The sequence below is a fragment of the Streptococcus sp. 1621 genome, assembly GCF_013276615.1.
In the GTDB taxonomy this organism is placed as follows: domain Bacteria; phylum Bacillota; class Bacilli; order Lactobacillales; family Streptococcaceae; genus Streptococcus.
Window position 1 is genome coordinate 1 of record NZ_VMLJ01000023.1, and the last position, 48,846, is coordinate 48,846.

The 48,846-nt window shown below is 41.0% G+C and carries 74 protein-coding genes and 3 pseudogenes; 18 read left to right on the forward strand and 59 right to left on the reverse strand.

The genetic code is table 11. The annotated features are described in order from the left end of the window. The first annotated feature begins 312 nt into the window (after positions 1–312). Both HT697_RS05070 and HT697_RS05075 read left to right on the forward strand, forming a co-directional pair. Positions 313–462 carry a hypothetical protein gene (locus tag HT697_RS05070; RefSeq protein WP_162489709.1) on the forward strand — a complete coding sequence of 50 codons (150 nt, stop codon included), beginning with the start codon at positions 313–315 and terminating at the stop codon, positions 460–462. A gap of 141 nt (positions 463–603) precedes the next feature. Next, positions 604–783 carry a hypothetical protein gene (locus HT697_RS05075; RefSeq protein ID WP_023937752.1) on the forward strand — a complete coding sequence of 60 codons (180 nt, stop codon included), beginning with the start codon at positions 604–606 and terminating at the stop codon, positions 781–783. A 311-nt stretch (positions 784–1,094) separates the two neighbouring features. Here the strand turns inward: HT697_RS05075 and HT697_RS05080 are convergent, their stop codons facing one another. From HT697_RS05080 to HT697_RS05245, 35 genes and pseudogenes are all read right to left on the reverse strand, one after another. Beyond that, positions 1,095–2,051, reverse strand: a complete 957-nt coding sequence (locus HT697_RS05080; protein ID WP_173262435.1) for an N-acetylmuramoyl-L-alanine amidase family protein — start codon at positions 2,049–2,051, stop codon at positions 1,095–1,097. Next, positions 2,051–2,386 carry a phage holin gene (locus HT697_RS05085; protein WP_173262438.1) on the reverse strand — a complete coding sequence of 112 codons (336 nt, stop codon included), beginning with the start codon at positions 2,384–2,386 and terminating at the stop codon, positions 2,051–2,053. The genes HT697_RS05080 and HT697_RS05085 overlap by 1 nt, the downstream gene beginning before the upstream one ends. Positions 2,387–2,400: 14 nt before the next feature. Then, positions 2,401–3,225: a collagen-like protein gene (locus tag HT697_RS05090; RefSeq protein WP_173262441.1), complete on the reverse strand. Its 825-nt coding sequence runs from the start codon at positions 3,223–3,225 to the stop codon at positions 2,401–2,403. Positions 3,226–3,230: 5 nt separating this feature from the next. Further along, a complete protein-coding gene (locus HT697_RS05095) occupies positions 3,231–3,551 on the reverse strand; it encodes a hypothetical protein (RefSeq protein ID WP_057488040.1) in 321 nt (106 codons plus the stop codon). Between the two features lie 6 nt (positions 3,552–3,557). After that, positions 3,558–4,034 carry a hypothetical protein gene (locus tag HT697_RS05100; protein WP_173262444.1) on the reverse strand — a complete coding sequence of 159 codons (477 nt, stop codon included), beginning with the start codon at positions 4,032–4,034 and terminating at the stop codon, positions 3,558–3,560. 15 nt (positions 4,035–4,049) lie between these two features. Continuing rightward, positions 4,050–4,328 carry a hypothetical protein gene (locus HT697_RS05105; protein ID WP_000134981.1) on the reverse strand — a complete coding sequence of 93 codons (279 nt, stop codon included), beginning with the start codon at positions 4,326–4,328 and terminating at the stop codon, positions 4,050–4,052. 10 nt (positions 4,329–4,338) lie between these two features. Then, a complete protein-coding gene (locus tag HT697_RS05110) occupies positions 4,339–4,491 on the reverse strand; it encodes a hypothetical protein (RefSeq protein WP_173262447.1) in 153 nt (50 codons plus the stop codon). Continuing rightward, positions 4,484–5,074: a hypothetical protein gene (locus tag HT697_RS05115; RefSeq protein ID WP_173262450.1), complete on the reverse strand. Its 591-nt coding sequence runs from the start codon at positions 5,072–5,074 to the stop codon at positions 4,484–4,486. Before HT697_RS05115 ends, HT697_RS05110 begins: the two co-directional genes overlap by 8 nt. Further along, a complete protein-coding gene (locus HT697_RS05120; RefSeq protein ID WP_173262453.1) occupies positions 5,071–5,277 on the reverse strand; it encodes a hypothetical protein in 207 nt (68 codons plus the stop codon). The genes HT697_RS05115 and HT697_RS05120 overlap by 4 nt, the downstream gene beginning before the upstream one ends. Next, a pseudogene (locus HT697_RS10310) lies at positions 5,270–6,178 on the reverse strand (tail fiber domain-containing protein); the annotation flags it as partial. The gene HT697_RS05120 and the pseudogene HT697_RS10310, both read right to left, overlap by 8 nt. A gap of 189 nt (positions 6,179–6,367) precedes the next feature. After that, positions 6,368–6,745, reverse strand: a pseudogene (locus tag HT697_RS10315) (gp58-like family protein); the annotation flags it as partial. A gap of 6 nt (positions 6,746–6,751) precedes the next feature. Beyond that, positions 6,752–7,117, reverse strand: coding sequence for a hypothetical protein (locus HT697_RS05130; protein ID WP_173218446.1), 366 nt, complete (start codon positions 7,115–7,117; stop codon positions 6,752–6,754). A gap of 8 nt (positions 7,118–7,125) precedes the next feature. Then, positions 7,126–7,647, reverse strand: a complete 522-nt coding sequence (locus HT697_RS10465; RefSeq protein ID WP_173262458.1) for a hypothetical protein — start codon at positions 7,645–7,647, stop codon at positions 7,126–7,128. After that, positions 7,644–9,449, reverse strand: coding sequence for a phage tail spike protein (locus HT697_RS10325; RefSeq protein WP_240149835.1), 1,806 nt, complete (start codon positions 9,447–9,449; stop codon positions 7,644–7,646). Before HT697_RS10325 ends, HT697_RS10465 begins: the two co-directional genes overlap by 4 nt. Beyond that, positions 9,446–10,144 carry a phage tail protein gene (locus HT697_RS05145; protein ID WP_173262461.1) on the reverse strand — a complete coding sequence of 233 codons (699 nt, stop codon included), beginning with the start codon at positions 10,142–10,144 and terminating at the stop codon, positions 9,446–9,448. Before HT697_RS05145 ends, HT697_RS10325 begins: the two co-directional genes overlap by 4 nt. Continuing rightward, entirely contained in the window at positions 10,144–12,003 is a 1,860-nt protein-coding gene (locus HT697_RS05150; protein WP_240149836.1) for a PblA, read from the reverse strand. Before HT697_RS05150 ends, HT697_RS05145 begins: the two co-directional genes overlap by 1 nt. A gap of 296 nt (positions 12,004–12,299) precedes the next feature. Continuing rightward, a pseudogene (locus HT697_RS05155) lies at positions 12,300–12,830 on the reverse strand (PblA); the annotation flags it as partial. Beyond that, the gene (locus tag HT697_RS05160; RefSeq protein ID WP_173262464.1) at positions 12,830–13,216 is read right to left on the reverse strand and encodes a DUF5361 domain-containing protein; all 387 of its coding nucleotides are present in this window, start codon (positions 13,214–13,216) and stop codon (positions 12,830–12,832) included. The gene HT697_RS05160 and the pseudogene HT697_RS05155, both read right to left, overlap by 1 nt. An 11-nt stretch (positions 13,217–13,227) precedes the next feature. Beyond that, positions 13,228–13,503, reverse strand: coding sequence for a hypothetical protein (locus HT697_RS05165; RefSeq protein WP_112445655.1), 276 nt, complete (start codon positions 13,501–13,503; stop codon positions 13,228–13,230). Positions 13,504–13,508: 5 nt separating this feature from the next. After that, positions 13,509–14,066, reverse strand: a complete 558-nt coding sequence (locus tag HT697_RS05170) for a phage tail protein (RefSeq protein ID WP_173218517.1) — start codon at positions 14,064–14,066, stop codon at positions 13,509–13,511. Positions 14,067–14,147: 81 nt separating this feature from the next. Further along, positions 14,148–14,483 carry a hypothetical protein gene (locus tag HT697_RS05175; RefSeq protein WP_173218438.1) on the reverse strand — a complete coding sequence of 112 codons (336 nt, stop codon included), beginning with the start codon at positions 14,481–14,483 and terminating at the stop codon, positions 14,148–14,150. Next, the gene (locus HT697_RS05180) at positions 14,480–14,716 is read right to left on the reverse strand and encodes a hypothetical protein (protein WP_112445663.1); all 237 of its coding nucleotides are present in this window, start codon (positions 14,714–14,716) and stop codon (positions 14,480–14,482) included. The genes HT697_RS05175 and HT697_RS05180 overlap by 4 nt, the downstream gene beginning before the upstream one ends. After that, entirely contained in the window at positions 14,709–15,047 is a 339-nt protein-coding gene (locus HT697_RS05185; protein WP_050216388.1) for a hypothetical protein, read from the reverse strand. Before HT697_RS05185 ends, HT697_RS05180 begins: the two co-directional genes overlap by 8 nt. Further along, on the reverse strand, positions 14,992–15,432 hold the full coding sequence (locus HT697_RS05190) for a phage Gp19/Gp15/Gp42 family protein (RefSeq protein WP_050216387.1): 441 nt from the start codon (positions 15,430–15,432) through the stop codon (positions 14,992–14,994). Before HT697_RS05190 ends, HT697_RS05185 begins: the two co-directional genes overlap by 56 nt. Positions 15,433–15,435: 3 nt before the next feature. Further along, a complete protein-coding gene (locus HT697_RS05195) occupies positions 15,436–15,648 on the reverse strand; it encodes a HeH/LEM domain-containing protein (RefSeq protein WP_050216386.1) in 213 nt (70 codons plus the stop codon). A gap of 5 nt (positions 15,649–15,653) precedes the next feature. Next, positions 15,654–16,553: a phage major capsid protein gene (locus tag HT697_RS05200; protein ID WP_173218436.1), complete on the reverse strand. Its 900-nt coding sequence runs from the start codon at positions 16,551–16,553 to the stop codon at positions 15,654–15,656. 5 nt (positions 16,554–16,558) lie between these two features. Further along, complete coding sequence (locus tag HT697_RS05205) at positions 16,559–17,023, reverse strand: DUF4355 domain-containing protein (RefSeq protein WP_173218434.1); 465 nt, start codon at positions 17,021–17,023, stop codon at positions 16,559–16,561. Between the two features lie 82 nt (positions 17,024–17,105). Further along, a complete protein-coding gene (locus tag HT697_RS05210; protein ID WP_050216383.1) occupies positions 17,106–18,518 on the reverse strand; it encodes a terminase large subunit in 1,413 nt (470 codons plus the stop codon). 50 nt (positions 18,519–18,568) lie between these two features. Then, positions 18,569–18,799: a hypothetical protein gene (locus HT697_RS05215; RefSeq protein ID WP_050216382.1), complete on the reverse strand. Its 231-nt coding sequence runs from the start codon at positions 18,797–18,799 to the stop codon at positions 18,569–18,571. A 49-nt stretch (positions 18,800–18,848) separates the two neighbouring features. Next, a complete protein-coding gene (locus HT697_RS05220) occupies positions 18,849–19,076 on the reverse strand; it encodes a hypothetical protein (RefSeq protein WP_112445646.1) in 228 nt (75 codons plus the stop codon). Then, complete coding sequence (locus HT697_RS10330; protein ID WP_240149755.1) at positions 19,063–20,298, reverse strand: hypothetical protein; 1,236 nt, start codon at positions 20,296–20,298, stop codon at positions 19,063–19,065. The genes HT697_RS05220 and HT697_RS10330 overlap by 14 nt, the downstream gene beginning before the upstream one ends. Next, positions 20,252–21,556 (reverse strand): hypothetical protein, encoded by a 1,305-nt coding sequence (locus tag HT697_RS05230; protein WP_173262467.1) that lies wholly within the window; start codon positions 21,554–21,556, stop codon positions 20,252–20,254. The genes HT697_RS10330 and HT697_RS05230 overlap by 47 nt, the downstream gene beginning before the upstream one ends. Before the next feature lie 191 nt (positions 21,557–21,747). Then, on the reverse strand, positions 21,748–22,092 hold the full coding sequence (locus tag HT697_RS05235) for an HNH endonuclease signature motif containing protein (RefSeq protein ID WP_050228905.1): 345 nt from the start codon (positions 22,090–22,092) through the stop codon (positions 21,748–21,750). A 233-nt stretch (positions 22,093–22,325) separates the two neighbouring features. Further along, on the reverse strand, positions 22,326–22,892 hold the full coding sequence (locus HT697_RS05240; protein WP_138700361.1) for a site-specific integrase: 567 nt from the start codon (positions 22,890–22,892) through the stop codon (positions 22,326–22,328). 287 nt (positions 22,893–23,179) lie between these two features. Then, on the reverse strand, positions 23,180–23,608 hold the full coding sequence (locus HT697_RS05245; protein WP_023940104.1) for an ArpU family phage packaging/lysis transcriptional regulator: 429 nt from the start codon (positions 23,606–23,608) through the stop codon (positions 23,180–23,182). Positions 23,609–23,737: 129 nt separating this feature from the next. On the opposite strand from HT697_RS05245, the gene HT697_RS05250 reads away from it, so the two are divergent. Both HT697_RS05250 and HT697_RS05255 read left to right on the forward strand, forming a co-directional pair. After that, positions 23,738–23,953, forward strand: a complete 216-nt coding sequence (locus HT697_RS05250; RefSeq protein ID WP_001098945.1) for an AbrB family transcriptional regulator — start codon at positions 23,738–23,740, stop codon at positions 23,951–23,953. After that, complete coding sequence (locus tag HT697_RS05255) at positions 23,937–24,290, forward strand: type II toxin-antitoxin system PemK/MazF family toxin (RefSeq protein WP_138706349.1); 354 nt, start codon at positions 23,937–23,939, stop codon at positions 24,288–24,290. The genes HT697_RS05250 and HT697_RS05255 overlap by 17 nt, the downstream gene beginning before the upstream one ends. Before the next feature lie 20 nt (positions 24,291–24,310). Here the strand turns inward: HT697_RS05255 and HT697_RS05260 are convergent, their stop codons facing one another. From HT697_RS05260 to HT697_RS05325, 14 genes are all read right to left on the reverse strand, one after another. Beyond that, complete coding sequence (locus HT697_RS05260; protein WP_172922637.1) at positions 24,311–24,703, reverse strand: YopX family protein; 393 nt, start codon at positions 24,701–24,703, stop codon at positions 24,311–24,313. Then, positions 24,700–24,960 (reverse strand): DUF1372 family protein, encoded by a 261-nt coding sequence (locus HT697_RS05265; RefSeq protein ID WP_173218430.1) that lies wholly within the window; start codon positions 24,958–24,960, stop codon positions 24,700–24,702. The genes HT697_RS05260 and HT697_RS05265 overlap by 4 nt, the downstream gene beginning before the upstream one ends. Then, positions 24,957–25,238, reverse strand: a complete 282-nt coding sequence (locus HT697_RS05270) for a hypothetical protein (RefSeq protein ID WP_173218428.1) — start codon at positions 25,236–25,238, stop codon at positions 24,957–24,959. Before HT697_RS05270 ends, HT697_RS05265 begins: the two co-directional genes overlap by 4 nt. After that, positions 25,238–25,747 carry a DUF1642 domain-containing protein gene (locus HT697_RS05275; RefSeq protein WP_173218427.1) on the reverse strand — a complete coding sequence of 170 codons (510 nt, stop codon included), beginning with the start codon at positions 25,745–25,747 and terminating at the stop codon, positions 25,238–25,240. Before HT697_RS05275 ends, HT697_RS05270 begins: the two co-directional genes overlap by 1 nt. Position 25,748: 1 nt before the next feature. Next, positions 25,749–26,066 (reverse strand): hypothetical protein, encoded by a 318-nt coding sequence (locus HT697_RS05280; protein ID WP_173218425.1) that lies wholly within the window; start codon positions 26,064–26,066, stop codon positions 25,749–25,751. Further along, positions 26,038–26,247, reverse strand: a complete 210-nt coding sequence (locus HT697_RS05285) for a hypothetical protein (RefSeq protein ID WP_173218423.1) — start codon at positions 26,245–26,247, stop codon at positions 26,038–26,040. Before HT697_RS05285 ends, HT697_RS05280 begins: the two co-directional genes overlap by 29 nt. A gap of 14 nt (positions 26,248–26,261) precedes the next feature. Next, positions 26,262–26,657 carry a single-stranded DNA-binding protein gene (gene ssb, locus HT697_RS05290; protein ID WP_000609557.1) on the reverse strand — a complete coding sequence of 132 codons (396 nt, stop codon included), beginning with the start codon at positions 26,655–26,657 and terminating at the stop codon, positions 26,262–26,264. 86 nt (positions 26,658–26,743) lie between these two features. Beyond that, positions 26,744–26,971, reverse strand: coding sequence for a hypothetical protein (locus HT697_RS05295; RefSeq protein ID WP_173218421.1), 228 nt, complete (start codon positions 26,969–26,971; stop codon positions 26,744–26,746). Positions 26,972–26,980: 9 nt separating this feature from the next. Further along, complete coding sequence (locus HT697_RS05300; RefSeq protein WP_173218419.1) at positions 26,981–27,442, reverse strand: class I SAM-dependent methyltransferase; 462 nt, start codon at positions 27,440–27,442, stop codon at positions 26,981–26,983. After that, a complete protein-coding gene (locus HT697_RS05305) occupies positions 27,442–27,636 on the reverse strand; it encodes a hypothetical protein (RefSeq protein ID WP_173218417.1) in 195 nt (64 codons plus the stop codon). Before HT697_RS05305 ends, HT697_RS05300 begins: the two co-directional genes overlap by 1 nt. Beyond that, on the reverse strand, positions 27,636–28,532 hold the full coding sequence (locus HT697_RS05310; protein ID WP_173218415.1) for a phage replisome organizer N-terminal domain-containing protein: 897 nt from the start codon (positions 28,530–28,532) through the stop codon (positions 27,636–27,638). The genes HT697_RS05305 and HT697_RS05310 overlap by 1 nt, the downstream gene beginning before the upstream one ends. Beyond that, on the reverse strand, positions 28,523–28,771 hold the full coding sequence (locus HT697_RS05315; RefSeq protein ID WP_240147142.1) for a hypothetical protein: 249 nt from the start codon (positions 28,769–28,771) through the stop codon (positions 28,523–28,525). Before HT697_RS05315 ends, HT697_RS05310 begins: the two co-directional genes overlap by 10 nt. A gap of 34 nt (positions 28,772–28,805) precedes the next feature. Next, positions 28,806–29,144, reverse strand: a complete 339-nt coding sequence (locus tag HT697_RS05320) for a hypothetical protein (RefSeq protein ID WP_173262470.1) — start codon at positions 29,142–29,144, stop codon at positions 28,806–28,808. Positions 29,145–29,156: 12 nt separating this feature from the next. Beyond that, on the reverse strand, positions 29,157–29,447 hold the full coding sequence (locus tag HT697_RS05325; protein ID WP_023937079.1) for a hypothetical protein: 291 nt from the start codon (positions 29,445–29,447) through the stop codon (positions 29,157–29,159). Positions 29,448–29,752: 305 nt separating this feature from the next. Between HT697_RS05325 and HT697_RS05330 the strand changes: the two genes are divergently transcribed. Next, the gene (locus tag HT697_RS05330; RefSeq protein ID WP_001135683.1) at positions 29,753–30,283 is read left to right on the forward strand and encodes a hypothetical protein; all 531 of its coding nucleotides are present in this window, start codon (positions 29,753–29,755) and stop codon (positions 30,281–30,283) included. A 25-nt stretch (positions 30,284–30,308) separates the two neighbouring features. On the opposite strand, the gene HT697_RS05335 is transcribed toward HT697_RS05330, so the two are convergent. The 4 genes from HT697_RS05335 to HT697_RS05350 all read right to left on the reverse strand — a co-directional run bounded on the left by HT697_RS05335 (position 30,309) and on the right by HT697_RS05350 (position 31,223). Next, positions 30,309–30,449 (reverse strand): hypothetical protein, encoded by a 141-nt coding sequence (locus HT697_RS05335; protein WP_000993373.1) that lies wholly within the window; start codon positions 30,447–30,449, stop codon positions 30,309–30,311. Positions 30,450–30,460: 11 nt separating this feature from the next. Continuing rightward, the gene (locus HT697_RS05340; protein WP_001057655.1) at positions 30,461–30,658 is read right to left on the reverse strand and encodes a hypothetical protein; all 198 of its coding nucleotides are present in this window, start codon (positions 30,656–30,658) and stop codon (positions 30,461–30,463) included. 11 nt (positions 30,659–30,669) lie between these two features. Further along, on the reverse strand, positions 30,670–30,855 hold the full coding sequence (locus tag HT697_RS05345) for a helix-turn-helix transcriptional regulator (protein WP_000274132.1): 186 nt from the start codon (positions 30,853–30,855) through the stop codon (positions 30,670–30,672). A 137-nt stretch (positions 30,856–30,992) separates the two neighbouring features. Beyond that, on the reverse strand, positions 30,993–31,223 hold the full coding sequence (locus HT697_RS05350) for a hypothetical protein (RefSeq protein ID WP_023938094.1): 231 nt from the start codon (positions 31,221–31,223) through the stop codon (positions 30,993–30,995). Positions 31,224–31,677: 454 nt separating this feature from the next. On the opposite strand from HT697_RS05350, the gene HT697_RS05355 reads away from it, so the two are divergent. From HT697_RS05355 to HT697_RS05410, 12 genes are all read left to right on the forward strand, one after another. Next, positions 31,678–32,472 (forward strand): S24 family peptidase, encoded by a 795-nt coding sequence (locus tag HT697_RS05355; RefSeq protein WP_173218411.1) that lies wholly within the window; start codon positions 31,678–31,680, stop codon positions 32,470–32,472. A gap of 7 nt (positions 32,473–32,479) precedes the next feature. Next, on the forward strand, positions 32,480–32,944 hold the full coding sequence (locus HT697_RS05360) for a hypothetical protein (RefSeq protein WP_031233729.1): 465 nt from the start codon (positions 32,480–32,482) through the stop codon (positions 32,942–32,944). Next, on the forward strand, positions 32,937–33,725 hold the full coding sequence (locus HT697_RS05365) for a DUF1828 domain-containing protein (protein WP_173218409.1): 789 nt from the start codon (positions 32,937–32,939) through the stop codon (positions 33,723–33,725). Before HT697_RS05360 ends, HT697_RS05365 begins: the two co-directional genes overlap by 8 nt. 435 nt (positions 33,726–34,160) lie before the next feature. Next, on the forward strand, positions 34,161–34,757 hold the full coding sequence (locus tag HT697_RS05370; protein WP_173218407.1) for a CD20-like domain-containing protein: 597 nt from the start codon (positions 34,161–34,163) through the stop codon (positions 34,755–34,757). Positions 34,758–34,930: 173 nt separating this feature from the next. Beyond that, positions 34,931–36,076 (forward strand): site-specific integrase, encoded by a 1,146-nt coding sequence (locus tag HT697_RS05375; protein ID WP_173218405.1) that lies wholly within the window; start codon positions 34,931–34,933, stop codon positions 36,074–36,076. Between the two features lie 132 nt (positions 36,077–36,208). Then, positions 36,209–36,778, forward strand: coding sequence for a CYTH domain-containing protein (locus HT697_RS05380; protein ID WP_173218403.1), 570 nt, complete (start codon positions 36,209–36,211; stop codon positions 36,776–36,778). A 112-nt stretch (positions 36,779–36,890) separates the two neighbouring features. Beyond that, positions 36,891–37,850, forward strand: coding sequence for a ribose-phosphate diphosphokinase (locus tag HT697_RS05385; protein ID WP_004254210.1), 960 nt, complete (start codon positions 36,891–36,893; stop codon positions 37,848–37,850). Between the two features lie 9 nt (positions 37,851–37,859). Continuing rightward, positions 37,860–38,975 carry a cysteine desulfurase family protein gene (locus tag HT697_RS05390; protein WP_023935874.1) on the forward strand — a complete coding sequence of 372 codons (1,116 nt, stop codon included), beginning with the start codon at positions 37,860–37,862 and terminating at the stop codon, positions 38,973–38,975. Between the two features lie 4 nt (positions 38,976–38,979). Further along, positions 38,980–39,327 carry a DUF1831 domain-containing protein gene (locus HT697_RS05395; protein WP_000863540.1) on the forward strand — a complete coding sequence of 116 codons (348 nt, stop codon included), beginning with the start codon at positions 38,980–38,982 and terminating at the stop codon, positions 39,325–39,327. A 7-nt stretch (positions 39,328–39,334) separates the two neighbouring features. Beyond that, the gene (locus HT697_RS05400; protein WP_173218401.1) at positions 39,335–39,550 is read left to right on the forward strand and encodes a DUF4649 family protein; all 216 of its coding nucleotides are present in this window, start codon (positions 39,335–39,337) and stop codon (positions 39,548–39,550) included. Positions 39,551–39,632: 82 nt separating this feature from the next. Further along, the gene (locus HT697_RS05405; protein WP_173262473.1) at positions 39,633–40,286 is read left to right on the forward strand and encodes a redox-sensing transcriptional repressor Rex; all 654 of its coding nucleotides are present in this window, start codon (positions 39,633–39,635) and stop codon (positions 40,284–40,286) included. A gap of 17 nt (positions 40,287–40,303) precedes the next feature. Continuing rightward, positions 40,304–40,993 carry a gamma-glutamyl-gamma-aminobutyrate hydrolase family protein gene (locus HT697_RS05410; RefSeq protein WP_023935878.1) on the forward strand — a complete coding sequence of 230 codons (690 nt, stop codon included), beginning with the start codon at positions 40,304–40,306 and terminating at the stop codon, positions 40,991–40,993. Here the strand turns inward: HT697_RS05410 and radC are convergent. The 6 genes from radC to HT697_RS05440 all read right to left on the reverse strand — a co-directional run bounded on the left by radC (position 40,990) and on the right by HT697_RS05440 (position 48,493). Next, a complete protein-coding gene (radC, locus tag HT697_RS05415) occupies positions 40,990–41,670 on the reverse strand; it encodes a DNA repair protein RadC (RefSeq protein WP_054392765.1) in 681 nt (226 codons plus the stop codon). The genes HT697_RS05410 and radC overlap by 4 nt on opposite strands. A gap of 42 nt (positions 41,671–41,712) precedes the next feature. After that, positions 41,713–44,004 (reverse strand): DNA helicase PcrA, encoded by a 2,292-nt coding sequence (gene pcrA, locus HT697_RS05420; RefSeq protein ID WP_173218399.1) that lies wholly within the window; start codon positions 44,002–44,004, stop codon positions 41,713–41,715. Between the two features lie 516 nt (positions 44,005–44,520). Then, positions 44,521–45,381 carry a methionyl aminopeptidase gene (locus HT697_RS05425; protein WP_000631543.1) on the reverse strand — a complete coding sequence of 287 codons (861 nt, stop codon included), beginning with the start codon at positions 45,379–45,381 and terminating at the stop codon, positions 44,521–44,523. 15 nt (positions 45,382–45,396) lie between these two features. Then, a complete protein-coding gene (spxR, locus tag HT697_RS05430) occupies positions 45,397–46,674 on the reverse strand; it encodes a CBS-HotDog domain-containing transcription factor SpxR (protein WP_023942527.1) in 1,278 nt (425 codons plus the stop codon). Further along, complete coding sequence (locus HT697_RS05435; RefSeq protein ID WP_050390791.1) at positions 46,667–47,218, reverse strand: GNAT family N-acetyltransferase; 552 nt, start codon at positions 47,216–47,218, stop codon at positions 46,667–46,669. The genes spxR and HT697_RS05435 overlap by 8 nt, the downstream gene beginning before the upstream one ends. 15 nt (positions 47,219–47,233) lie before the next feature. Then, positions 47,234–48,493 carry a UDP-N-acetylglucosamine 1-carboxyvinyltransferase gene (locus HT697_RS05440; protein ID WP_173262476.1) on the reverse strand — a complete coding sequence of 420 codons (1,260 nt, stop codon included), beginning with the start codon at positions 48,491–48,493 and terminating at the stop codon, positions 47,234–47,236. A 226-nt stretch (positions 48,494–48,719) separates the two neighbouring features. Between HT697_RS05440 and HT697_RS05445 the strand changes: the two genes are divergently transcribed. Beyond that, on the forward strand, positions 48,720–48,846 hold a 127-nt coding region (locus HT697_RS05445), incomplete at its 3' end, for a helix-turn-helix domain-containing protein (RefSeq protein WP_173262480.1).

Sequence of the window (48,846 nt, forward strand, 5' to 3'; positions counted from 1 at the left end):
TTATACCATAAGTGAAAAACGTTTACAAATAGTTATCATCACTTGTAAATAGTTGAGTTTTTACTTATTTTTCGTTAAAATCATTTTCGTTAATTGCTATCATTTTTTTTAATCGTATTCATCATCGTATTCACTTTTGCCCGCATAGTTGAGAAGGTTCCAACTTAAAGTTCAATAGTTTACAAATAGAAAACTGTGATTACTCACGGTCTTTTTTTAAAAAAATAAAATAAAAAAACTCCATCAAAACTCTTGGCTTTCTCGGTATACCGTGATATAATATAATCAAGATAAGGAAAGGGGGTGATGAAGTTGAACAAAGAAGATTGGCTTAGGTTACTTGAAAAGGCAATAGACAATATTCCTGAAACAGTAACTGCTATCGCAAGTCTAGTGACCGCAATAACGGTCGCAAGGCAAAACAAAAAGCGTAAACCGAAATCCCGCAAAAGAAAAAGGTAAACGCTAAGAGGTTGGGGCGAAAGCCCCTCACACCTCTATTTTATCAAATGGAACGAGGAAATGCAATGGTTAGTGCAATAGCTATTTTTATAATTGCAATTAATGTATACATTTATCTAAAAAACAAAAAGGACAAATAAGATGAGAAAAGTTATTCAAGAATTGTTAGACAGTTCGATGTCTACATCTGCTATTTCGCAAGGCGCTGGAGTTCCATGGACTACCGTTTCTGACCTCAGAAAAGGAAAAACAAGTATGGACAAAATGGCACTTCTCACAGCGGAAAAACTTTATGAATTTGCTACAACTGATAAGCAGTGATTTCGGTCACTGTTTTTTTATTTTTAACAAAACACCGTTTTTGACAATAATACCCTGCCATTACTCCTCCCTATTCTTCAAGAAAACGCTTTTTTGAACAATAGGATTTAGATTTTGATTTCTAATCGTTCAAAATGCGTGTTTTTGCAAAATAGAAATACAAACTCTAATTTTGTTAACGTCAACAAAATTGACAACCAAGCGCTTTGTAAAGCTATTTGTTGATGTCAACAAGTCAATTTCAGAGCAAACAAAAAAACCGCAAGCCTGAGCCTGCGGTGAAAGAACATTTTAGAAAGTTTCCTTTCTATTTATTTAACTGTAATCAAGCCTTCTGGCTCTACTGTGAATTCTGGCTTATCTGCCAGTGTTCCATCTGGTTTAATGTAGTACCAGCCTTTTTTATCAGCTGATTGGATAAAGGAATTTGATACCATGGCGCCTTCTTTAGCGTCTAGGTAGTACCATGTGTCCTTGTATTTGACCCAACCTGTCTTCATGGCACCCTCTACGTCGAAATAATACCACTTGTCAGAAATTTTCTTCCAGCCTGTAGCCATTTCGCCAGATTGGTCAAACCAGTACCAGTTGCCGTCTGTGTGCTTCTTCCAGCGGTCTGCAAGCATATAGCCTGACCCGTCAAAGTAGTACCAGGTTCCGTTGACTTTCTCAAACTTATCTTTTGGATAAGAGCCATCTGAGTGTACGTACCAGTAGCCAGTATCGTTTTTCTGCCAGCCTACTTCAATTGTCAAGCCACCTTCAATATCTTTTTTGAATTGCTCACGGCTGATACCCCATTTGGCTAGATATGGATAAGGGTCAACGTGGTCTGAGTTGTTGTTAGGCTGGTTATTAGTACAGTATTCATGCGTTTTGATACCTGCCAAGTCGTCTGTATCAAGCGTTTTAGGTAAACCTGCTTCATCAGCTAGATTGCGTAAGAGTTCGATATAGAGGCGGTAGTCAGCCATGAACTCTTCTTTAGTTGAATGGCTTTCAATCAATTCAACTGCTGCATAGGTCTCAGCATTCCAACCGCCTCCAACGTCCCAAGATCCGTTATTTACAGGGCCTACTTGCATGACACGACCGTTACCAACGACGTGAGAGAAGAAGCCAAGTTCAGGGTTCTTTCTATAGTGGTAGTCCGCCTCATTCTGAGCGGTTGAGTTGCGGTTGCCTGTTGAGTGAGCATGTACTTGTCGATAAGGTTGCACTCCGACTTGTGGCAAGCCTGTACGTAGTCTGCTTGTATCGATATCCATTACTCTTGTCCTTTCCAAGCGTCATTCATCTGCTTCACTGCGGACTCCACAAAGGTATCCAAGTCCTTGTCGGTCATGCTGATGTTATATTTGGTCAGCTCTGCACGAATTTTAGCGCGAGCTTGCTCAAGTTTTTCCTCACCTTTATAACCTGTCTCAGCAGCTACCTGCTCCACGGCATGAACTGCGTTCTTGGCTAGAATTTCAGCGATAATAACCGCTTTTTCTCCGCCTTTTCGCAAAAGATAATCTTTTACTGCTTTTACAATACCGCCTACTGCTACTGCTAAAAAGCCTGTCGCAAAGGCAATGATGAGTTCGTTAAATTGTGTCATATGTTGTTTCCTTTCTATTTTGGTTCATACACATCATAGATAGTATGGGGGTCTTTCGTTCTGATAGCTTCATATTGAGCCTTTGTACCAACCCAATATTTCAAGGCTTGCCCACCGTTTTGGTTGATGATGTTTTGGCCGGGCGCTCCGTCACGTCCTCTAGCGCCATCAGCGCCTCGTGCACCAGCTGGACCTGTTGCACCGTCACTGACATTATCAAGACGTGTGCTAGCAGCTGCTTTAATGCCGTTGTGCGTTACAACTATGTAGACCTCAAACCAGCCTCCTGAACGCTGAGTAGCGTTCCACTGACCAAATTTACCATTTGCATCAGGCGTTTGATTTCTCAAAACACCCCAGCTATTATTCCCAAAACCTCTGTAGTAATAATCAACAGTATAGCCACTGGTTAACCGTGTCCCGTCATAGTAGACGTCCGCGATCAAATTCAACTGACTAGTCGCACCGTTTCGATAGCTTCCTTCGATACGTACATTGGCATTCAAACTATGCCCATTTTCCCCTTTTAAGCTTTCTCTCTGGATGGAGGTCAGATTGTCAAATGACGGACGGTTTTCCAAGGCGGAAATCCTAGCCTTGATAGGGATATCATTGTACAACTCCCACTTTTGGGCATAAGTAGACAAGTCTTGGTGGGAGGTCAAGTAGCCTTTCTCTTCCAGCTCCGCTTTTGTAACGAGGGTTTCTGGATTAACTCTCAGTCTACTCTCAAGAGAGTCCAGCCTTCCCTGAACCTCCCTATCCTTTAGCTCTGAGTCTTCTTTGATTGCCTTGACATCCTCACCGATTGCTCTTGCTAGATTTTCAAGGTTACTCATAGCGATCACGCTTTCGCTGCGTTGTAAGTCGCTACCAAGTCAACATTGGCAATCTGGTCTACACGTCCGCTGACTTCAGTTACTTTGCCAAGAAGTGCGCCGTTTTCGTCTTGCCCCATGCTCGTGATTTTTTCAGCAATTTCTTTCAGTGTGTCAAGATTTTCAGGCGTTCCCTCACCCAAGATTTCAGCCTTGACCTCGGATTTAGCTTGAGAGATAGCTTGGTTCATGGCAGATGTGCTGACTTTCGTTTTCAGCTCTTCGTTTACCTTTTTGTTATCTTCCCCCACTGCCTGCGCAAATGCTGTTAATTTTGTAGTATCCATTTTGTGTTACACCTTTCCTAAATTGTAATAAAAGAGCAGGTCTGGCAATTCCTGACCTACTGGGCTCTCGCCTACAGTTCTACCTGCAAGCTGTTTTTCGACTTCTTCTGCGATATCCAGCTCCTTTAAAGCATGGACTTCTTCAGTGACCAATTCCTTATCTGAGGCGACTATCTTGATATGGACAGATTTATCACTGGGGAAAACATAGCCTCCAGCCGTGATTTCCAAGCGATAACTCCCAATGGGCAAGATAGCGTCCAGATGAAAACTCACGCCTTGACTGGTAACGGTTACCTGCTTCTTCCACTGGTAGCCCTCCTTGGTCAGACTGATAAGCGCCTCCTCCCCTTCCAGAGAGGAAATCACTTGGTAGTCTTCGTCTAAGAGGGCAAAACCAAAGGTGGAAGCTAAGTCCCCTTGCTTAATCAGGTCCCCACCGTCAATCTGCCGCAAATTGGTCATATTGAGATTACAGACCATTCTGCACCTCTTTCTTTACTGTTTACTTTGTATCAAGGTTTTCAGTTCTCTCACATCTTCGCCTAGTGATTTGACCTGTTCAGCCAGCACCAGAATAGCCTTGTTTTGTTCGTCATGGTTATCTAGTCTTTTGTTAGCCGACATTCGAAATTCGCGTAAGTTCTCAATGTCTTTTTCTATGGCTGTCATGCGATTTTCCTGCTTGGTTGCCCTGTCCTTCATGGAAAAGTACAAGACAACCACAGGAATCAGAGAAAAGAGAAACCGAATCAATAAGTGCTCAATCTCTGTCATAAGCACCTCGCTAGTTTGCCAGATGGCTCAAACCACGTCGCTTCAATTCCTTACGCACACGGTCTTTCCAGCGTTTATGTACCCATGAAAAGTCAACTGCTTCACGTTCCAGTAGGTTAATGTACATGTCGATTTTTGCTTGGTCTAGTGTAATCTTACTCATTGCTGCTACCTCCATTGTCTTCACTAGGGCTCTCTTGGTTTGTCGTTTCAGAAATGTCATCTTCTTTCTCGCTTTCTTTGTTATCTTCTACCGCTGGGGTTGGTTGTGTAGGTGCTTCTGCTACTGCTTGTTCAGTAGTTGGTTGATCTGGTGCTGGTTCATCAGCTGGGTTTTCTGTGTCCGTAACCTGAGGGGCGTTCTCTCCTGCCTCCTCTTTCTCCGCCTGGTCAGGCTCTCCTTGAGCTTCCAGCTCTTCCAATCGCGCTAAGATATCCTCAATATCCTGAGCATTCTGGAGATTGACCTTCTGCATGCCATCCATGAGTTGGTTGGCTCTCTCCAGCGCTTCCGTTGTCTTAGCCAATTGTTCTTGGTTTTTGACAATGGCGCTGGTTGGGTCAAGTTCGGTGCGAACCAATTCCAAAACCGCTTGGATAAGGGCGTCCTCACTATCCTGTGTGTGGTCACCTAGTAATTCGCACTGCTCATAAGAATAGCGCCCCTTGTTTTCCATCTTGATTGCGACAACTGTTACATTTTCCCCACCTTTCAAGTAGGGCTTGATTGCAAGTTCATAGCTCATTTGTTAGCTCCTTTCATTTTTGCTTGCGTTTCGTCAAATAGTTCTTTGAGGGCTGGTTCATATTCCAGAACCGCCTTAAAGGCCTGCAATTCAGCTAAAGCCAGCGTATAGTGCGCTTCTAAATGCGCAGAATTCAATTCACCTTCTTTCAAGCGGTTAGCGAGCAACTCAGCTACTAGTTTGTCGATTGTGTTATTATCCATGTAGTTTCTCCATTTCTTTAATTTTCTGGTCTAGTTCTTGGACAGCTTTCAGCAAGTAGGGTACGAATGCGGTATAGTCGATGTGCAGATAGCCATCTGGATTCTCAGGGTCTCGTGAGATGACTTCTGGAACGATAGTCTCAGCTTCTTGAGCAATCAAACCGATTTCTTCGTGTTTCTTGCTTTCTATGAAATCAAAAGCGACTAAGTTCAGTCTGTTGATTTTATCCAAGGCTTTCACAGCTGTTTCTGTGATGTTTTCTTTCAAGCGTCTATCTGAAGATTTATCTATCCAGTGTTTTACCGTTCCCTCGCCTACTTGGTTCCACCACACGACCTTATTTTGATGTCCCTCCCTCGGACTCCAACCATTTCCCAAAATTTCCTGTTCGTACATATGAATTCCGTTGACAAAAAGAGGAGATTTTTGAAATTCTGTCCGTCCATAAAACCTAGCATTTGATGTGTTTGAAAAGTCGACCTTAGCGTGAAAATCCGCATCATTCTTGCAATTCATTTTTCCTGCGGTTGTTACGTACCAGGCATTAGGTCCTGCTTGGTTCCAGTTATTGCCCCAATTCGCCCAGAAGGCTGTCCTGGTATCACCGAAACTTCCACCATTTCCCATACCTACCGCAAACGTATTTGTGCCAGATATCCACTTGCCACTCCCGTTTGGGAAACTCCCAATGGTAAACCCTCCAATTTCACCCTGATAGGCTTGTAGGAAGGTTGAACTAGATACGACAGATTCAATCTTAGTCGCAAAGATACGTTTAGATGTTAGCTTGTCAATCAAGGCATCTCTAGCGGTCAGGCTCCGAATCAGGGCATCGTCTACGCTGATTTTATCGCCTGTGATGGCACCTGTTTGGATATGGTCAGCAGTCACAGAACCAGCTGCTAACTTCCCAGCAGTCACCGCACCATCCACAATCATGTCAGACTTCACTCGAACTTTTGGAGCGATGATATCGACCCCTCCCGGACTTGCGGAAATAGTAGAGGCTAACTGCTCACCAGTTAAAGTAGTAGAGCCGATGGTCACACCTTCAGGCGTCACTTGTACCCTCGCACTGTTAGCAGCGTCTCGCACTTCCTGCCGGATTTCTCTAGCAGTTTGAGCGATGGCGCTCTTAACATTCGTATCAAAGAACTGAGTCAGCGCCCCTTGGTTGTTCTGCTGGATTTTGCCCCAGAGAGTACTGTTTGGGTCTCTTAATTCCAGTTCAATAGAACGCATATCCTTGAAGAGACCTGACAGGGTTCGTTGTGTGACAGTAGGCTCCACGAAGCTAGTAGGGAAATCTCCCTGCTCCAGCTGGATATCCGTCAGCACCGTGTCACCCACACAGCCCATGTGGTGCAGTTTCAGCAGTTCGTCTCGTGTCCGTGGCTGAAAGATCTTATAATACCGTCCGTTATGCTCAAGAGCAGGCGAGCGAACGTTTTGAATGGTTATGTCCATGTGTTACTACCTTTCCTCGTAAAACGTCATGTAAATATCTGCATTTCGTGTATCAAATAACCTTTGAGCTTCATTAAAATCACCTGGGCTTTTTAGTTTAGCAATAACGTGAGAATTGCCATATCCTGCTCTCAAGGTGATTGCTATAAGTCTTTCGCTCCGACCTATATAAGCAACTTTTGGAAACGAAATATCCCTAAACGCATCACTGTAATTAAAAATATTCATTTCACTTGAATAGTAATTGTGTGAAACAGTCCCCATAAATCCCAAGTAAGGCACTATTGTTTTCCTTTTCTCCCAAACCAACTTATCACCTACATAACGCTGAGTGATTTCCTTGCCACCCACGTAAATTCCTTCTCTAGCCATACTACCTCCTATTGACTAAAAATATCGTAGATAGTATTACTATCCTTGTTAGGAATCGCATCATATTGAGACCTTGTACCAGACCAATACTTCATCGGTTGCCCACCATTCTGGTTGATGATGTTTTGGCCGGGCGCTCCGTCACGTCCTCTAGCTCCATCAGCGCCTCGTGCACCTGTCGCACCAGTCAATCCTCTAGGTCCTTGAATGCCCTGCAGTCCTTGTTGCCCTCGTTCACCTTGGACACCCTGCGGACCACGCAAACTTTCTCTCTGTTGACTCGTCAGGTTCTCGAATCGCATAACTCCGTCCGCTCCTCGTGGTCCTGTTTCCCCACGTTCTCCACGGTCACCTTTTGGTCCTGTTAGATATTGAAGAGCTGAAAATCGGTCACGGCCATTTCCGACCTTGACCTTTCCTGTATCGCTCTCGATACCTAACTCTCCATCAAGTAAGACCAGAGTGCTACTTGCCCAGTCACTCGCTGACATACGCTTATGTTGAACCCTTACCGGGATTGTTTCTGTCATGTTCTACCTCCGTCAAAAATAAAAGTTGGACTCTCGCTCCAACTTCCCTCATATCTAGCATTTTGCCCGTCAGCAACCGTCTTATAGACTGGCGCTAGTTCAATCCGTCTTGTCTGATTGTCAATCGTCATAGACTGCTCTACATTCTGATACCAGTCCCCTGAGAAGGTCAGACGATAGGCACCGTAGTAGACTGCTAAGACCTGCTCCTCTTTCTGGACAAGGTCTTTATCAATCACTGGCATGACTGTATTAGCAGGCGCAAGATGAACGTGTCCACCATAAAACGGATTCTTATTGACTACCACCGTCACATCTGTTTTGCCGTAAGGCGTACAGGTTGCTGACCAGCTGATAACGTACTGCTTACCAAGTTCAAAGCCCTCTCCGTTGTGACCGACCTCCACAAAATCCGTTCCGTAACTGATTTTCTTAGCTGTGCCACCATTGAGGCGATTCTTATTGTACTGGGTATTCCCGTCCCCACCAATCAAACTAGCATTGACCCTTGCAGTTTCACTAACCTGCTCCAGTTTCTTGCTTAATTCAGCGATTGAGTCCGCACCACTCATCAATTCTTCGCGGATACGCTTCACAAACTCAGGACGCTCTTTTTCCATTTCTTCATGGATTTTGGCGCCAAATTCTTCTGCCTTAGCCTTGTACTGCTCGATGGCATCCGTGATAGCTTTCTCACGCTTGTCAAATTCAGCATCAAAAGCACGGTCAGCGTTGGCGATTTCCTTTTTCAAACGTTCATCAAAAATCTGATGCAGATTTCGGCTTTCATTCAAAACAGCATCATTTACAATCCCACCGATCGCATTCGCCAGACTGGATTGGAATGTCCCAAAACCAATTGATTTCAGGCGTTTTATCATTGGCGAATAGGTATATTTCGTAATCTTCTTACGAACATCAAGACCGTACCATTCATGGTAGATGCTGACCACATCGAACATCCGAACCGCTACATCGCTCTGGCCGACAACCGAGATTTCAAGGTTATCTTCTAGCATGTCGCACATACTTGTCCGAAAATATTGCTTACCGTATTCAATCAAGCTAGCTTGGTCTTTGACGTTCTGGTCATTGACCTCAACAACTGCTTCATAGATTTGGCTGTAGTTCCCAAGTAAGGGGCTATCAATCACCATCATATAATCATGGTCAATCGCATTTTCTCCCTCGCCCTTAACAGTCGTTTTAAAGGTTATCCGAGTTTTTAAAGACTTCGTTGAGGTCTTATGCTGGTAGCTAGACAGGTTTTTCTTGTACATAAAAAGCGATTCATTTTCTGAACCGCCATTCTTCAACAAACGTAAGTTGTAACCGTTTCGCACCATATCTCCGCCCCACTGACCAAGGATAGAGTGCTTGTCTTTGGCCAAGACCTCCATCGCATTCTTGTCCTTGATGTTGAGCGTATGTCTATCATCAATGTCCGAAAAGAAAGAAAAGGGATTGGTTCTGGTAATACTACCAGCAAATGCACTCAGTACCCTTGTACCACTGACACGATCCACATCGATAGAGCTGACGATGTAGTTATTTAACAGGCTGATAACCTGATTGGCATAGACTTGGATATATCCTTGTTGCTTTTCAACCTCAAAAATATAAAAATCCTGCTCACCATGCAGATCATCTGCAGTCAAAAAGGTTTCCTCTTTCAGCAATTCCCACTTGGGATCCGATGTAGGAAAACGAAAGGTCAGTTGATAGGTATTGTTTCGTTCCTGGACGATTTCGTCATTGTAAGACTCATTTAAAGGCGTGTTGCCCTCTGTAAGATAAATCATAAGATATACCTCCAATTCGGCCGAACTGTGACCTTACGAACAGCACCAGTAAAGACCAGACCGTTATTACCAACTGCCAACTCAAAGAAGCCTCCACGTTTTCGTAGCGTATTTTGAACCGCACCATCTGCGTTGTAGATATTCTGCTTCTTATGCCTACAATCAATGGTCACTTTTCGTCTAATAGTCAAGTGCATGGTTGTCCGTCCGATAGTCAAAGAAATATCTCCGTCCCCCTCAATCTCAATCACAGGCTCACTATAGACAGAGCCTGGATTGTTGACATTACCGCTTGCGGTAAAGATAAGAGGAGCAACATTTTTCTGATAGCGGAATGGTTGCATACTCAGCTTGACTTCTAATTTCCAGCCGTGCATACCTTGAGGTTTGTATTTTGCGCTTACAAAATCAGCATAAAATAAAGAGCCTAGCTGGTAGCTAAACTCTAGCGTATTATCATTTGGTTGGAATCTCTCAACGATTTTAGACGGGTCTACCATCCTTGGAAGGTAAAATGCAAAAGTCCTTTCGTAACTTTCGTAAGCACCGTCCAAGACACGGTAATTCCCGTTAACCCCAAACAGGGTAGCATCTTCAGCCACCCTAGGCTTAGCAGCCTCTACCTCGCCAAAATCCGTCACCACACAGTTAGGAATGGTTGAAGTATTGAAACCATTGATAATCATGTATTCCATTAAATTCCCTCCCTAGCATAAATTGCACCTTGACGTTGGTAGACGCTCATTGAAATTTTATCAGCGTCCAGGTAAGTATCTGACGGCTTTTCAAGGATAGCAGTAAGGATCTTCTCCATACTTGCTCTCAGAATCGCTATCTCAGACACGGTTTGACTGTCTTTTGCCTCAATTTGAGCACTTGGCATGGCCAAACTTGCTTCAATATTTTTGGCAATAGTCGGTGTTCCACTCAAACCAAAATCATCGTTTGAAAATGCGTTTGAGATTTCACCAGCCATTCCACTGACAGATTTCTTAACACCCTTAAAACGGTCTTGCAACCCTCTATTCAAACCTTGCATAATCGCATTACCAGCAGGAATCAAGAGCTTACGGTCATACTCAATCGGACCTTTGTGGTCACGAATCCAGCTAGCAATACCACCAACGAAGTCAGTTACTGCACTCCAAGCAGATTTCAAACCATTTAAAAAGCCATCAAGGATAGCCTTACCAGCCTCCCAAAGGTCAATGTTTTTGATTCCATCGAATATGCTTGTAACCTTATCAACAAGATCACGAACACCTTGTTTCATGCTTTCCCAAGCATTTTTAGCTCCTTGTACAAGTCCATCAATCAGACCTAAGACGGTTGATTTCAAACCTTCCCAAGCACTGCTTGCGACAGATTTGATCGTGCTCCAGATGTTAGATAATATCTGAGCGAAACCATCAAAGATAGCCTTACCTGCAGCAGACAACCCTTTCCAGATAGCCTCACCAACACCCTTTATAGCATTCCAAGCTGTGCCCCAGTCACCATTGATGATAGCCATGACTGCTTTTATAATGCCACCAATGACATCCATAGCCGTCTGAATAGCAATCTTAATCAATTCCCAAACCGTTGTCACTACAGTGCAGATATTGTTCCACGTCGTTTCAATGAAAGGAGCAAGGATATTCATTACGGTTTCAATAATGGACTGAATAATCGGCATAACCGTCTGAATAACTGTCTGGATGGCGTTCCAAACCGTTGTGAACGTTTGTTGAATCAAACCTTGATTTTCAGTCCACCATAGGGAAATGCCGTCCCAAACAGACCTAATAAAGTCAACAACTGCTTGGATAATTGGAGCAACAACAGCCATCATATTGTTCCAGACGGTCGTAGCTGTTTCAACAATACCATTCCAAACTTCGGTCAAGACTGGTGCGACAGACTGCCACACCCCAGAGAACCAATCCATGAATCCTTGCCAGATTTGCCTTCCCATCTCGGTTTGAGTAAAGAAATAAACCAAACCTGCAGTCAATGCAGCAATCGCTGCGATTGCAATTCCAATTGGATTGGCACTCATTGCAGTAAATAGACCCGTGACTGCCGTTTTAATTGTCGTTAAGACAGCAGGTATTCCCGATAGCAATCCCGAGACTACCGAAAATGCCTTAAATGCTAAAAATGCAGAACCAAGAGCGGTAACGATACCGCCCATGATACTTCCTAGACCTTCGCCAAAGATCCCACTGAAAACACCCTTGATTCCTCCTAAAATAAGGTTAGGAATTTGCTTCAAAATATTTCCAATCATTGGAATTAGGTTCCCAAAAAGAAATGTGGATGTCGTTTCCATTAAGGCTTGTAAAGCAGGTTGGATATCTTCACCCAATGACAACTTTCCAAGCACATTCTGAGCAGCTGCTTTCATCGACTCAAATGATCCAGTGAAAGTTGTTGCTGCTTCTCTTGCTGTTGTGCCAGTGATGTCCAAATTTTCTTGGATGGCATGAATGGCGCTATAAACGTCTGATAGATTATTGATGTCATATTTAACACCTGTCAATTTTTCAGCATCCGCCAAAAGTCGTTGCATTTCTTGTTTCGTACCACCATACAGTACACATTCACTACAATTCGCTAAATTGTAGTCGTCTCTTAAGACTGCTCTACGTCACCGTAGAGATTAGACTATCTCTTATGTATTAAATACATCCTAGCGCTTCGGCTCGCTTGAACCTACTCTACTCCATTAAAAAACACCCTCTCGGATGCATTTTCTGTTTCGATAGTCGTTACACCTTCCTATTTCTAGGCTTGGCACGGTATTGCCTAAGCTACTCTTAGGGTTTCACCGTTTTCACTAGGTTTATACTCGGCTATGGTTTTTCTACCGAGTTTTAAGTTGTCAAGCATGGTGTAGTTTTGCTTGGCAAACCCTTGATAAGCCAGCTGAATGCTTTCCATAGATGTTCCCATCTTGTTCGCATTATCCGACATATCAATCATGGCCATGTTTGCCGTTTCTGCTGCTTTATCTGTATCTCCGCCAAGAGATTGCAACAGACTGGCTGAGAAGCCTGTTACATTTTCCATATAGGCATTGGCTGACAGACCTGTTGTCTTGTAGGCCTCATTCGCAAAGCCTTTGACCTTATCAGCCGAATCTTTAAATAAGGTTTCGACACCACCAAGCGATTGTTGAAGTGCTGCCCCTTCGTTTATCGATGCTCCGATTGCTTTACCAATTCCAGCAGCAGCAATAATTCCTGAAACAGCGCCCATCATTTTAGATCCGAGGGATTCGCCTGCGCTAACGCCAGCTGAGGCAACTTCACCACCCAATTCTTTTTGAATCATTCCACTAATACCTTTAGCAGATGGAATGATTTGTACATAGGCTTTTCCTAATTCGGTCGCCACTAATCCTCACCTCCTGTTTTTGCAAGCAAAGCCTTGCGATAGTTTTCAAAGTCCTCACCAGATTCAAAGACGAGATAATCCCTTTCGTCACTCTTTTCTTTGTGATTTTTTGTTAGCATTCCAGCAATTGATGCAGGACGATTGGTACCCTTTTGCCCATCCTTAGTTTGCAACCACAAAGAAACAGACAGTCTGTCTACAATACTTGCAAGTAACGTCGTTTCCAGAGGGACGATTTGGTCAGACATCATCTGCTTTATCCGCGAATCATCACGCAACCCATACGCAAAAACAGCCACCTCATTTAAAGGTAGCTGTTTATAGTCGTATATCTGGTAAGTTTCCGCTAAATCACAGACAAGAGCATCCTCGTCTAAGGCAATCATCTGAGCAAGGACTAAGATTTTTTTAGGTCTTTGTTGGACTCAAAAATACTCTTGATATCTGCGAACAGTACTTCAGTATCAATGAAGTCGTCTCCATCATCTAAATGAGACAAGAATGCTTTCGCTTGTTCTTTACCAAAAAGAAGATTCAGCAATTTTTCAGCAGCTTCAAAATCCCCCTTCTCCATTTTGGACGCTTCGCGCATGAGATAAAAGTTTCTCAATCGTTTTTTAGGGATTTTGTACTCAAACCCTGACTCTGTTGTTCCTTTTAAGATTTCTTCCATTTACTTTACGCTCCTTGAATGTATTCGTAGTGAGTATTTTCGTCTGTGTCTGGCAATGCAGTAATCGTCAATTCATAGCCGATAGGTTCGCCGTCTTTATAGCTAATTTCGCCAATTTCGCTAACCTTACCACGAGGGATGACAACGCGTTTCACATAGCCGTTTTTCAACAATGTATCAATAACCAAGCTATGTTCTGGCAATTCTTTACCATTGGCTTTTACAGTGATACCTGTTTCAAGGGTTCCTGAAACGTTATCTGGTCCATAGACTTCTTTCAAGACTTCAATGTTCAGACCTTCAATCAATTTGTATTTGAAAGTATCTTTCTTTTCAGTTTGTGAAGACAAGACTGTTTGTCCGCCCCACGCCTTGACTTCTTCTGACTCTGGTGAGTTCTCATTGGTCAATCCATCTTCTGAAATGTATCCTAGCGTTTTAAATGCAGCATCCAATACTGTTTTGGCATTTAGTGGTAGGTTTGTTCCAGCTGGTGCAGTAGATACTGCTCCTCCAATTTTAGGCTTAGCAGCCGTTACATTTGATGCTGATGCAGTCGTCATATTCTTTCCTCCTGTTGATTCTGCATTTGGTGTTCTTACTTCTGGTACTTCTAATTCTGGCGCCAAAACTACACCTCCTTTTTAAAAATAATTAATGTCATATACCGCTTGATAGCGATATTGCTTCGTTTCTGTGTCTGTAAAGTTGTAGTCACTATTGTGATGCACACCGCTGACTTCGTTGACCGTGATGAGATCCTCAACTACTTTCTTGACTTTCTCATTCAGCTCAGCAGCCTTTTCGAGTGATGGTGCATAACTTTGAAAAGCAAATGTGGCGGAATGAACGTAGTCGCTTCCACCACTTCCTGTCTTTTCTAAAATGACATAACTCTCAGGCATATTCGGTTTATGTTCAAAAAAAGACGGAACCTCTAACTGTCCGTCCAAAAATTTCTTTATAACTAATTCGATCATCTCATAGCCTTCAGTAAAATATTGTGTTTTTTATTTCTAGCCATGCTCTTGATGTCAGTTGTACTAATCTTCGCATTGGCACGCTTCTGACCTAGCGATACGGTCAATTCAAACCCCTCGCCAGCTCTTTCAGCAATCCCTTGCCCTTTCTCCCTCAAAATGCCCTGCATTTCGGAAGAACGTAGCAAGGCAGACACGCCAGCCGAGTTCAATTGAAATTTCATATCACTCATAAACTTCAACCATGACCTTTCTATTCCACGATAATGGAATCATTGATTCAATCCCCTCTTGAGGGATGCCAATCGTCCGCCATTTACGACCAAAAAACTTGACCTCACGGTTTTCCCACTTGTTAGTATCCCCTTTAGGAATACCAAGTGTATATTCCGCCTTCTTCCCAGTCAAGTTCATTTGATTGATGACGTCCTCTGATGAAGTTGGGGCAACCAATACATTTTGAACCTCAATCTCAACATCACGATGGATTGGATGACCGAAATCGTCATTACCAATTTCCACCTTGTCTATTAAAATGACAGGGATTCCTTTTAGGTATGTCATAAATCTCAATCGCTCCATATCGTTGTTTTTTCTTCAAACCAAGCCTTTTAAGTTCGGTATCTTTGATAAAGAGACCACCCCCAGGCACAAGGTAAGAGCCACTAAACGAATAACCTAAGGCACTTTCAGCAACCTGAGTCATCGGTTCATGGTCTGTTGAGGTCATGAGGGTTCGTGCCACGATATCAACCGTGACAGACTTGGCAACACTAGCGAATGACACGCTCTCAGCCACCATATCGTCAAGGTCTTTACCGACTTTTTCAGCTTCCACTCGCAAAGAATTAGATACAACTTCCAACAAAGCCTCAGCCCTTGCACGCTCATCAAATTTCAACGAGCGCCACAACAATTCCAAGTCTTCAATCTTTGCAAAATTTCCCATAGCTTAACCCTTGTTTTCCTCGTACAAGGCTACCAAATCGGATTTTTTTGAACCCTTATCGTAATCAATGCCTAATTCATCCAAACTAGACTTTAATTCCGCTACGGTCAAATCCGCTCCGCTTGGTGCCGTATCTTCCACAGGCACCCAATCTCCGCCAAGAACACTCTCAGCGGAGATAATCACGCCCGTTTTCGTATCACGGTATAAAGCCATAAAACTTACGCTTTCACACGAGCAAAGGCATCTTCATCAAGAATACCCCAGCCGATAAAGGCTTCCGCACGCAAACAGATTTCGTTGTAGGCTTTAAGGTCACGACCTGCACCATCTGGATCACCGTATTCAATGATTTCCATTGGAATATTTTCAGCATAACCCCACTTGAAACGGTTTTGGAAATCCCCTACAATGACGTGGTCTGTTTCAGCACTTCCACCAATGACAGTAAGGTTCTTGTTGATGTCTGATTTCATGCCGTAGAATGAATCAGGATTTTGACCAAAGCGGAACTCAGGATAAACAGGGCGTTTATCAGCGTCTTTTAATTTACCTAATGCATGACCTGCTGTTGGTGACAAGGCAATACCTGTTACCTCGCAACCACGAGCAATAACTTGCTGTACGACGTCTTCGATGTTTTCATCAATTTTTGTTTCATCGTACGTTGCAGTGCTACCAGTAATCAATCCGTCAAATGAGTTGGTTGCACGGAAAGAGGCATCTGTCATTGTTTTTGGTTCCAAACCATGAAGAGCAGCAAGGTCAAAAGCTTCCGCAATCTTCTTAGCAAAACCATCCATGTAAGCTGACAAGAAATTCATTTGTTTTTCTTCAGAGGCATACTTGAACTCATCTGTAATACGGGCTTGATAAACAAATTTAAGCGGTTTGATAACTTTTGAAGTCAATTTCGCTTTATTTCCAAGTTTTTGCTCACCCTCACCAACGATTTGCGCATTACCTTCAAGGTTAAAGATAAATTGCTCCACACCATTGAATGGAATTGGGGTTTGCGCTGACAATTTAGCCAGTACAGATTTCCCCTGCACCTTGCTAATCAATTCTGTTACTAGTTCTGGTTTAAAAAGTGTTCCAGCTTTCATTGCATTATCTGCCATAATTTCTATTCTCCTTTTGGTTGTAATTCACGAAGCATCTGCTTCATTTGCACAGTTTTGTCATCACCGATAGGGGGCTCAGTATCTCTTAGCGGTGCTTGAGGTGTTGCTGGACGCATAAAGCCAGCTAGACGCTCAGCGTCAGCCCTCAATGCCTCTTCGTCAGCACCTTGAAGACGGTCAGCCAAGTCATAAGGCAAGCCATTTTGTAAAGCGATACGAGTTCGCAAGCTAGCAGTTGCATAATTGCTCACTTGCCCCTGCAATTCAGTAATTTGAGCGTCTAATCCCGCTCTGGTTTGCTTGTCATCTTCAACAGTAGACTTCAAAGCACTGTTTTCAGACTCTAGTTCTGAAACACGTTTCTTGAGATCATCATAATCAGCGAATTTTTCACGCTCACGTCTGATACGTTCCTTCACGATGTTATCTAGCTCTTCCTGTGTTTCAATCGTTTTAAATTCAGACATCTTCATGTCTCCTTTCTCCTGCTTTCCCGGCAGTTCGGTAATTTTTTAGGCATCAAAAAAAGCAGTCTTTCAACCGCTCCTCTTAATAACTGATTTTTTGCTTTTTCTTAGGCTTAGTTGTCACACAAGCCCAATGCGCAAGCAAGGCGCTATCCATCAAAGAAATATCCATATCCGCAAAATGCGAGCGATAGCCAAACCCACCGTTTGAACCGATGTTCCGCTTCTCACAGTTGGTTGTGATTTTCTTCAAAGACGGTTGACCAGCATGGCACAAGGTCTTTTGATAAATCCCTTGTTCCCACATAGAGTTAGCCACGATGATTTCCTTGACCGTAGGCAATATCACGCTCTTCATGCGTTCCTTTTTCAACTCTTCATCAAGGATTTTCTGACCGCTTGCCCCATCGACTACGATAGTAGCCACATCGGCACGCTTCACAAAATCCAAAATCCAGTCATTCCCATTACGGACTGACTGACAGTCAATCGTCTCAACAAAAATCCGCTCATCTACCGTACGAACAGCAATACTTAATGCCACGTTTGCGCCATCTTGACCATATTTGACTCCGACAAACAACTTACCTGATAAATCAGGCATAGAGTCAACACACAACTCATTCCATTCCGTTTCCGAAATAGCAGATTTCTGGTTGTATTCAGGCCAATAACCCAAACGCTGAACATTATGGTCTAACTTATCATCACCAAGCTCGGCTTCTATCTTCCGCTCATTCAAATGGTAGCCCATTGAGGGATTGGAGTTATACCAGGCATCGACATCATCGATTTCTTTTTCCTCAGAAACCGACCATTCTGCCCAACCTGAGTATTTTCCTTTCCCAAACAGGCAAGTCTTACGGTAATTTGTGAATACCGTCCCATTTGAAACAGGTGTAGGTGGTGTCCCACACATGATTGTGATTGGATTGCTACTATCCGTTACCGTATATTTCAAGGCCGATTCCTGCTCAGTCGTATATTCCTGAGCCTCATCGATTACAAGAAGGTCAAAACCTTCCCCCAAACCACCATTGGATGTTCTGGTACGAAATTGTACAATCCCACCGCCGTCAAACAGTTCAATCCGCTCTTGTCCTTTGGCTCGTATAGAGCTAAAGTGCTCACCGTCCACATATCCCATTTTTTCAAGGTAACGTTTAACCTTTTCAAAAGAGGAATGAGAGGTGGATATTCTATGAGCCGTGTGTAGGATGTTTAGTCCATTATGCAGGCCCCAAAGTTCAAAAAGGTACAAGAGTTCAGACTTCCCATTACGACGAGGAATAGAGTAGCCAAATTTTTGATGCACCCACAAACCATTCTTGTCAACCGCCATGATAGAGGTCAACAAATTGACTTGCCAAGCGTAGCAAGAAAGACCTGTCCGCTCGTAGATTTCTACCGCTTCTTTCGCCTTAGAATTTTTCTTGACGTACTTTAAAATTACCGATTGAGTAGGATTCTGATTGCCAAGTTTCTTTCTAGCCATCCACTGCTCCTTTCAATCGTACCGCATGATAACCCTATCGCTGGGATGATTTAATTGATTACGTTTAAAATATAGTTTTTAGCAACATCTAGCATTCCCAATGCCTGCAAACTACTATCCCAGCTATAGCCAAGATTTATCTCACCATCTTTATCCAAAGAAACTACCAACACCGAAGTGTAGTCATGACTAGCCTCAAGATTTTCCTCCAAAATTTCTTTCACGGAAGCACCGCGCTCCAGACTAGACTTTTTCTCTGAAAAATCAATCGTGTTTCCCATTGTTACTCCTTTCTAAGCATAAGAAAAGCACTTAGATTTCTCTAGGTGCTTAATACCAAGCAACTTGCCCTGATTCTTTCAAACTGCCGTCTTCATTTTTTAGATTTATGATGCATTTTGACACATAATCAAAACCATATTTCGGGGGATCATTTCGCTTTATCTCACGGGTAGAAGGGTTAAATTCAAAAATCTCCCTTCTACTCACATCACCCTCAGGAAAGACCTCGTAATGGTAAAAACCGTTCACAACTTCAATCAAATTAAATTTTAACATTATTCTTCCTTTCCAAATATCGAGTCAAAGCATTACCATAATTATATGTTTCATCTGTTTTAGCATGAGCAGTATCATAATCCATATTCCCTCTGACATACATATAATCATGCTCTAATCGCTCGTGTTTCAATAATATCAAATCATGTGATTGGATATCCTTACCAGTAATCAGACGCTCCCACGACTCTGCCATATTGACTTCTGGATGAAATAAGCTTTCCCCGTCTTTTAAAAGATGGATATCATTAAAAACATGATTAAAAGCAATATCAACATCTTCCTTGGTAAAGTCTTTCATTTCCTTAAACTTTCCAATGTTCGAGTAAATTTTTCGCTTCTCTAATTCTTGATTACTATTTTTTATTTTGTCATACGTAAGATAAGCGTGCTTTTCTGCTTTAATAAAATCTTTTGGCAAAATATCATCATTCGATTCATCACGAAAATAATTTCTTGCACCAGATTGAACAGGTAAGCCTACACCTTTTAATACTTCTATTTTAGCACTTTTTTGAGATTCTGCCCAACGTTTAGTATAAACATTCTGTTTCTTCCCATTACCAGGATGATAGTCAACAGTACACCGACAATTGCCATGCCGTCTATATATATCCTTGGGAACTTCTGGATAATTGTATGAACCCTCTAAACTCTTGCACCATTTGCACGGATGACCGACAACTCTTCGAACGATTTTCGGACTCAACCCCACTTTGTGATGGAACTCCGCATTTTTTCGAATGCTATCATCCACAATGCTCTGACTAAAATTTACAATCGGATCATCAAGCAACCATTTTACATCATCGAAATTTTCCTCACTTGCTAAACGATTGACCAGACCATCAATTCTGTCTTGATTCAGTTCAGGAACCTGAGCAGCTAACCCAATTTTAGCCTCAGAGTTCAAATTCTTCTGAACTTGTTCAGTATAATCACTCACAAGCTCGTAATTCCGCCCCAGAACGTCCGTCAGCACACGTTGAGCGATATTGTAATACATTTTACCGTCTGGTAGCGTTTCGTTCGTTAGAGAGGCTCCCAGAGCCTTAGAAAGTATCTCCCCGATTTCAATAGCATATTGATTGGCATCCAAATAACTTGCCTTGCTATGGTCTAGTTTAGACAGCAAGTCTTTCAAGACCTCGCTGTCTAGCCTAGCACCTTCAAACTCAGACTTGATTTTCTTGAGCAGGCTCGGAACGATATCCTCCACCATCTGCACCCTCCTTCACTACTGGAGCAGGCTTGTCTGACCCTTTAATTCCAGTCAAGTCACGGATGGTTTCAGCATCCATATAGCCAGGCACCGCTTGGTTCAGTTTGATAACACCATCACCAATTAAGGTCAGCATGTTAGCGTCCGCCTCGAACAAAGGCTCCCACTTCACAACCGTTTTATTGAACTGTTTCCTCAAATACGGAAACTCATCACGTAAACAAGTAGCCACATAAGCCACATTCAGCAAACCAGAGCCCAGAGAGCGCTGAGCCTTCCGACCAGCTAACCGCAAGTTCTCATGACTAGCCTTAATAGCTTCAACAGATGACGGATTGTCAGATACAAAGCCAAGATCATCTAAGGTCAAGCCCATCTCCCCAGCAAAGCCAGCAGCTGCAGTCCGTAACTGCTCAGTAAAAGGAGACATGCTGGATGTGGTGAATTGTCCTACATTCGGCTTATCTCCTTCATCATCTTTGGTAAAGGTCAGCAAGCTAGACACAGTTGCTTTCCAAGTATCAATCGCCTCAGCATCTTGACTCAATCCCAACACATACTTCTGAGGGAATGAATAGAACTCAGCAGTCACATCTGACCGTTCAAGCGTTCGTTTAGCGTATCTCTGATAGTACATCCCTGCCCGAGTAATTCGTGACCGACCAAACGGACGAACCGCATCAGGTCTATGAATGACTGGCACCAGCAAAGGAACACCCGTTGGATTTCCGATTGCAAACGGCTGACCATCTTTCGGATAGAACCAAGTCACATCACTAGTGAAGTAAGCCTCAAGCACGGCATAACCATTGTCATCCCGTTTCAAAACTGCATATCCCTCAGTCAGCAAGCCAGTGATAGGATCCAAAACACCAGTTGCATTACTCGCCTCGATAACCTGCAACCTAGAAGCGTCATCATCGTCCCCTTGCGAGATGTAGACAAAACAACACGACCCAATCAAAGCTGAAAGGATCGCGCTATCAAAGAATACATCAGGATTGTTCTGTGCAAAGATTTCATTAGCCCCAAAATCATCATTAGCAAACTCACGAAAGACCAAACGTTCTGCAAGACTGTCAACACCCTTAGCAGCCCAACCTAAGACCGCTCGATATTGTTGCCTGATTTGAGGTGGTATCGTAATACCAACATCTATCTCATTATGCTGCATAGCATACTGATTGTATCTAGTATCTACACCCATTTTGTAATTGGCTAGCTTCTTCCTGAGATAGCCCATACCTTTCAATGTCATTTTATACAACTACCTTTCATTTCCCGCGAGAAAAAATGTACAGTGACGGTGTGAAGCCCTGAAGCACCGAGGGGGAGGGGGTCATCCCCCCCACCTTGGCAGGAACACTCGTCCTTTTTTCATTTTCTATCTAATTATTTTTTTAAACAAGGTCTATTTATTTTTGTAAATGATTACTGATGGTTTTAATATTAACTCTTATATTTAAACCAATCTGTACTTTGTGGCAAGTTCCTATTACCGATAACCTTTGTTCCATTTGTCTTCTCATCAGCATATAGCTTGTCAGACTTCTGTCTATTGCATTGCCAATGTGCTAACTGCAAGTTAGCAATATCAGATGGATGTCCATTCTTATTTACTGGAACGATGTGGTCAATGACTGGACTTAATGGATGAGGATATCTCAGGTCTTTGTCTACAGGCTGGCCACATATCCCACAAGTGTTTCTTGTCTTTAAGATAATCTTCTTGTTCTTCTCAAAGGCTACTCTATGTGGTCCGCTACGGTCTGCACGGAGGGGGTTGGTATTCATCTAAGGAGGGGGTCCTTTCTTTTAGGGTAGGGGGGTTGGTGTTCTCAAATATACCCCCTCGGTATCTTTCAAAACAGGGGTGTTTTTAGTGCACCCACCCCCTCTTGTATTTAACATATCTTATATTTTGTGACTTTCGAGAGAACCTGCTTTAACTCAGTCTAGGCAATGCTTCAACTACATTTCTGATTTATTGAATTTACCGTTTCTCAATATGATAAATAGACATGCTTTTAATACGTAAAAGTAAGCATACTTTCATCTATTTCATCTTGATTATAGCCTATATAGTCCAATGTTATATCTGGTGCAGAGTGATTAAGTATCTGCATTAAGATAGCTATATTACCATTCTGTTTGTAGTGATGGTACCCAAATGTTTTTCTCATTGAGTGAGTACCAATATGTTCAAGTCCAGAATGATTTGCTGCATCATTTAGAAATTGATACACAGCTACTCTTCCTATATGCTTGATTCTAAGTCCATCGCCCCTAACTTTCTTCCGGCTCGGAAAGAGGTAGTCGTAACTTTCAAGATTATTTTCTTTTATGTAGCGATTCAAGGCTTTTCTTAACTCTGGGTTAACTGCGAACCTTCTTACTTTCCCTGTCTTTTTCTCTTTTATTTCTATTCTGTCTTGGGTAACATGTTTTACTTGGAGAGGAACAATATCGCTTACTCGTAAACCTGAGTATATCCCAAATAAAAAGAGAATATAGTTTCGTTCACTTTTTGATTTTAAATAATTTTTCATTCGTTCGATATCGTCTAAATCACGAATTGGTTCTACTTTCTTCATGTACCTCTCCTTTCTACATAAAAAGCCACTAGTCGTGGCATTGAATATGACAGTAGCTGGAATTGAACCAGCTGGTCTAGCAGTAAAACGCACGCTTGGTAAAAGTTTCAAGGAGACCCAAACAACCTGCTAACCTGTCCTTACTGTCTAAGAGGTCGAAACCTCTATATTTTTAGGAGTCCTCATGACTGTTCGTTGCCAATCATTGGATAATACTATTTTAGCACCTTTTTCCGTTCCAATTCTCCCAAGATTTTCCCAGATTTTTCCCAAGATTTTCCCAGAAATCACTTGTAAACCAGAAGGTTGCTTGCTTGATAGGACTCCGCGAACTCTAAAAGAGCTTTGTTTAATATCCGATAATACTCACTGGATGAGTAGCCTAGTTCTGAATAAATACTGTAGTCTTCCCTCCTTTTCTTCCTGCAATATCGTTCGATTAGGATACGTGTGTATTCCATATCAGAAAGATTGTTGATTGCTTTAGCGATTAGTTCTAGGTCCTGCTGAGCTGATACTCTACGCAAGACCATGCTTTCTACCTGCTTACTTGTCTGACCACTTGATGATTTTGGTTCAAGCGAGTAGGATATTGTTATTTTTGGAGCGTATTCTTCTCCAGCTATCCGTCTCAGACGACTGTATTTTTTAAGGACTTTGATAGCTTCCTTTCTTGTCTTCTTTTCATCGATGATATCCAATAACTCTATTTGCACACGAACTCCTCCTCATGATATAATAGTTATGCGAAACTATAACACGAGAAGTCAGCTGTGCTGGCTTTTTTCTTGCCTTGCTCCCTTTTTAGGTGTATACTGTATGTATACTAAATAAAGGAGAAACAAATGAATACTGTTAAAACTCGTAAGGTTGGGAACTCTGTCACTGTGACCATTCCCAAAACACTCAACGTTCCAGAAGGTCAGGAAATGTTTGTCTACAAGGGTGTAGATAATGTCATTGTCCTAGCTCCAAAAATTCCAGACCCATTTAGCGGCGATGCAGACCTACGCATGGAAGATGACTTCGAGGGGGTAAAATTCCTTGACAGCGAAATATGATTACATTCCAGAAAAACAGGACATCATCTGGATTGACTTTGACCCGTCTGTTGGGCGTGAGATTCAGAAACGCCGTCCTGCTATTGTCGTCTCTCGTAGAGAATATTCGGAGCGGACTGGATTTGTGGCTGTATGCCCTATTACACACGGTCAAAACAGACTAGAAGAACAAGGTCTGCTCGTTCCTGTGCGTTCCAATAAGGTAGATGGCTCTGTCAATCCACTCCAACTCTATACTTTTGACTTTAGAGAGCGCAGGGCTCAAAAAATCACAACCATGGATACAACCAGTTTTCAGAAGGTTGTCCAACTCTACAATTTCATCTTCGAAGCCTAGTCCTTATGGATTGGGCTTTTTTATTCCTCCAAAAATTCAGGGTTTTCGTAGATGTTGCCGATGACTTCTTCATGCTCAGTCCACGCATATCCTTCTCCCAAGTCTTTTAGGTATACAGCTGGCATTCCACCTATGAATGTACCACCATATTCTTTTTCTAAATACACTTCATGTGGACATCCTCTTGTGCATTTGATAATATCTCCGACAAAGACCTCTTTGCCGTTCTTATCCTTGAGTCCTGTTGATTGCATGATAGAGTCATAATCATCAAAATGTAACCACTTTTTTCTATCTTCAATCCAAATGACAGGACAAGTCCAGTTTTCATCATCTGTGTCACAATTGCCTACCATGACTTTGTAATTCATTTCTTTTCGCAGTCTATCCCACGCTCTAAATTTTGGTATCATAACATCACCTCATCCCCAACTTTCACTTTCTCATACACGTCCTTCGTAACCACGAACACCCCGTAGTCACGTATAGTAAGCGTGTATAGCTTCCCGTGCCGTCCTTTCTCAAGGACCTTGCCAAATATCTCAGCGCCTGCGTTATCAGCCTTATAGATAACCATCGGCTTCTTTTCTTCTAAATCTCGAATCCTGTCCATCTGCCAGATGTTTAGTCCAGCAGATAATAATATCCATATTGCGATAAATCTTTTCAATCTGTGACCTCCTGCTGTGGTTTAAAAGGCAATTCTTTTCTTGCTTCACTCATAATATAAAGATTGTCTGTTGGCAATGTTGCGAAGTATGTTCTCGATACTGCCGCTTGACAAAAAATCATTTCGTCAAAAACTAGCTGACATAACTCTACCAAACACTCTTCAATATCAAATACTTCGTCATCGTCTTCACTATCCATTTGCTCTTCATAAAACTCTGCAATTTCACAAGCTTTTCTGTACAATTTACCTGCAAACTCTCTTTTCATTTCTTCCATCACTCAACCTCCTCAATCTCAACACCTTCACAATTGAAAACCCATCCGAATCCAGCTTCTTCTAGTTCTTTACAGGTGTGATGTGCTCTGTGTCCGTCTGAATTATTTTTATCTGTGACCGTCCATATATCAGCATTTTTGTGATAGCTCAAAAAGCTCAGTGCGTTTACGATACCTTTCATCTTTACCCGATACCGCTTCTCTTCCTCGACATCGTAGCCGTCAAGCCATGCACGAGCAAGTGTTTCTTGATTGCATTCGTGATAAAACCATCTTTGAAGGTCCTCACTATCTTCATCATCTATAGACTTCATTAAATCTTGTAAGTCCCAATTATATTCTTTTGCTTCTTGAATATATTTATGAACACACTGCGGAACTTTGACTTTTTCTGGTTCGTCTAGTTGTTTGATTGTATCGATGATTCTGTCTACATCAATACAATTGATAAACCTACTTTTACTTTCTTTTAAGACGTTACAATAATCAATCAATTCCTTAAGTTTCATCTTAGCTTCCTCCATAAATCAAATAAACTGCAATAACTACCTGAGCCATGCTTGGCGAATAGCTAATCCAATCATCAAACTCCTTAGATTTTGGCAACCAATCCTTGGTAGCTCCCAAATCGTATTCTTTAGGTCTTTCATCAGCGAAGATACATTCCATCACTCCCATAAACGTCATGCCATCTTCTGTCATTTCCCAGAAATAATCCGCCCGGTCTTTTACCGCTTGTGGTAAATCTTGCTTGGGAGGTTTGGGTTTCCCGTCTTCTACCGTCCAGTTGTATACTTCATTAACTTTTTGCTTTAACTCTTCCATCATCTTCCAACTCCTCTACTTTCTGTCTTAATTCTTTATTCTTTTTCTTCAACAAATCGCGCTCCAGCGCTCTAATCCGTCTCTTGCGTGCATCGCACGGTTTCGAATACTCGATTATCTTCTCTTCGTTTTGCTCGATTGTGCGTTTCAGTCCTTCAATCTCAGCCTGTTTGTCATACTTCAACCAAACACCTCCCACTAAAACGGAAAATCATCTTCTTCAAGGGCGTATCCTGGCATTTGTTCCTCAATGTTCGAACGGTTAGCAGTATCATCACGCTTTTCAAGTCGCTCAAAACCATCTGCGACCACCTCAGTCAGATAGACCCTGCGCCCCTCCTGATTCTCATAATTCCTTGTCTGGATGCGCCCTGTCACACCGACCAGATTGCCTTTCTTGCACCATTCTGCGAACAGTTCCGCCTGCTTGCGCCACATCATACAGTTGATGAAGTCCGCCTCTCGCTCGCCGTTTGCTCCCTTGAAGTTCCGATTGACCGCCAGAGTAAAGGTAGCAACCGCCACATTCGACGGCGTATATTTTAATTCAGGGTCTTTCGTTAAGCGCCCTACCAATGTAACGTTATTGATCATCTTTCTTTTCCTTTCTTGCTGCACGTTCCCCTATTAAGTAGCCGAGAAATAACCACAGAATCGCCATTCCAAATTCTTTAATAAGTTCAATCATTTTCTTCTCCTCCTGAAAAAGTCGCTAAATAGTAACAATCCTTCGCACCATAGTCAAACCGTGTCGTCCGCTGACCAATGTGCTTCTGAAACCTTGGATGAGTGATAGCCGAGAAAGCCCACTGATGATCTTCCATTTGCTCAATGAGATCATCGACATTGTCAAACCTCCCAAGGAAAAACTTGCAGTGCCCGTTATAGACGAAGTAAAGATTTAACATCAATACCTCCTAAAATTTCATAAAAGCCATCCAGTGAGTTGTCCCACGCTGTTGCCCAAAAAGTGGTTGTTGTGGGACTAATTCCAAAATTTCCTTAACATTTACTTGAGCATCAGACCACTTGAAAATAAGTGTTCCTCCTGTTTTCAAAACCCTAAAACATTCTTCAAAACCTTGTTGTAAATCTAATCTCCAAGTCAACAAGTCTAGTTGTCCATATTGCGCACGCATGAATGATTTCTGGCCAGCCCATAAAAGGTGTGGCGGATCAAATACAACAAGGTTAAATGTTTCATCATCAAATGGCATATCTCGAAAATCTGCAACAATGTCTGGCTTAACGTTGATTTTCTTTTTGTGAATCTCAAATTCCTCTTCACGTCTATCCATGTATGTTGTGTGTGGTTCCTTTTTATTAAACCAAAACATTCGAGAGCCACAACACGCATCTAGTATTCTGATATCTTTCATCACTCCACCTCAACAGGGTAAAAGTTCCCAAAGCAACCCCTCAATGCCTTACCAACCTGTACGGCTGCCCCACGAGAAACAAACCGCATGGCTTTCTTCTCCTCAGAATATGAAATGTCCAAACCAGTCACTCCGATAACTGCGGACATCAGAAAGGGCTTATCCTCTCTTGTCCCATGTCTTAAAATAAACATCAGCCACCTCTATTTTCAAGCCTTTCAAGTAATTCACGTTTCCGTTTTTCAAGCTCTTCCTTGTCCTCCTCGCTCGTGGTATTCACATAGTTAGGTTGAGACCATTCAGGAACATTTGATTTTTGATTCCCTGACTGACCCTTGATTTTACTTTCTTTGTAGGCTCGCTCACGTTCATCGACTGCTGCAATCGTCAAGACTCCGTCTTTTTTCCAATTCGTCAAAATTGCTTTAATATAACTAAAATTCCGTTTACCATTGTCAGCAGCAAAACCAATTGCTTTCAGAACAACTTTCGCTTCCATTCCATCCAAAGTGATGAACTCTTTCAAGATTTCAAATTGAGTTCCATCTAACGGAGCAATACGAGATTGATATTCTTCCACGATGAGCTCGACTGGATTTTTATTTTTATTTTTATTTTTATTTTTATCTATATCTTTCTCTATCTCTATATCTATCTCTTTATCTATATCTATATCTCCGTTACACTTTGTTTCATCGGTGTTACAATGTAACACCTGTTTGTTCTCTCGAAACTTGCGAACCCTTCTGGCAGTTGCTGTTTCACTCCCAACCATCTCAGGAACTTGCTCTAAGAAATAGTCCCTGTCATTTTTTCTAGTCAACAATCCTTTGCTTTCTAAAAAAATCAATGTAATTTTAATATCTTCGACATTTTCGTCAATGACAAGAGCGATTTCTTCAGCTAGATTGTCAGCCAATCCATCGTAGTAAATATGCCCTCCGTCTTCCAAGCTAATTAACATCATTTTGAGATAAATGATGGTATGTGTATCTCCGCCAGCAATCTTGCGAAGTAGTTTCATCTCCTTTGACTTAAAGAAGTCCTGAGCAAGCTGGATCCAGAAATACCGCTTGTTTTTTAACGCCATAATTTCACACCCCATTTCCTACGGTTAGCGCGGTACTTCATCCGCATATCCTCATAGATGTACCTGCCTTCTAGCGCCATCTTCTCAACCTTTAGCAGTTTATTCTCAGAGACCACATCACGATAGTCCTTTGCTAGTTTTCCATAGTCGGTTAGGTATTCTTTGATAAGTGAAATTTTCCTGTTCTCGTCCTCTAAATATATTTCGAAATCAGATTTTTCTTCATCAGACGACATCATTTCTTTATTCACTCTCTCATGCCAGAATAGCCATTCAATCAATTCTTCCATTTCCTGCCCTCCTCATGACAAAAGTCTTAGGTTCTGGTAAGCCTAACGGCTCTGGACGCAAGCCTACAGGCGGTTCATTGTCGTAGGTGAAGCCCTTGAACGGACGACGAATATTCTTGCGAATTTCTTGCCATTTGTCCTCTCTACCACGTTCGTATGCATGATTACGCACTTGGATAATCATAGACGCAAATTCTTGCTCTTCTCGTCTCTCTTCTTCCTCTCGTTTTTCTTGCAGTTTGATATGACGATAAGCCCCTGCAAATCCAAGCAGCAAGGCTCCAACACCCATCAACTGGTCTAAAATCGGTGGTTCAAACATTTTTCTATCTCCTTACGCTCTTAATTTTCGTACTTCTTTCTCTAATTCCAAAATTTCATAAACATCATTGACATCGTACATAATATCTTTCCCTTGCTTACGAAATCTTAACCCTTTACGTTCTAATTTCTTAATATAGGCATGAGTAAAGCCAAACTTCTTCATCAAAGCCTGTTGATTGATTGGCATACGATCATTCTCTAACTGCTCCTTGACCTGCTTTTCAGCAAAAGCCAATAATTGATTTGTGAACAATTCAGCACTTTCGCCGTCTAATCGTAATTGTAACGTTATACCTTCCATTTTCTACATCCTCTCAACTATGCGGGCAAGCATTTTTGTGATATAATGGTTTAAATTGTTTTAGTATGCGCCTGACTTCGTCAGGTGCTTTTTTGCGTTCTTGTCAAACTGTATTACTTTCCAGCGCTCTGAGTTCTATCTCATGGCTGACTTGTCTAAATAGCTTCTCACACGCTATTTTAGCTTCTCTGTACGTTGTAGATTCACTGAGTAACTATTTTTAAATTCCTTATTTGCCATCTCTTCCTCTCCTTTCTATTTTTCTCTCCTTTTTGCTATAATAAAAGCAGAAAGGAAGTGATCTAATGCCACAAATCACCAATGATAATGTCCAGATTTGGACACTCTATATCACAGTAATAATTGCAGTTATCGGTTTTGTTTTTAATACCATTTCACTCTGGCAAACAAAGAAAGCTACAGAGGATATGGCAAAGCCTTATATTAATGTTTATGTAGATGTCTATGCAGTTAAAAATCAACAACGTACCTTTGTTTTTAAAAACTTTGGCCAAACTCCAGCATATATAGATAATATTCAGATAGATGGCGAATTGGATCCATTGAATTCTGTACACCGCTTCAACTCACTTATCGGAAATATGATTGCCCCAGGACAAAAATTTACATCATCAATAGACCCAGATTATAAAGGTCGAATTACACTGACAATTACTTACTCCGATAGCAAGAAACACAAATATATAGACAAGTTTGTACTTGATGCTACATTGGCATCTGCAATGTTCTACACTGTAAACGAGAGCAATAAAAGCGATTCTCCAGCTACAGCTATCAGACAATCGACCATGGCTCTATTACGCGATCTACGATAGAACCATCTCCGAGCGATTTTACAGTTCAAACATCACGTAAGAATTCAATTTTTATCTCAACAGTTTCATCGTCAAGTGTATTGGCGATGATTTTATTTTTTGCGTCAATCGCTTCGTTCAAGTCTTTACAAGTTAATTCATAAAATACATTTACATTTGCATTCATCTCTTCCCCTCCTACTCCAGCACCTTACTGCCGACTACCAACCGTTTAACGACAACGTCCATCTCCTTAAACTCGGCATTCTCTGCACAGTAGCGGACGCTCTCACTGATGATGTGACAAATAGATACGCCGTACTCGTTCGCCAGCTCCGTAGCGATCTCCCAGGCATCTCTGTCAATCCGTGTTACTTTTTGCGCTGCGTTGTTCATAGTATTTCCTCCTACAACATATCTTCCACCCTACACCCTAGCGCCTTGGCGATGACCACCGCCTGCGACAGCGTCACTGCCTTCAGGTCGTTCTCGATCCGTGACAAGGTCGTGTAGTCTATCAAGGTTCGCTTGGCAAGCTCACGCAAGCCCAGCTTTTGAGCCGTTCTCAGCTCCCTCATTTTCGCTCCGTACATCGACTTTTTCCTTTCTACTAATAGGTCTTTTCAAAACTGTTGGTACTTGTCAACAGTTTTGATAGAATTATTCTATCGATTTTGAAAAAGTTTGACCTTTTTGACTTTTGTTTGTTTTATCTCTTTTTGAGATATTTTTAACTGAAGAATAAGTCAGTTTCACTCATTCCGAATTTATTAGCAATAATTGCCATTTCATAATCCTGAAAAGGAAACTGACCTTTTTCTTTAAGTTCATACTGACGACGATTTTTTAACCCAATCAAGTCCGCCATGTATAACGTAGTAAGCTCTCTTTTTCTACGTTCTTCCCTTAATCGAATTTTAGGAAGAAGAAATTGAGAACGTATTTTCTCTTTATTTGTCAACAATAATTCTCCTCTCTTATATAAGCCAAGTAATAATGATAACTAGAATAGTTAAGGCAATCAAAGACCAAGTGATAAATTTAGCGGTTTTGTTTTGCATTTTTTCTACCTTGTGCTATAATGAAATTACACAATAGTGGTTGGGGCTTTCGCCCCTTCCACTCTCTTCCTAGAAGAGTTTTGATATAAGATTTACCAGTGCAGAGATTAGATTGATGAGGGCTATTATCAAACCGATCTTGACTTCATTGGTAAGTCTTTTCTTTTTGTGCTTTTTCATTTAGTCCATCCTTTCTGTTGTTTTCCTTGTCTTAAGATTGCCTTTCTCAACCTTACAAGACTATTATATCTCATTTTGAGATATAAGCCAATGATTTTTTATCTCTTTTTGAGATTTTTTTATTTATTTTTTTATCTCATTGTGATATATTATAGGTAGAGAAAGGAAATGTTTATGAATATACTAGGTAATTCTATTAAAGAAATCAGAAAATCTAAGAAAATGACACAAAACGAATTGTCACAGTTGACTGGTTTTAAACAAAATACTATATCCAATCATGAGAACGGCAAACGACAATTAGACGAAACAGATATTAGAATTTATGCTGCTGCTCTCGAAGTTGAGCCACAACAACTATTTAGTCTTTCTAAAGTTACCACCCCCACAGCGTCCCCAGATTCGCTCACACAGCAGATAACGAACAAGGTGGTACAATTAACCCCAGATAATAAAAAAATCGTCCTACGGACTTCTGAGGAGCTTCTGGAGAGACAAAAAGCAAACGGCGAGATGTACATAGAGCAAAACGAAGAAGAAACGAAGATAAACGAAGTATCGGAAGTTATCAGCTTGTACCAAGTTGAGGTTGTATCTGAGACGGCAGCAGCTTCTGGATTTAACTATGGATTTGGTTACGATGATACAGACAGAGAGACTATAGAGGTTGACGAGCAACCACCACGCCACGATATTGCGACTAAGGTCAGCGGAGACTCCATGCAGCCTGACTACCAAGACGGAGATATCCTCTATTTAGTAGACAAGGGACTGACTACCTACAACGGAGATTTGGCAGTTATCGCATATGGAGACCGTTCTTACTTCAAAAAGATCTATACCGAAAACGGACGCTTACGCCTCGTATCACTCAATGACAAGTACGAAGACATCATCCTAGACTTCCCACCAGCCGAAGACACACACATCAAGATCTATGCAGTTATCGGGGTGTATAGAGGGGAGTAAGGAAAAAATGAATTACAACGACTTAAATGATCAGCAGGTACAAGAATTAATTAACAAACTGAAGTACCCCAAAAACGAACTTTCTTTTAATGAAATCCATACTACAATCTCGTCTTTATTTGGTAAAATAGATATAGACGAAGCTATTATTGATGATGATGACATTCAATATATACTTCACATATACAGAGGAAGGATGAATCCTGAGCGCTACAGCATTCATATTAGGTTTAAAAATTCCCATAATCATTTAGTTAGGGTAGACATTAATCCATCTAATAGACATGTGAATCCTGATGACTCAATTGTAGAGGGGAATCACATTCATATATACTCCAATCACTACGATAAAAAGGATAGAGTTGCTATCCCGCTTGAAGATTCTGACTTCCCTAATTTAACTCACATTGTGGACGTATTTTCTGAATTCATCAAATATACACATATCAAGACGGAGGCTGATGATGAATAACTCAAATACACTAAAAAATATATATTTTGATTGGTTATTAAAAGAGTATAAGTTCAATGATCTAGAGAAAAATATAGTAGAAATTAGAACACCGTTTTTAGATAATGATTTTGATCATATCATCCTATATGCTGAGTTTTTATCAGATGGTAGGGTCACACTCACAGATGACGGATGGACCATTAACAATTTAAAAAGTCACGGCGTTAGTTTCTCAAATCGTTCAACATACAAAAATAACTTACTAAATACAATCGTAAACAATTTAGGTACGAGAGCTGAAAATGGAGAGTTGTTTATCACAACCAGCCTCGAAAAATTCCCACTTGCAAAGCAACGGTTGCTCCAAACTATTATGCAGGTGAATGATATGATAGTCTTACGAGATACAACAATTAAAAATGTTTTCCATGACGAAATAGAAAACACCTTAGTACAGAGAGAGGTTCTTTTTACAAGAAGGCCGTCTTATTCAGGTAAAGAGGGGATAACTGTGCAATTTGACTTCGCAATTCCCACAATCAAAAAAGAAAGACTTGTAAGGACTATTTCAAACGGAAATGATCTCAACAGGGCTAAATTACTCGCAATGGATACACGTATTTTACAGAACCATAAAGATAACGTTGAATATATTGCTGTAGTCGACGATATACACCATAGATTTGATAAAGTGGCAGAAACCCTAGCGGTATTTAACGAAAATAGCAAAGATAAAATAATATTGTTATCTCATAAAGATATCTTAGAAAATTCTCTTTTATTATCAAATGTGATATAAAAAATCCCCGCACTCGGCAATAGTCCCCCATATCCAAGAAGTCTATTGTGCAAAATTGATATTTTTTGAAAATTATATTACAATACAGCTATCAGGAGTTTAGCTCCATAAAGTTTAGGTTTGGATTTTAGATCCATATCGTGATGGTAGCCGTATTTGATACGGCTACTTTTCTTTTCATATTCTAGTAAACATAAGTCGTTAAAATAAGTTGACGTTTGACAGAAATTAAAAAAAGAAATACACTAAGAATGTAAAAAAGCCTTGTTCGTCAAGGATAAAATCGTCTGGTGTACTTCTAAGAGGTACACCTTATTTTATTATCTGACGAGCTGCCAACTGTTTCCATTTTGGAAATAGTTGGCATGTAAAAAACAGAAATAAAAATATGTGCAATAACTGATCCACACTAAAAGCTGATAGAGAGGTTTCATTATGAAACAAGAACGCAAAGTTTTAGGTATTTTAGCTATTATTTTTGGAGCAATTGCTCTACTTGGCTCATGGATGCCTATCATCAATAATTTTTCATTCATTCTAGCTATTTTAGCTCTTATCTTCGGTTTAATTGGTTTTGCAGTAAATCGAAAAAGACCAAAAACACTAGCTATTATTGGGACGGTTCTAGCAGTCGTGTCTATTGCTATTGTATTAGTAACTCAAGCAATGTACGCTAAATCATTGAAAGAACTAGGTAAAAACATTGAAGAGACTGTTAGCTCTGTAAGTTCTTCTATCGAATCATCTCAAAAAGAGGAAGATGCTAAATTTAACTGGACAAAAGAACAGTTTGATACGCTTCAAGTTGGTGATATTATCAACTATGGAGCTGGTGGAACTAACTACGATGACGTTGCTAGCGTTCACGGAGAACCTAACAATGTGACAACTAGTTCAGTAAATGACCACGACAGCAAGACAGTATCATATACTTCTACTGGTAGCAAATATAAGAGCGTTATTCTTTCGTTTTCAAAACAAGACGACGGTTCTTTCTTGTTGACTTCTAAAATCAGCTCAGGTCTAGAGTAAAAAAGACAACAAAAAATCCCCACACTCTCCATCGCCAAACTTTGAGTGTGAGGATTCAACTTTCCATCAAGCAAGCAATGGAAAGGATGATAAAAAAATACAACTATAGTTTATCATAAGTTCTACACCTTTTCAACTATGCGGGCAAGCAATCGAAAAGAAAGGACTTTTTTATGATAAAAAAATACATCACAAAAAAAGGAGAGACTAGATATCTCTTTCAAACATATTTGGGCATAGACCCTGCTACTGGAAAAGAAAAACGCACAACAAGACGTGGTTTTAAAACCATTAAAGAGGCAAAGGCTGCCGAACGTGACCTTCTCTTAGATGTTGAAGAGAACGGTTTTTCAAACAATGAAGATTTTCAGAACCCTACTTTCGCTGAAGTTGCTGAGTTATGGCTTGATAGCTATAAGAGCACTGTGAAACCAACAACCTATCAGAACGTTAAGAAAAAACTTGATGTTATGATTGACTTGTATTTTACAGATATGAAAATCCAGCAGATCAGTGTAGCTTATTGTCAAAAGGTTGCTATCCAGTTAAGTAATCGCTATATCCTCTATGCTAATTACTACTCTGTAATCAGCCGTATTTTCAAGTATGCCGTTTCTCTTGACATCATTAAGTTAAATCCCTTAGACAAGATTATCAAGCCTAAAAATAGACCCTTAAAGGCCAAAGAGAACCACTATACAAAACAGGAGCTAACGGAGTTTCTTAAAGTTTGCAGAGTAGATTGTAAGCCTGTAGAGTATACCTTTTATCACTTACTAGCTTTTACTGGTTTGAGATGTGGTGAGGCTCTTGGGCTCATGTGGTCAGATGTTGACTTTGAAAATAAACGATTAAGCATTTCTCGAACAGCTGTCGTTGTTAATAAAAAACAAACTGTTCAGGGCCCTAAAACCAAAATGAGTAAGAGGGTTATCACTTTAGATGATGAAACTCTAAATATATTAAAAATCTGGAAGCGTCAGCAGATAAAAGAATATTTTCGGGCTGGCGTACCTTACAAACATGATTCGAATTATATCTTTACGAATAGTTTCGGAGGATGGATTTCTCCTTCAGCTGTGAAAGAGAGACTTAGAAGATTCTTTTGTGAACATAAGGATGTCAAAAAAATCACTCCTCACGGTTTCAGGCACACACACGCTTCTCTCCTCTTTGAAGCAGGTGTTACAGCTAAAATCATTTCGGACAGATTAGGTCATAACAATGTTCAAACCACCCTTGATATGTATACCCACATCAATGATAATCAACGTTTTGAAGTCGTCGATCAACTCATGGATTTCATCCGCTCCAGCTAAAAGTCATGCCGTATTCAATCTCGTATTCACTTTTGGTTGACATGCTAGAAACCCACTGATTTCAAGGGACTAGGAAGCTGTGAGCAGTTTATACCATAATCCGCTTTCATAGATAAAGAAAAGGTAAGAAAAATGAAACATTTAGAAATTGAATTGAAAACACTCTTGAAAAAAGATGAGTATGATCGTCTAAAAGACCAGTTCACAGGTGTCACTTCTGTTCTTCAAAAAAATTACTACATCGACACACCTGATTTTGAGCTGCGAGAAAAGAAAGTTGCTATGCGCATTCGAACCTTTGAAGACTGGGCAGAATTGACACTCAAAGTCCCACAAAGTGTTGGGAACATGGAATACAACCAAAAATTGCAACTAAAAGATGCTGAGAACTATCTGAGTAAGGAAGAACTTCCTCAAGGGCTGGTTCTTGATGAATTGGCTAAACATGGTATCCAAACTAGTGAATGGCAGGTTCTTGGTTGTCTAACAACGCTTCGCTATGAAATGCAAACAGCTATCGGTCTCATGGCTCTGGATGAAAGTCAATACTTTGATATGACGGATTACGAATTGGAGCTTGAAGTGGAAAATCACGAGCAAGGCAAACAGGATTTCCAACAATTTTTAGAGAAAAATCAGATTTCCTATCAAAAAGCTCCTTCAAAATTGGTTCGATTTGTCAAAAGTATGAAAAATAGCTGAAATAATCTCCATTTTTTGGTAAAATAGAAAAGATAAAAATACAAAAATCCCAGTTCATATATGTAAGGCAAATATCACTAGGATTTATAAAGTTTACAGAGGACGGTCTATAATGTCAGATAGAAAAAACATGAAACTTTTCGCACTCAACTCTAACCAAGAGATTGCACAGAAAATTGCCCAAGCTGTTGGTGTCCCACTTGGAAAACTATCATCACGTCAATTTTCAGACGGAGAAATCCAAGTAAATATCGAAGAAAGTGTCCGTGGTTATGATGTGTACATCATCCAATCAACAAGTTTCCCTGTTAACAACCACCTAATGGAATTGCTTATCATGGTCGACGCTTGTGTGCGCGCAAGTGCCCACAGTATCAACGTTGTCCTTCCATATTTTGGCTATGCACGTCAAGACCGCATTGCTTCACCACGTGAGCCACTTACAGCTAAACTAGTTGCTAATATGCTAGTTAAGGCTGGGGTTGATCGTATCCTGACTCTTGATTTGCATGCCGTTCAGGTTCAAGGTTTCTTTGATATTCCAGTGGATAATCTTTTCACTGTTCCCCTATTTGCAAAACACTATTGCGATAAGGGCCTCCTTGGCTCAGATGTTGTTGTCGTCAGCCCTAAAAATTCAGGTGTCAAACGTGCTCGTAGCTTGGCTGAGTATCTTGATGCTCCTATCGCCATTATCGATTACCCTCAAGACGATGCAACTCGTAACGAAGGTTACATTATTGGTGATGTTGAAGGTAAGAAAGCCATCTTGATTGATGATATTCTTAACACAGGACGTACCTTCTCTGAAGCTGCTAAAATCGTTGAACGTGAAGGGGCTACAGAAATTTATGCTGTTTCTAGCCACGGTCTCTTCGTCGAAGGAGCTGCTGAACTTCTTGACAATACTAAGATTAAAGAAATTCTTGTGACTGATTCAGTAGCAACAAAAGAAAAAACTCCTAAAAACGTATGCTACATCACTGCTAGTGAGTTAATTGGTGATGCCATCGTCCGTATCCACGAAAGAAAACCAGTCAGCCCACTCTTTGCCTACAACAAAAAGAAATAAGGTGATTCTTTGATTTATTTGGACAATGCTGCGACAACTCCTATGTCAGCAGTTGCTATTTCAGCTATGACCAAGGTGATGCAAGAAACCTACGGCAACCCTTCTAGTATTCATGGTCATGGTCGTCAAGCTGGTAAACTCTTACGAGAAGCCCGTCAGGAACTAGCCCAGTTACTGGGGACAAAACCTCAACATATCTTTTTCACTTCTGGTGGGACTGAAGGCAACAATACTGCTATCATTGGCTACTGCCTTCGTCACCAAGAACAAGGAAAACATATCATCACAACTGCCATTGAACACCATGCTGTCCTTGAAACCATTGATTACTTGGTTCAACACTTTGGGTTTGAAGCAACCATTATTCAACCAGAAAATCAAGAAATCACAGCCCAGCAAATTCAAGAGGCCTTACGTGACGATACGATTTTGGTTTCTACCATGTTTGCCAATAATGAGACTGGAAACCTACTGCCCATTGCTGAAATTGGCCAAATACTCAAGCAACACCCAGCCGCCTATCATGTCGATGCAGTTCAGGCTATTGGTAAAATCCCTATACACCCAGAAGAATTGGGCATTGATTTTCTCACTGCTTCTGCCCACAAGTTCCATGGTCCTAAGGGAATCGGCTTTCTCTACGCATCTAGCATGGATTTTGATTCCTATCTACATGGCGGAGACCAAGAACAGAAAAAACGTGCAGGAACTGAAAATTTAGCTGCTATCGTAGGCATGATTGCAGCCCTAAAAGAGGACCTAGAACAGCAAGAAGAACATTTTCAACATGTACAAAATCTAGAAACTGCCTTTCTGGCAGAGCTAGAGGGTATTCAATATTACTTGAACAGAGGAGACCATCATCTCCCTTATGTCCTCAATATTGGATTTCCTGGCCAGAAAAACGACCTCTTACTCCTTCGTCTAGATTTAGCTGGAATTTCAATCTCTACTGGCTCAGCCTGTACGGCAGGCATTGTCCAATCCAGCCATGTTCTTGAAGCTATGTACGGAGCAAATTCAGAACGCTTGAAGGAATCCGTTCGTATCAGTTTGTCGCCACAAAATACCGTTGAAGACCTACAAACCCTCGCAAAAAACTTAAAAGAAATTATCGGAGGTTAGCCATATGGCATTTGAAAAAACCATTCAGTTAAAAAATTGTCGTTACGACTACACTCTTAGCCCTTCTGTTAAAAAATTCACCCTCAAAGATAACACCTTTTTTGAGACAAAAGTTGGTAACTATGAACTGACTCGCCTTTTGGAAAAAGTGCCAAACAGCGGTGAAGGATTCCAACTCAAAATCATCATTAACAAGGAACTTACAGGGGCTAAAATCAATATCACTGACAAGTTTGGCCTTCGTCTGGTTGATATTTTCAAATCAGAAGACCACCACATTCATCAGGAAAAATTCTATTTCCTCATGGATAGCTTGGTAGAACGTGGTGTCTTCACAAAATCGGAAAGATAGGTCCCATATGTTTGAACTGACCTATAAGGACAGCTATCATGTAGAGCGCACTCTCAAGTATGAGGATTACGAGGCTCTCATGCTGGCTCTATCAGGATGTGTGACTCTGCCAGATACACTTTATGTAACTTCTTTGACCTTTCAAGAGCAGGAAGTTTACCAAGGACTGGTCGGAGACCTCTACCGTTTTCTATCACATGCAGATTTTTTACATCAAAACTAAGATTTTTCTTAGTTTTTTCTTGTTTTTGTTGATTTTTTCACAATGTTTCTATAAAATAGAAGAATAGAAAGGTTGTGATTTTGTGAAAGATAAACAGTCTGCTATTCCAAAAGCTACAGCGAAAAGACTCTCTCTCTACTATCGAATTTTTAAGAGATTTCATGCAGAAAAGATTGAACGTGCCAACTCTAAGCAAATTGCAGAGGCTATCGGTATTGATTCAGCGACCGTACGTCGGGATTTTTCCTATTTTGGTGAACTAGGTCGTCGTGGTTTTGGCTATGATGTTAAAAAACTGATGACGTTTTTTGCCGATTTACTCAATGATAACTCTATTACCAATGTCATGCTGGTTGGTATTGGAAATATGGGCCATGCCCTTCTCCACTACCGCTTCCACGAGCGTAACAAGATGAAGATTATCATGGCCTTTGACCTGGATGACCATCCTGAAGTCGGTAGCCAAACTCCTGATGGGATTCCCATTTACGGAATTTCTCAAATCAAGGATAAAATCAAGGATAAAATCAAGGATGCTGATGTCAAAACTGCTATCCTGACCGTTCCCAGCGTCAAGTCACAAGAGGTTGCCAATCTCTTGGTGGATGCTGGCGTGAAAGGAATTCTCAGTTTTTCACCAGTCCATCTGCATTTACCAAAGGACGTGGTCGTTCAGTATGTCGATTTGACAAGTGAACTCCAAACCCTCCTCTATTTCATGAGAAAAGAGGATTAGAAAGCGAAAATCATTTTATGAAAAAACCAGTTATAGGGATTACAGGAAACGAAAAAACTCATCCAGATGATGACATCATGATGAGCTACGCAGCAAAAGGCTTTGTTGAAGGCGTTAAAGACGCTGGAGGGATTCCCATCATCCTACCGATTGGTGATCAAGAAATGGCCTGCCACTATATCAGTATGATTGACAAGCTCATCTTGACAGGTGGGCAAAATGTTGATCCAAAATTCTATGGTGAACCAAAAACTATTGATAGCGATGACTACCACCTTCAAAGAGATATATTCGAACTAGCCCTCATCAAGGAAGCTATCAAACAGCAAAAGCCGATTTTCTCTGTCTGTCGTGGGACTCAGCTTTTTAACGTTGCCATGGGTGGAACTTTGTACCAAGATATAGAAGACCACTGGCAGGATTGTTCTGCCGAATACACAACTCAACGCTTGGTGACAGAACCAAATACTGTTCTTCGAGAAATCTATGGAGAAATCTCCCATATCAACTCCTTCCACCACCAGAGCATCAAGGATTTAGCACCAAATTTAAAGATTGCGGCTCATGATCCTAAAGATGGTATTATAGAAGCTGTTATGAGTACGGATGATGTCGCCTTTCTCGGTGTCCAATGGCATCCAGAATTTCTATTTGAAAATCGTCCCAAGGATAAAAATCTCTTTGATTATGTCGTTAATGAACTTTAGATTAAATCCGTCTTTTCACGGTAACTAAAGTAACTAGATTGTGAGACAATCAAATGGTCCAAGAGGACAATCCCCATCAGTTCGCAGGCTTCTTTGACAAGTTTAGTGACATGATCATCATTTCGGCTAGGCGCTACCGCTCCTGAAGGATGATTGTGAACCAAGATGAGAGAAGTCGCCATATGCTTGATTGCATAGTGAAGGATCTCTCGCGGCTCAGCGATACTACGAGTGGCAGAACCGATAAAAATGGTCTGTTGATGGATGATTTGATTTTGAGTATTGAGATAGAGCGCCACCAGGTGCTCTTGTTTTTTGTCCCCTAATTCCTGTTGCATCTTCTTGGCCAACTTTTGACTACTGAGAATACTTTCCATTTCAAGGGTCTCGTATTTGTGAATACGATGCCCCAATTCAATCATAGCTTGCAACTCTATAGCCTTAACACGACCGATACCAGACAGACTCTGCAATTCCTGCAGGGTCATTTTTTTCAAATCCGTTAGGCTTGAAAGATTGCTCAAGACTTTCTGGGCAATTTCAAAAACGCTGGCTTGACGTGTTCCTGTCCTAAGTAAAATAGCTAGCAACTCTTGATTACTGAGCGCTTCAACTCCTTCCTTGGCCAGTCTTTCTCTTGGCAATAATGAATCTTCTTGAAATGAAATACTGTACATAAAAATCCTCCTCACTTTATTATTCGTGAGAAGGATGAAAAATTAGATTTTTTTCTCAATTGGAGCCACACTGGCTAAAAGTTTTTTCAAACCTACTTCTGGGAAATTGATTTTCAATTCCTGCGTAGCACCACTACCTGAAACTTCCAGAACGGTTCCCTCTCCCCACTTCTTGTGGAGGGCAATATCACCAATGGACCAATTTGTCTCACTAGACGCTGATTTTGCGCCAGCTGTAAATTGACCAAATGGGAGACCGCTTGATTGGATAGTTCTTGGGGCGGCACTACGTTTACGGTCTTGAAGAGCTTGAGCCAGACTCATACCTTGACCGAAGGCAAGACCACCACTGCTATATGATGCCTTAAAGCTTGCATTGGCTGGACGGGCCAATCCTTGATACTCAAGCAAGTCTGAACTAATTTCATTAATAAAACGAGTCGGACGGTTGTAGTTGGTACGACCGAAAAGCAGGCGCGAGTTGGCATTGGTCAGATAGAGAATTTTCTCTGCACGCGTAATTCCTACATAGGCTAGACGGCGCTCTTCTTCTAGTTCATCTTGATCTTCAGCTGCACGGCTAAGCGGGAAGACATTTTCTTCCATCCCAATCAAAAATACAACTGGAAACTCTAGACCTTTGGCAGCATGCAGGGTCATCAAGGTCACTTCTGATGTCTCCTGACTACCTGAATCTGTGTCGGCAATCAAGGCCAAGTCATTTAAGAAACGACTCAGTTTGTCCAGACCAGTTTCTTCTTCTGCCACATCAGAGGTGTCATCAAAGTTTTTTGTCACAGAAAGGAACTCTTCGATATTTTCAACCCGAGCCTTGCTTTCTAGAGTTGCTTGGGCATTAAGAATATCGACGTATCCTGTTTTTTCTAGAACAGCCTCAACCAACTCTGTAATAGTTAAGTGATCTAGCTGCTCTCGTAAATCTAGAATCATATTGGCAAAATCCCAGATAGACTGAGATACCTTACCCTTGATACCAGATAACATGATATTAGCTGAAGCATCTAACATAGACATGTCTTGCATATTCGCAAAATCACGGATTTTCTCAACAGTACCTGGGCCAATTCCACGTTTAGGCTCGTTAATAATACGTTCAAAACTAATATTATCACTCAAATTAGCAATAAGGTTGAGGTAGGCAATAATATCACGAATTTCCTTACGGCTGTAGAACTTGGTCCCTCCGACCATTGTATAAGGGATATTTGACTTGAGCAGGGCTTCTTCAATGGTACGAGACTGCGCATTTGTACGATAGAGAACTGCAAAATCCTTGTGAAGAAAGTTTTGACTGCGACTAAGTTCATCGATGGTTCTGGCTACAAATACAGCCTCATCTAGCTCATCATCGGCACGATAGTAAACGATTTGTTCCCCATCAGCGTTTTGGGTCCAGAGATTCTTAGGACGGCGGTTTTTATTGTTTTGAATAACCTCATTGGCCGCTTGGAGAATAGTTTTGGTTGAACGGTAATTCTCCTCCAACAAAACAACCTTGGCTTGAGGATAATCTTTCTCGAAGTCCAAGATATTCTGCATATCAGCACCACGCCAACCGTAGATAGACTGGTCCGCATCTCCAACAACACAGATATTTTTAAAACGGGAAGCCAAGAGTTTGACCAATTGGTACTGAGCATGGTTGGTATCTTGGTACTCATCAACGTGGATGTATTGGAATTTCTGTTGATAATAAGTCAAAACATCAGGATTTTGATCAAAGAGACGCAGGGTCAGCATAATCAAATCATCAAAGTCAACCGACTCCGACTGACGCAGTTCTTTCTGATAGGCTGTATAACACTGGGCCACAATTTGCGTGTACATATCGCCAGCTTGGGCAGCATAAGCCACATCATCAATCAAGTCATTCTTGGCATTGGAAATAGTCCCCAAGATGCTCCGTTCATTCCATTTTTTCGGATCCAAGTTTAACTGCTTAAGAATGCGTTTCATAAGAGTTCGCTGTTCACCAGGATCCACAATAGTAAAATTACGGTTGTAGCCAATATGATCCGCATCACGACGCAGAATACGAACACACATGGAGTGAAAAGTCGCAATCAGACAGTCCTGAGTGGCTGGATTGAGGTTATAAGCACGCTCTTTCATCTCACGCGCAGCCTTATTAGTAAAGGTAATGGCCAAGATATTCCAAGGATTGACCAGCTTTTCATCAATCAGATAAGCAATGCGGTGGGTCAAAACTCGAGTCTTTCCAGAACCAGCCCCCGCCATGATCAACAAGGGACCTTCTGTCGTTTGTACCGCCTCAGCCTGACGGTCATTCATTCCATTTAATAATGCGTTCATCTTCTCTTCCTTACTCTTGAAGTCAATATTTCTATTATATCAGAATTCAGGGAAAATAGAAACTTTACGGGGAGTAGCAAAATATAGTGGATTGAAACTAGAATACTACACTGTGGGTTTCTAAAACACTCGACTCTTTCACTCAATTTTTTCATAAACTAGCTCAATACCTCAATATAAAAAAGTAAATTTAAGATTGGCAATACGAACGTTAAACAGAATTCCATTTATCTTTTTAAAACCAAAACAACGATATCGTAAAACCTCTACACGAACAATAGATTGCGACACTAAAATATTCTCCCCTAGTTTTGCTTTACTAATAGTATATAGGAGGAAAGCCCTGAATCCTAGATCCTCTGTTATGATGTGGTTACAAACAGAGTTGAAAAAAATCTTAAAATCAGAAAAACGCATTATACCAGGTACTTAAAGCTTGATACAATGCGTTTTATTATAAAAAGATCTACTAGATTTTTTATCAAAATAAACTTCCAGTAGTCTTTTCACTTTTTATTAATAAGTCCCTTCTTCACCTTGACTAGTCAAAATAACAGGTCCATCTTTCGTAATGACAAATTGGTGTTCATACTGACATGACAATCCACCGTCAATGGTCTTATGGGCCCAACCAGTCTTCATATCTGTATCAATTTCCCAGTCACCTGTATTGATCATTGGTTCAATAGTCAAGACCATTCCTTCACGAAGACGGAGTCCTCGACCTGCAATACCATAGTTCGGAACCATTGGTTCTTCATGCATGGTTGGGCCAACACCATGACCAACCAAATCACGCACTACACCGTATCCACGACTTTCAGCATATTCTTGAATAGCTGCTCCAATATCACCAATACGATTTCCAACAACAGCTTGCTCAATACCCTTGTACATAGCTTCTTTGGTTACATCCATCAAGTTTTTCACTTCTTCGGACGGTGTACCTACAGCATAAGCCCAACAAGAGTCTGCCAGACCACCAGAATAGCTCTGAGTGTATTTTTTCATTTGCTCAACATTGTTGAAGTTTAATTTTGAGACATTCAAATCAGATTTAGCAATTGGGCCTCCCAAAACCATATCAACTTTGAGCAAATCACCATCTTTCAAGATATAGTGACGAGGGAAAGCGTGAGCTACTTCATCGTTAAGAGAGCAACAGGTAGCATAAGGATAGTCCATCATTGCACCGTCAACCCCAATCTGAAGCGGAAGGAAATTTTCTTCCTTACAACGACGGCGGACATACTCTTCAACTTCCCACATATCTACGCCAGGCTTAATCAAATCACGTAAGCCGATATGAATACTTGCTAGAAAATCACCGGCCTTATCCATAGCTTCGATTTCACGAGCTGATTTTAATGTTATCATTTTTTCTCCTAGTTTCTAATTAATTTTAACGGTTACATTTGCTTTTGAAACAATCTGGTGACCATGATAAATATCGTAGTCAATAATAGCTGATCGTCTCGTATGATGAATAATCCGTGCTTGAATGCGCAGTATATCATCTATCTGAACAGCCTGCAAAAAGTAGATCAGCATTTGCTCGATAATGAGATTGCGGCCACTATTCACAACCAAATCTTGGGTCATGTGAGTCAGTATCTCCGCCAATACACCGTTAGCTAAAACACCGTTTTTCTCAAGCATAAAGGGTTCCACTGTAATCACTACTTCATCATGGTGATAAGAAAGTTTTTGTCCAATCTGCTCAGAAAAAGTCGGTAGAGCCGAAACTTGGGAACGGCTCATCTTCTCCATGACATCTCGTCGTGTCACAACTCCAAGCAAGGTTTGATTATTCCGAACAACTGGTACCATTTCAAAGTCTTCAGCAATCATCCGTTGACTAACATTGGCAATATTTGTCGATAATCCAACTAAAAATAGACTACGCGACATAACCTTGTCAATTGTGGTACTTGGTGACTTATCGCCCGCATCTCTCATAGTTACAACTCCAACGACAACCTGATGTTGGTTAATAACTGGAAAACGACTGCTTCGATTCTTACGAACTAAGTCCAAATAATCTTTAACAGTGTCTGTCTCTCTCAGAAAACCATACTCATGACTTGGACGATAAAGCTTCTCAACTGTCAAAATATCAGTCTTGATTTGGACATTTGACAAGGCTTTATTGATCATGGTCGCGACAGTGAAAGTGTCGTGCTTGCTTCTCAGAACAGGAATTCCTTTTTGATTGGCCAGTTTAAGAACATCATCATGAACCTGAAATCCACCTGTAACCAGAACGGCATTTTCATTTTCAAGTGCTAACAGTTGGATACGGGTACGGTCTCCGACAATCAAGAGTCCCCCATCATGAAGGTAGGACAGGATATTTTGTTCAGTCATAGCACCGATTGAAAACTTACTAAATTCTCTCTCTAAACCTTCTTGCCCAGCCAGAACCTCAGAAGAAGTCACTTCTGCAATTTCAGCAAAAGTTAATCTTTCAATCGCAACTTTCTGGGATTTGACGCGGATAGTACCACTTCTTGGTCGAGTCTCCACAATTCCACGGTTTTCAGCTTCTTTAATGGCCCGATAGGCTGTTCCATCACTAACTCCTAGATGGTTGGAAATGCTACGAACACTGACCCTTTTACCTACTGGTAATTCTTCCAAATAGCTTAGAATTTCCTGATGCTTACTCATTGAATTCTCCTTTTACATACCGAAATTCAAGATAATCCCGCATTTTTCTTGTGTAGCGATCACTTCCTTTAAACTGACGAAACAAACGGAATCCAGACTTAAGAGCAACCCGTTGGCTAGCTTCATTTTCAAGGTGGGTAATGATGGATAATTGTTTTAAGCCAAATTCCTCAAAAGAAAGTTGACAAATTTTTCTAACAACCTCTGTCATAAATCCTTGCGACCAAGCATCTTTTCTCAAAAAATAGCCAAGCTCAGCTTCTTTTTTGATTTCATCTAACTTTTCAAACTTAACAGAACCAATCATTTTTTCAGTTTTCTTGTCACAAATAGCCCATACTCCCAAAGGGGACTTCATAAAGTAATTGGCCAACGCATATTGACTCTCTTCCAGACTTGCCTGAGTCGGGAAAATAAATTGAAGATTTTCTGGATTCGAAGCTATCTCATGGAAGTCCTGACTATCACTAAAAAAGAAAGGACGCAAATACAAGCGATCCGTTTCAAAAAAAGAAAACATTGCTAATTTGGTCCAAATATTCATAAACACCTCTACGGTTTAATCCTCAACAAGTGTAATATCCGCTCCTAGATTACGTAATTTTTCAATAATATCTGAATATCCACGTAAGATAAACTCGATATTTGTAATTTCAGTTTGTCCCTCGGCCATCAAACCAGCAATAACCAAAGCTGCACCAGCTCTTAAGTCGGTCGCTTTAACACTGGCTCCACGCAAATTACGTCCACCCGTGTACAAAATATGACCATTTGTTGTCGAAATATCCGCATCCATCTTTGCTAGTTCAAAAACATGATTTACACGTTTTTCGTAAATCGTATCAACAATTGTACCACGACCATTCGCTCTTAGTAAAAGAGGGGTAATCGGTTGTTGCAAATCAGTTGCAAAGCCTGGGTAAGGAGCTGTCTTAATATTGATTGCTTTCAAATTAGACTGCTCTTCGACAAAAATGCTGTCTTCAGATACAGTCATTCTCACTCCCATTTCTTCCAGCTTAGCAATAAATCCTTCTAGGTGTTCGTAAAGAACATTATTTATACGAATTCCTTTACCAACTGCAGCAGCTAAGGAAATATATGTTCCAGCTTCAATGCGGTCTGGAATCACCTGATGACGGGTTCCATGTAATTTGTCAACACCATCAATAATGATGATATTGGTTCCTGCCCCACGGATATGGGCACCCATATTATTCAAGAGGGTAGCTACATCAATAATCTCAGGCTCACGGGCTGCATTTTCAATAATAGTACGACCATTCGCTTTAACCGCAGCAATCATCGTATTGATCGTTGCCCCTACACTAACCGTATCCATGTAGATACTTGCACCATGAAGTCCTGTATCTTTAGCAGATAACTTCATGTTATCTCCCTCGTAGCTAACAGTGGCACCCATAGCTTCAAACGCCTTAAGGTGTAAGTCAATCGGACGAGGACCAAGATCACATCCTCCCGGTAGACCAACTGTCGCTTCACCAAAACGACCCAAAAGGCTCCCATAAAAATAGTAAGATGCACGAAGACTGTTGATTTTTCCATAAGGCATTGGAATATTTTGAACACCTCTTGGGTCAATCTCCAATACATCGTCATAACGCTTAACAGTAGCTCCCATCAATTCCATGATTTCGACAAGACTGGCTACATCCGAAATATCTGGAACGCAATCCAAAGTCACCACATCATCAGCCAAGATAATAGCCGGAATTAAGGCTACAACACTATTTTTAGCACCACTAATAGTGATTTCACCTTGCAGTGGTAATCCACCATTGATAACAATTTTTCTCATTCTAAGTTTTTAATACTCTTTCAAGATTTCTAATAAGGTCTTTAAAATAAATTATATCATAAATGCAACCTTTTTTCCATTCTTTTCAATTTTATTGGATAAATCAAAGTTGACGGTAACTTCTCAAAGTAACTTCCACTTACCTAACCGAAGTGGAAATTAGTCTCAAACGGATTTTTATGGTGGAATTAAGTGTGAGACGTTTGAGTTAGAAATGAGGTCTACTATGACAAAACATAAACACCTTACCCTTTCAGACCGCAATGATATCCAATTGGGCTTAGAGCGCGGTGAAACCTTCAAAGCTATCGGGCAACTTATTCTAAAAGACCCTACTACTGTTTCTAAAGAAG

Excerpts from the sequence above, each read along its gene's own strand:
- HT697_RS05330 (WP_001135683.1), top strand. The coding sequence starts at position 29,753 with ATGCCACAAATCACCAATGATAATGTCCAGATTTGGACACTCTATATC.
- HT697_RS05435 (WP_050390791.1), bottom strand. The coding sequence starts at position 47,218 with ATGAATATTTGGACCAAATTAGCAATGTTTTCTTTTTTTGAAACGGAT.
- HT697_RS05220 (WP_112445646.1), bottom strand. The coding sequence starts at position 19,076 with ATGTTAAAATTTAATTTGATTGAAGTTGTGAACGGTTTTTACCATTAC.
- HT697_RS05230 (WP_173262467.1), bottom strand. The coding sequence starts at position 21,556 with ATGACATTGAAAGGTATGGGCTATCTCAGGAAGAAGCTAGCCAATTAC.
- HT697_RS05200 (WP_173218436.1), bottom strand. The coding sequence starts at position 16,553 with ATGGCAGATAATGCAATGAAAGCTGGAACACTTTTTAAACCAGAACTA.
- HT697_RS05190 (WP_050216387.1), bottom strand. The coding sequence starts at position 15,432 with ATGGGAAATTTTGCAAAGATTGAAGACTTGGAATTGTTGTGGCGCTCG.
- HT697_RS05170 (WP_173218517.1), bottom strand. The coding sequence starts at position 14,066 with ATGACGACTGCATCAGCATCAAATGTAACGGCTGCTAAGCCTAAAATT.
- HT697_RS05195 (WP_050216386.1), bottom strand. The coding sequence starts at position 15,648 with ATGGCTTTATACCGTGATACGAAAACGGGCGTGATTATCTCCGCTGAG.
- HT697_RS05400 (WP_173218401.1), top strand. The coding sequence starts at position 39,335 with ATGTTTGAACTGACCTATAAGGACAGCTATCATGTAGAGCGCACTCTC.
- HT697_RS05355 (WP_173218411.1), top strand. The coding sequence starts at position 31,678 with ATGAATATACTAGGTAATTCTATTAAAGAAATCAGAAAATCTAAGAAA.
- HT697_RS05235 (WP_050228905.1), bottom strand. The coding sequence starts at position 22,092 with ATGAATACCAACCCCCTCCGTGCAGACCGTAGCGGACCACATAGAGTA.
- HT697_RS05130 (WP_173218446.1), bottom strand. The coding sequence starts at position 7,117 with ATGGCTAGAGAAGGAATTTACGTGGGTGGCAAGGAAATCACTCAGCGT.
- HT697_RS05360 (WP_031233729.1), top strand. The coding sequence starts at position 32,480 with ATGAATTACAACGACTTAAATGATCAGCAGGTACAAGAATTAATTAAC.
- HT697_RS05105 (WP_000134981.1), bottom strand. The coding sequence starts at position 4,328 with ATGACAGAGATTGAGCACTTATTGATTCGGTTTCTCTTTTCTCTGATT.
- HT697_RS05440 (WP_173262476.1), bottom strand. The coding sequence starts at position 48,493 with ATGAGAAAAATTGTTATCAATGGTGGATTACCACTGCAAGGTGAAATC.
- HT697_RS05275 (WP_173218427.1), bottom strand. The coding sequence starts at position 25,747 with ATGAAACTTAAGGAATTGATTGATTATTGTAACGTCTTAAAAGAAAGT.
- HT697_RS05080 (WP_173262435.1), bottom strand. The coding sequence starts at position 2,051 with ATGGATATCGATACAAGCAGACTACGTACAGGCTTGCCACAAGTCGGA.
- HT697_RS05240 (WP_138700361.1), bottom strand. The coding sequence starts at position 22,892 with ATGAAGAAAGTAGAACCAATTCGTGATTTAGACGATATCGAACGAATG.
- HT697_RS05270 (WP_173218428.1), bottom strand. The coding sequence starts at position 25,238 with ATGGAAGAAATGAAAAGAGAGTTTGCAGGTAAATTGTACAGAAAAGCT.
- HT697_RS05340 (WP_001057655.1), bottom strand. The coding sequence starts at position 30,658 with ATGAACAACGCAGCGCAAAAAGTAACACGGATTGACAGAGATGCCTGG.
- HT697_RS05300 (WP_173218419.1), bottom strand. The coding sequence starts at position 27,442 with ATGAAAGATATCAGAATACTAGATGCGTGTTGTGGCTCTCGAATGTTT.
- HT697_RS10330 (WP_240149755.1), bottom strand. The coding sequence starts at position 20,298 with ATGGTGGAGGATATCGTTCCGAGCCTGCTCAAGAAAATCAAGTCTGAG.
- HT697_RS05165 (WP_112445655.1), bottom strand. The coding sequence starts at position 13,503 with ATGGAAGAAATCTTAAAAGGAACAACAGAGTCAGGGTTTGAGTACAAA.
- HT697_RS05185 (WP_050216388.1), bottom strand. The coding sequence starts at position 15,047 with ATGACATACCTAAAAGGAATCCCTGTCATTTTAATAGACAAGGTGGAA.
- HT697_RS10465 (WP_173262458.1), bottom strand. The coding sequence starts at position 7,647 with ATGACAGAAACAATCCCGGTAAGGGTTCAACATAAGCGTATGTCAGCG.
- spxR (WP_023942527.1), bottom strand. The coding sequence starts at position 46,674 with ATGAGTAAGCATCAGGAAATTCTAAGCTATTTGGAAGAATTACCAGTA.
- HT697_RS05210 (WP_050216383.1), bottom strand. The coding sequence starts at position 18,518 with ATGGCTAGAAAGAAACTTGGCAATCAGAATCCTACTCAATCGGTAATT.
- HT697_RS05110 (WP_173262447.1), bottom strand. The coding sequence starts at position 4,491 with ATGAGTAAGATTACACTAGACCAAGCAAAAATCGACATGTACATTAAC.
- HT697_RS05385 (WP_004254210.1), top strand. The coding sequence starts at position 36,891 with ATGTCAGATAGAAAAAACATGAAACTTTTCGCACTCAACTCTAACCAA.
- HT697_RS05305 (WP_173218417.1), bottom strand. The coding sequence starts at position 27,636 with ATGTTTATTTTAAGACATGGGACAAGAGAGGATAAGCCCTTTCTGATG.
- HT697_RS05395 (WP_000863540.1), top strand. The coding sequence starts at position 38,980 with ATGGCATTTGAAAAAACCATTCAGTTAAAAAATTGTCGTTACGACTAC.
- HT697_RS05410 (WP_023935878.1), top strand. The coding sequence starts at position 40,304 with ATGAAAAAACCAGTTATAGGGATTACAGGAAACGAAAAAACTCATCCA.
- HT697_RS05180 (WP_112445663.1), bottom strand. The coding sequence starts at position 14,716 with ATGAGTGATATGAAATTTCAATTGAACTCGGCTGGCGTGTCTGCCTTG.
- HT697_RS05090 (WP_173262441.1), bottom strand. The coding sequence starts at position 3,225 with ATGAGTAACCTTGAAAATCTAGCAAGAGCAATCGGTGAGGATGTCAAG.
- HT697_RS05325 (WP_023937079.1), bottom strand. The coding sequence starts at position 29,447 with ATGGAAGGTATAACGTTACAATTACGATTAGACGGCGAAAGTGCTGAA.
- HT697_RS05320 (WP_173262470.1), bottom strand. The coding sequence starts at position 29,144 with ATGTTTGAACCACCGATTTTAGACCAGTTGATGGGTGTTGGAGCCTTG.
- HT697_RS05250 (WP_001098945.1), top strand. The coding sequence starts at position 23,738 with ATGAATACTGTTAAAACTCGTAAGGTTGGGAACTCTGTCACTGTGACC.
- HT697_RS05075 (WP_023937752.1), top strand. The coding sequence starts at position 604 with ATGAGAAAAGTTATTCAAGAATTGTTAGACAGTTCGATGTCTACATCT.
- HT697_RS05380 (WP_173218403.1), top strand. The coding sequence starts at position 36,209 with ATGAAACATTTAGAAATTGAATTGAAAACACTCTTGAAAAAAGATGAG.
- HT697_RS05145 (WP_173262461.1), bottom strand. The coding sequence starts at position 10,144 with ATGGAATACATGATTATCAATGGTTTCAATACTTCAACCATTCCTAAC.
- HT697_RS05115 (WP_173262450.1), bottom strand. The coding sequence starts at position 5,074 with ATGAGCTATGAACTTGCAATCAAGCCCTACTTGAAAGGTGGGGAAAAT.
- HT697_RS05345 (WP_000274132.1), bottom strand. The coding sequence starts at position 30,855 with ATGTACGGAGCGAAAATGAGGGAGCTGAGAACGGCTCAAAAGCTGGGC.
- pcrA (WP_173218399.1), bottom strand. The coding sequence starts at position 44,004 with ATGAACGCATTATTAAATGGAATGAATGACCGTCAGGCTGAGGCGGTA.
- HT697_RS05260 (WP_172922637.1), bottom strand. The coding sequence starts at position 24,703 with ATGATACCAAAATTTAGAGCGTGGGATAGACTGCGAAAAGAAATGAAT.
- radC (WP_054392765.1), bottom strand. The coding sequence starts at position 41,670 with ATGTACAGTATTTCATTTCAAGAAGATTCATTATTGCCAAGAGAAAGA.
- HT697_RS05215 (WP_050216382.1), bottom strand. The coding sequence starts at position 18,799 with ATGGGAAACACGATTGATTTTTCAGAGAAAAAGTCTAGTCTGGAGCGC.
- HT697_RS05315 (WP_240147142.1), bottom strand. The coding sequence starts at position 28,771 with ATGATGTCGTCTGATGAAGAAAAATCTGATTTCGAAATATATTTAGAG.
- HT697_RS05085 (WP_173262438.1), bottom strand. The coding sequence starts at position 2,386 with ATGACACAATTTAACGAACTCATCATTGCCTTTGCGACAGGCTTTTTA.
- HT697_RS05425 (WP_000631543.1), bottom strand. The coding sequence starts at position 45,381 with ATGATAACATTAAAATCAGCTCGTGAAATCGAAGCTATGGATAAGGCC.
- HT697_RS05310 (WP_173218415.1), bottom strand. The coding sequence starts at position 28,532 with ATGGCGTTAAAAAACAAGCGGTATTTCTGGATCCAGCTTGCTCAGGAC.
- HT697_RS05295 (WP_173218421.1), bottom strand. The coding sequence starts at position 26,971 with ATGTTAAATCTTTACTTCGTCTATAACGGGCACTGCAAGTTTTTCCTT.
- HT697_RS05120 (WP_173262453.1), bottom strand. The coding sequence starts at position 5,277 with ATGGATAATAACACAATCGACAAACTAGTAGCTGAGTTGCTCGCTAAC.
- HT697_RS05365 (WP_173218409.1), top strand. The coding sequence starts at position 32,937 with ATGAATAACTCAAATACACTAAAAAATATATATTTTGATTGGTTATTA.
- ssb (WP_000609557.1), bottom strand. The coding sequence starts at position 26,657 with ATGATCAATAACGTTACATTGGTAGGGCGCTTAACGAAAGACCCTGAA.
- HT697_RS05175 (WP_173218438.1), bottom strand. The coding sequence starts at position 14,483 with ATGATCGAATTAGTTATAAAGAAATTTTTGGACGGACAGTTAGAGGTT.
- HT697_RS05280 (WP_173218425.1), bottom strand. The coding sequence starts at position 26,066 with ATGATGGAAGAGTTAAAGCAAAAAGTTAATGAAGTATACAACTGGACG.
- HT697_RS05375 (WP_173218405.1), top strand. The coding sequence starts at position 34,931 with ATGATAAAAAAATACATCACAAAAAAAGGAGAGACTAGATATCTCTTT.
- HT697_RS05100 (WP_173262444.1), bottom strand. The coding sequence starts at position 4,034 with ATGGTCTGTAATCTCAATATGACCAATTTGCGGCAGATTGACGGTGGG.
- HT697_RS10325 (WP_240149835.1), bottom strand. The coding sequence starts at position 9,449 with ATGATTTATCTTACAGAGGGCAACACGCCTTTAAATGAGTCTTACAAT.
- HT697_RS05335 (WP_000993373.1), bottom strand. The coding sequence starts at position 30,449 with ATGAATGCAAATGTAAATGTATTTTATGAATTAACTTGTAAAGACTTG.
- HT697_RS05205 (WP_173218434.1), bottom strand. The coding sequence starts at position 17,023 with ATGTCTGAATTTAAAACGATTGAAACACAGGAAGAGCTAGATAACATC.
- HT697_RS05160 (WP_173262464.1), bottom strand. The coding sequence starts at position 13,216 with ATGATTGCCTTAGACGAGGATGCTCTTGTCTGTGATTTAGCGGAAACT.
- HT697_RS05095 (WP_057488040.1), bottom strand. The coding sequence starts at position 3,551 with ATGGATACTACAAAATTAACAGCATTTGCGCAGGCAGTGGGGGAAGAT.
- HT697_RS05150 (WP_240149836.1), bottom strand. The coding sequence starts at position 12,003 with ATGCAACGACTTTTGGCGGATGCTGAAAAATTGACAGGTGTTAAATAT.
- HT697_RS05370 (WP_173218407.1), top strand. The coding sequence starts at position 34,161 with ATGAAACAAGAACGCAAAGTTTTAGGTATTTTAGCTATTATTTTTGGA.